The sequence below is a fragment of the Pseudomonas sp. NPDC087336 genome, from assembly GCF_044744285.1.
GTDB lineage: Bacteria > Pseudomonadota > Gammaproteobacteria > Pseudomonadales > Pseudomonadaceae > Aquipseudomonas.
In genome coordinates this window covers 1-56,521 of sequence record NZ_JBIUYA010000018.1, presented here as the reverse complement: position 1 = coordinate 56,521, position 56,521 = coordinate 1, and the positions used below count along the sequence as shown (strand labels likewise).

53 protein-coding genes are annotated in these 56,521 nt (G+C 60.0%); 18 read left to right on the top strand and 35 right to left on the bottom strand.

All coding sequences use genetic code 11. From position 1 onward, the window contains the following. Window positions 1-19: 19 nt before the first annotated feature. Window positions 20-415 carry a hypothetical protein gene (locus tag ACIO0C_RS18925; protein ID WP_401314508.1) on the top strand — a complete coding sequence of 132 codons (396 nt, stop codon included), beginning with the start codon at window positions 20-22 and terminating at the stop codon, window positions 413-415. Window positions 416-448: 33 nt separating this feature from the next. Here ACIO0C_RS18925 and ACIO0C_RS18920 read toward each other — a convergent pair whose 3' ends face one another. After that, window positions 449-1,534, bottom strand: coding sequence for a tartrate dehydrogenase (locus ACIO0C_RS18920; RefSeq protein WP_008054970.1), 1,086 nt, complete (start codon window positions 1,532-1,534; stop codon window positions 449-451). 104 nt (window positions 1,535-1,638) lie between these two features. On the opposite strand from ACIO0C_RS18920, the gene ACIO0C_RS18915 reads away from it, so the two are divergent. Beyond that, a complete protein-coding gene (locus tag ACIO0C_RS18915; RefSeq protein ID WP_401314506.1) occupies window positions 1,639-2,553 on the top strand; it encodes a LysR substrate-binding domain-containing protein in 915 nt (304 codons plus the stop codon). 57 nt (window positions 2,554-2,610) lie between these two features. On the opposite strand, the gene ACIO0C_RS18910 is transcribed toward ACIO0C_RS18915, so the two are convergent. The 6 genes from ACIO0C_RS18910 to ACIO0C_RS18885 form a co-directional block, all read right to left on the bottom strand. Next, the gene (locus tag ACIO0C_RS18910; RefSeq protein WP_401314504.1) at window positions 2,611-3,942 is read right to left on the bottom strand and encodes an LLM class flavin-dependent oxidoreductase; all 1,332 of its coding nucleotides are present in this window, start codon (window positions 3,940-3,942) and stop codon (window positions 2,611-2,613) included. 77 nt (window positions 3,943-4,019) lie between these two features. Beyond that, window positions 4,020-4,781 carry an ABC transporter ATP-binding protein gene (locus ACIO0C_RS18905; protein ID WP_401314502.1) on the bottom strand — a complete coding sequence of 254 codons (762 nt, stop codon included), beginning with the start codon at window positions 4,779-4,781 and terminating at the stop codon, window positions 4,020-4,022. Window positions 4,782-4,826: 45 nt separating this feature from the next. Continuing rightward, window positions 4,827-5,612: an ABC transporter permease gene (locus ACIO0C_RS18900; RefSeq protein ID WP_401314500.1), complete on the bottom strand. Its 786-nt coding sequence runs from the start codon at window positions 5,610-5,612 to the stop codon at window positions 4,827-4,829. After that, the gene (locus ACIO0C_RS18895; protein WP_401314498.1) at window positions 5,609-6,514 is read right to left on the bottom strand and encodes an ABC transporter permease; all 906 of its coding nucleotides are present in this window, start codon (window positions 6,512-6,514) and stop codon (window positions 5,609-5,611) included. The genes ACIO0C_RS18900 and ACIO0C_RS18895 overlap by 4 nt, the downstream gene beginning before the upstream one ends. 4 nt (window positions 6,515-6,518) lie before the next feature. Continuing rightward, a complete protein-coding gene (locus ACIO0C_RS18890) occupies window positions 6,519-7,631 on the bottom strand; it encodes an ABC transporter substrate-binding protein (protein ID WP_401314496.1) in 1,113 nt (370 codons plus the stop codon). Window positions 7,632-7,664: 33 nt separating this feature from the next. After that, window positions 7,665-8,576 carry a TauD/TfdA dioxygenase family protein gene (locus ACIO0C_RS18885; protein WP_401314494.1) on the bottom strand — a complete coding sequence of 304 codons (912 nt, stop codon included), beginning with the start codon at window positions 8,574-8,576 and terminating at the stop codon, window positions 7,665-7,667. Window positions 8,577-8,849: 273 nt separating this feature from the next. Here ACIO0C_RS18885 and ACIO0C_RS18880 point away from each other — a divergent pair, with 273 nt between their 5' ends. Then, window positions 8,850-9,743 (top strand): LysR family transcriptional regulator, encoded by an 894-nt coding sequence (locus ACIO0C_RS18880; protein WP_401314492.1) that lies wholly within the window; start codon window positions 8,850-8,852, stop codon window positions 9,741-9,743. Here ACIO0C_RS18880 and ACIO0C_RS18875 read toward each other — a convergent pair. From ACIO0C_RS18875 to ACIO0C_RS18835, 9 genes are all read right to left on the bottom strand, one after another. Then, entirely contained in the window at window positions 9,731-10,903 is a 1,173-nt protein-coding gene (locus ACIO0C_RS18875) for a cupin domain-containing carboxymuconolactone decarboxylase family protein (protein ID WP_401314490.1), read from the bottom strand. The genes ACIO0C_RS18880 and ACIO0C_RS18875 overlap by 13 nt on opposite strands. 19 nt (window positions 10,904-10,922) lie before the next feature. After that, a complete protein-coding gene (locus ACIO0C_RS18870; RefSeq protein ID WP_401314488.1) occupies window positions 10,923-11,978 on the bottom strand; it encodes an alpha/beta hydrolase in 1,056 nt (351 codons plus the stop codon). A gap of 55 nt (window positions 11,979-12,033) precedes the next feature. Next, window positions 12,034-13,128: an alpha/beta fold hydrolase gene (locus ACIO0C_RS18865; RefSeq protein WP_401314486.1), complete on the bottom strand. Its 1,095-nt coding sequence runs from the start codon at window positions 13,126-13,128 to the stop codon at window positions 12,034-12,036. A 125-nt stretch (window positions 13,129-13,253) separates the two neighbouring features. Next, window positions 13,254-16,286 carry an FAD-binding and (Fe-S)-binding domain-containing protein gene (locus tag ACIO0C_RS18860; RefSeq protein WP_401314485.1) on the bottom strand — a complete coding sequence of 1,011 codons (3,033 nt, stop codon included), beginning with the start codon at window positions 16,284-16,286 and terminating at the stop codon, window positions 13,254-13,256. Between the two features lie 107 nt (window positions 16,287-16,393). After that, entirely contained in the window at window positions 16,394-17,110 is a 717-nt protein-coding gene (locus ACIO0C_RS18855; RefSeq protein WP_401314483.1) for an ABC transporter ATP-binding protein, read from the bottom strand. Between the two features lie 2 nt (window positions 17,111-17,112). Then, window positions 17,113-17,886: an ABC transporter ATP-binding protein gene (locus ACIO0C_RS18850; protein WP_401314481.1), complete on the bottom strand. Its 774-nt coding sequence runs from the start codon at window positions 17,884-17,886 to the stop codon at window positions 17,113-17,115. Next, the gene (locus ACIO0C_RS18845) at window positions 17,883-19,127 is read right to left on the bottom strand and encodes an ABC transporter ATP-binding protein (protein ID WP_401314479.1); all 1,245 of its coding nucleotides are present in this window, start codon (window positions 19,125-19,127) and stop codon (window positions 17,883-17,885) included. The genes ACIO0C_RS18850 and ACIO0C_RS18845 overlap by 4 nt, the downstream gene beginning before the upstream one ends. Before the next feature lie 11 nt (window positions 19,128-19,138). Then, window positions 19,139-20,077, bottom strand: coding sequence for a branched-chain amino acid ABC transporter permease (locus tag ACIO0C_RS18840; protein ID WP_180205034.1), 939 nt, complete (start codon window positions 20,075-20,077; stop codon window positions 19,139-19,141). Between the two features lie 147 nt (window positions 20,078-20,224). Beyond that, complete coding sequence (locus tag ACIO0C_RS18835; protein WP_180205035.1) at window positions 20,225-21,373, bottom strand: branched-chain amino acid ABC transporter substrate-binding protein; 1,149 nt, start codon at window positions 21,371-21,373, stop codon at window positions 20,225-20,227. Window positions 21,374-21,819: 446 nt separating this feature from the next. On the opposite strand from ACIO0C_RS18835, the gene ACIO0C_RS18830 reads away from it, so the two are divergent. Further along, window positions 21,820-22,545: a FadR/GntR family transcriptional regulator gene (locus ACIO0C_RS18830; RefSeq protein WP_077182907.1), complete on the top strand. Its 726-nt coding sequence runs from the start codon at window positions 21,820-21,822 to the stop codon at window positions 22,543-22,545. Between the two features lie 24 nt (window positions 22,546-22,569). Here the strand turns inward: ACIO0C_RS18830 and ACIO0C_RS18825 are convergent, their stop codons facing one another. The 9 genes from ACIO0C_RS18825 to ACIO0C_RS18785 all read right to left on the bottom strand — a co-directional run bounded on the left by ACIO0C_RS18825 (window position 22,570) and on the right by ACIO0C_RS18785 (window position 34,528). Beyond that, entirely contained in the window at window positions 22,570-24,021 is a 1,452-nt protein-coding gene (locus tag ACIO0C_RS18825) for an NAD-dependent succinate-semialdehyde dehydrogenase (protein WP_401314476.1), read from the bottom strand. 69 nt (window positions 24,022-24,090) lie between these two features. Beyond that, window positions 24,091-25,779, bottom strand: coding sequence for a thiamine pyrophosphate-binding protein (locus ACIO0C_RS18820; protein ID WP_401314474.1), 1,689 nt, complete (start codon window positions 25,777-25,779; stop codon window positions 24,091-24,093). Window positions 25,780-25,804: 25 nt separating this feature from the next. Then, on the bottom strand, window positions 25,805-27,001 hold the full coding sequence (locus ACIO0C_RS18815; protein WP_401314472.1) for an NAD(P)/FAD-dependent oxidoreductase: 1,197 nt from the start codon (window positions 26,999-27,001) through the stop codon (window positions 25,805-25,807). 33 nt (window positions 27,002-27,034) lie between these two features. Continuing rightward, window positions 27,035-27,847 carry an NAD-dependent epimerase/dehydratase family protein gene (locus tag ACIO0C_RS18810; RefSeq protein WP_401314470.1) on the bottom strand — a complete coding sequence of 271 codons (813 nt, stop codon included), beginning with the start codon at window positions 27,845-27,847 and terminating at the stop codon, window positions 27,035-27,037. 35 nt (window positions 27,848-27,882) lie between these two features. After that, the gene (locus ACIO0C_RS18805) at window positions 27,883-29,085 is read right to left on the bottom strand and encodes an aminotransferase class I/II-fold pyridoxal phosphate-dependent enzyme (RefSeq protein ID WP_401314468.1); all 1,203 of its coding nucleotides are present in this window, start codon (window positions 29,083-29,085) and stop codon (window positions 27,883-27,885) included. Beyond that, a complete protein-coding gene (locus ACIO0C_RS18800) occupies window positions 29,085-30,752 on the bottom strand; it encodes a hydantoinase B/oxoprolinase family protein (protein ID WP_401314467.1) in 1,668 nt (555 codons plus the stop codon). Before ACIO0C_RS18800 ends, ACIO0C_RS18805 begins: the two co-directional genes overlap by 1 nt. 29 nt (window positions 30,753-30,781) lie before the next feature. Further along, the gene (locus ACIO0C_RS18795; RefSeq protein WP_401314465.1) at window positions 30,782-32,857 is read right to left on the bottom strand and encodes a hydantoinase/oxoprolinase family protein; all 2,076 of its coding nucleotides are present in this window, start codon (window positions 32,855-32,857) and stop codon (window positions 30,782-30,784) included. A 170-nt stretch (window positions 32,858-33,027) separates the two neighbouring features. Further along, a complete protein-coding gene (locus ACIO0C_RS18790) occupies window positions 33,028-33,786 on the bottom strand; it encodes an SDR family oxidoreductase (protein WP_401314463.1) in 759 nt (252 codons plus the stop codon). Further along, a complete protein-coding gene (locus ACIO0C_RS18785) occupies window positions 33,779-34,528 on the bottom strand; it encodes an SDR family NAD(P)-dependent oxidoreductase (protein WP_401314461.1) in 750 nt (249 codons plus the stop codon). The genes ACIO0C_RS18790 and ACIO0C_RS18785 overlap by 8 nt, the downstream gene beginning before the upstream one ends. A 116-nt stretch (window positions 34,529-34,644) precedes the next feature. Between ACIO0C_RS18785 and ACIO0C_RS18780 the strand changes: the two genes are divergently transcribed. Continuing rightward, window positions 34,645-35,262: a TetR/AcrR family transcriptional regulator gene (locus ACIO0C_RS18780; RefSeq protein WP_401314460.1), complete on the top strand. Its 618-nt coding sequence runs from the start codon at window positions 34,645-34,647 to the stop codon at window positions 35,260-35,262. Between the two features lie 22 nt (window positions 35,263-35,284). Here ACIO0C_RS18780 and ACIO0C_RS18775 read toward each other — a convergent pair whose 3' ends face one another. The 3 genes from ACIO0C_RS18775 to ACIO0C_RS18765 all read right to left on the bottom strand — a co-directional run bounded on the left by ACIO0C_RS18775 (window position 35,285) and on the right by ACIO0C_RS18765 (window position 36,990). Next, window positions 35,285-35,437: a hypothetical protein gene (locus ACIO0C_RS18775; RefSeq protein ID WP_401314458.1), complete on the bottom strand. Its 153-nt coding sequence runs from the start codon at window positions 35,435-35,437 to the stop codon at window positions 35,285-35,287. Next, window positions 35,391-35,828, bottom strand: a complete 438-nt coding sequence (locus ACIO0C_RS18770) for a GntR family transcriptional regulator (RefSeq protein WP_401314456.1) — start codon at window positions 35,826-35,828, stop codon at window positions 35,391-35,393. The genes ACIO0C_RS18775 and ACIO0C_RS18770 overlap by 47 nt, the downstream gene beginning before the upstream one ends. 226 nt (window positions 35,829-36,054) lie before the next feature. Next, complete coding sequence (locus ACIO0C_RS18765) at window positions 36,055-36,990, bottom strand: LysR substrate-binding domain-containing protein (protein ID WP_401314454.1); 936 nt, start codon at window positions 36,988-36,990, stop codon at window positions 36,055-36,057. A 90-nt stretch (window positions 36,991-37,080) separates the two neighbouring features. On the opposite strand from ACIO0C_RS18765, the gene ACIO0C_RS18760 reads away from it, so the two are divergent. After that, the gene (locus ACIO0C_RS18760) at window positions 37,081-38,025 is read left to right on the top strand and encodes a DMT family transporter (protein ID WP_401314452.1); all 945 of its coding nucleotides are present in this window, start codon (window positions 37,081-37,083) and stop codon (window positions 38,023-38,025) included. Window positions 38,026-38,099: 74 nt separating this feature from the next. Here the strand turns inward: ACIO0C_RS18760 and phnX (ACIO0C_RS18755) are convergent, their stop codons facing one another. The 4 genes from phnX (ACIO0C_RS18755) to psrA form a co-directional block, all read right to left on the bottom strand. After that, the gene (gene phnX / locus ACIO0C_RS18755; RefSeq protein ID WP_401314451.1) at window positions 38,100-38,927 is read right to left on the bottom strand and encodes a phosphonoacetaldehyde hydrolase; all 828 of its coding nucleotides are present in this window, start codon (window positions 38,925-38,927) and stop codon (window positions 38,100-38,102) included. Between the two features lie 86 nt (window positions 38,928-39,013). After that, entirely contained in the window at window positions 39,014-39,886 is an 873-nt protein-coding gene (locus tag ACIO0C_RS18750) for a LysR substrate-binding domain-containing protein (RefSeq protein ID WP_401314598.1), read from the bottom strand. Between the two features lie 53 nt (window positions 39,887-39,939). Beyond that, on the bottom strand, window positions 39,940-41,235 hold the full coding sequence (locus ACIO0C_RS18745; RefSeq protein ID WP_401314449.1) for an MFS transporter: 1,296 nt from the start codon (window positions 41,233-41,235) through the stop codon (window positions 39,940-39,942). A 128-nt stretch (window positions 41,236-41,363) separates the two neighbouring features. Further along, a complete protein-coding gene (gene psrA, locus ACIO0C_RS18740) occupies window positions 41,364-42,455 on the bottom strand; it encodes an iron-containing alcohol dehydrogenase PsrA (RefSeq protein ID WP_401314447.1) in 1,092 nt (363 codons plus the stop codon). A gap of 266 nt (window positions 42,456-42,721) precedes the next feature. On the opposite strand from psrA, the gene ACIO0C_RS18735 reads away from it, so the two are divergent. The 6 genes from ACIO0C_RS18735 to ACIO0C_RS18710 are packed head-to-tail and all read left to right on the top strand — an operon-like array spanning window position 42,722 to window position 47,686. Beyond that, window positions 42,722-43,144, top strand: coding sequence for a nuclear transport factor 2 family protein (locus ACIO0C_RS18735; RefSeq protein ID WP_401314445.1), 423 nt, complete (start codon window positions 42,722-42,724; stop codon window positions 43,142-43,144). After that, entirely contained in the window at window positions 43,141-43,902 is a 762-nt protein-coding gene (locus tag ACIO0C_RS18730) for an SDR family NAD(P)-dependent oxidoreductase (RefSeq protein ID WP_401314444.1), read from the top strand. The genes ACIO0C_RS18735 and ACIO0C_RS18730 overlap by 4 nt, the downstream gene beginning before the upstream one ends. After that, entirely contained in the window at window positions 43,899-45,146 is a 1,248-nt protein-coding gene (locus ACIO0C_RS18725; RefSeq protein WP_401314442.1) for an NAD(P)/FAD-dependent oxidoreductase, read from the top strand. The genes ACIO0C_RS18730 and ACIO0C_RS18725 overlap by 4 nt, the downstream gene beginning before the upstream one ends. Next, window positions 45,143-45,934 carry a DUF1365 domain-containing protein gene (locus ACIO0C_RS18720; RefSeq protein WP_401314440.1) on the top strand — a complete coding sequence of 264 codons (792 nt, stop codon included), beginning with the start codon at window positions 45,143-45,145 and terminating at the stop codon, window positions 45,932-45,934. The genes ACIO0C_RS18725 and ACIO0C_RS18720 overlap by 4 nt, the downstream gene beginning before the upstream one ends. Further along, entirely contained in the window at window positions 45,921-47,186 is a 1,266-nt protein-coding gene (locus ACIO0C_RS18715) for a class I SAM-dependent methyltransferase (RefSeq protein ID WP_401314438.1), read from the top strand. The genes ACIO0C_RS18720 and ACIO0C_RS18715 overlap by 14 nt, the downstream gene beginning before the upstream one ends. 2 nt (window positions 47,187-47,188) lie before the next feature. Further along, the gene (locus ACIO0C_RS18710) at window positions 47,189-47,686 is read left to right on the top strand and encodes a DUF2878 domain-containing protein (protein ID WP_401314437.1); all 498 of its coding nucleotides are present in this window, start codon (window positions 47,189-47,191) and stop codon (window positions 47,684-47,686) included. Between the two features lies 1 nt (window position 47,687). On the opposite strand, the gene ACIO0C_RS18705 is transcribed toward ACIO0C_RS18710, so the two are convergent. From ACIO0C_RS18705 to ACIO0C_RS18695, 3 genes are all read right to left on the bottom strand, one after another. Further along, entirely contained in the window at window positions 47,688-48,212 is a 525-nt protein-coding gene (locus tag ACIO0C_RS18705) for a DUF3833 domain-containing protein (RefSeq protein WP_401314596.1), read from the bottom strand. Between the two features lie 19 nt (window positions 48,213-48,231). After that, window positions 48,232-48,777 (bottom strand): chalcone isomerase family protein, encoded by a 546-nt coding sequence (locus tag ACIO0C_RS18700; protein ID WP_401314435.1) that lies wholly within the window; start codon window positions 48,775-48,777, stop codon window positions 48,232-48,234. 132 nt (window positions 48,778-48,909) lie between these two features. Continuing rightward, window positions 48,910-49,785, bottom strand: a complete 876-nt coding sequence (locus ACIO0C_RS18695; RefSeq protein ID WP_401314434.1) for a LysR substrate-binding domain-containing protein — start codon at window positions 49,783-49,785, stop codon at window positions 48,910-48,912. Window positions 49,786-49,919: 134 nt separating this feature from the next. Here ACIO0C_RS18695 and ACIO0C_RS18690 point away from each other — a divergent pair, with 134 nt between their 5' ends. The 6 genes from ACIO0C_RS18690 to ACIO0C_RS18665 form a co-directional block, all read left to right on the top strand. After that, window positions 49,920-50,270, top strand: a complete 351-nt coding sequence (locus ACIO0C_RS18690) for a RidA family protein (RefSeq protein WP_401314432.1) — start codon at window positions 49,920-49,922, stop codon at window positions 50,268-50,270. A gap of 55 nt (window positions 50,271-50,325) precedes the next feature. Beyond that, window positions 50,326-51,717, top strand: coding sequence for an FAD-dependent oxidoreductase (locus ACIO0C_RS18685; RefSeq protein ID WP_401314430.1), 1,392 nt, complete (start codon window positions 50,326-50,328; stop codon window positions 51,715-51,717). A gap of 248 nt (window positions 51,718-51,965) precedes the next feature. After that, window positions 51,966-53,132, top strand: coding sequence for a 2-aminoethylphosphonate--pyruvate transaminase (locus ACIO0C_RS18680; protein WP_401314428.1), 1,167 nt, complete (start codon window positions 51,966-51,968; stop codon window positions 53,130-53,132). Between the two features lie 269 nt (window positions 53,133-53,401). Then, window positions 53,402-54,745: an MFS transporter gene (locus ACIO0C_RS18675; RefSeq protein WP_401314427.1), complete on the top strand. Its 1,344-nt coding sequence runs from the start codon at window positions 53,402-53,404 to the stop codon at window positions 54,743-54,745. 39 nt (window positions 54,746-54,784) lie between these two features. Then, window positions 54,785-55,612: a phosphonoacetaldehyde hydrolase gene (gene phnX / locus ACIO0C_RS18670; RefSeq protein WP_008055042.1), complete on the top strand. Its 828-nt coding sequence runs from the start codon at window positions 54,785-54,787 to the stop codon at window positions 55,610-55,612. 79 nt (window positions 55,613-55,691) lie between these two features. Then, the coding region (locus ACIO0C_RS18665; protein ID WP_401314425.1) for an aldehyde dehydrogenase family protein at window positions 55,692-56,521 on the top strand (830 nt) is incomplete at its 3' end.

The following is a 56,521-nucleotide window of genomic DNA, read 5'->3' as shown; positions in this document are numbered from 1 at the left end:
TCAGAGGTTGTCTTCGCTCATGAAATTCCATGATCCACGGATGGTGCTCTTCGGACTGTTCGCGCTCGCGGCAATGGGCTCGGCATCAGCCACACAGATGAAGACGCCAACTCCTGTTGTCGCAACGCAAGTCACAGCCATTGAGGCCCCTGCCCCGGCCGCCGCCAACCCTTGGCCGACCTTGGCCAGCATGACCGGCAAGCAGCCGTTGCTCGCCCATGACGACCGCTACTGGCACGACGGCCGTTGGCACAGTCGCCGGGACGATTGGCGCCGAGACGAATGGCGCAGGGCCCAGTGGCGCAGAGAACAAGCCCGCCGAGAAGCTGAACGCCGTGATTGGGAGCGCCACCGCGACCGCGACCGCGCCATGCACCACCGCTACGACGACGATCGCCGCTACTATCGTCGCTAGTGCCACGCCAAATCAGCTCAAGTGCTGCGGCAATCAGCCTTCGATGATTTCAGCGATGGCCTGGCCAACCGCCTGGGTGGACAATGAGCCCCCCATGTCGCGGGTCACGGTGCCGCTGGCGATCACCTGCTCGATGGCCTTGAGGATCTCGTCGTGGGCGGCGCGATAGCGCTCGTCGCCCTGGCCAAGGAACTCCAGCATCAGTGCGCCGGACCAGATCATGGCAATCGGGTTGGCAATGTTCTGGCCGAAGATATCCGGGGCCGAGCCATGCACCGGCTCGAACAGCGACGGGAATTTGCGTTCCGGGTTGAGGTTGGCCGACGGCGCGATGCCGATGGTGCCGGCGCATGCCGGGCCGAGGTCGGAGAGGATGTCACCGAACAGGTTGGACGCCACCACCACGTCAAAGCGCTCCGGCTGCAACACGAAGCGCGCGCACAGGATATCGATGTGCTGCTTGTCCCAGGTGATGTCCGGATAATTGGTTGCCATGGCGGCCGTGCGCTCGTCCCAATAAGGCATGCTTACGGCCATGCCATTGGACTTGGTGGCCGAGGTCAGGCGCTTGCGCTCACGGGTCTGCGCCAGGTCGAAAGCGTACTTGAGAATGCGGTCGACGCCACGACGGGTAAACACCGACTCCTGCAGCACGAACTCGTTCTCGGTGCCTTCGAACATGCGCCCGCCCAGTGAGGAATACTCGCCTTCGGTATTCTCGCGGATCACCACGAAGTCGATGTCGCCCGGCTTCTTGCCAGCCAGCGGGCACGGTACGCCGGGGAACAGGCGCACCGGGCGAATGTTCACGTACTGGTCAAAATCGCGGCGGAACTTCAGCAGCGAACCCCACAGCGAAATGTGGTCGGGTACCTTGTCTGGCCAGCCGACGGCACCGAAGTACAGGGCATCGAAGCCCTTGAGCTGGTCGAACCAGTCATCGGGCATCATCTTGCCGTGCTCGAGGTAGTAATCGCAGCTGGCCCACTCGAAGTGTTCGAACTCCAGTGCCAGACCGAATTTGCGCGCCGCCGCCTGGACCACCCGCAGTCCTTCCGGCAGTACTTCCAGGCCAATACCGTCACCGGCGATCGCGGCGATTCTGAATGTCTTGTTCATGCTGGCACCCTTGTTGGTTCAGAGGTTGGATGTGATGCCGGCCATGCTATAAGTTGACGAAGCAAGTATAATCAGCGCAACTGTTGATACTTATTATCCGAACTGTGAACAATCTACCGAACCTGGAAGACCTCAACGTCTTCGTCCATGTCGCCCGGCGCTCCAGCTTCTCCAGCGCCGCCGCCGAACTGGGCATGTCCGCCGCCTTCATCAGCAAACGCATTCGCCTGCTCGAGAAGAACCTCGGCGTGCGCTTGCTGCATCGCACCACCCGCCGGGTGTCGGTGAGTGACGATGGCGAGCGGATTTACGAGTGGGCGTTGCGCATCCTCGACTCCGTGCAGCGCATGGGCGATGACGTCAGTGCGCAGCACCGCGAGCCTAGCGGGCAACTGCGTATCGCCAGCAGCCTCGGACTGGGCCGGCGCTTCGTCGCCCCTGCCCTTTCGGAACTGGCCGAGCGCTACCCGCAACTGGACATCCGCCTCGATGTACAGGACCGCTTGATCGACCTGATCGACGAAGGCTTCGACCTCGACGTGCGGGTCGGCAACGAAATCGATCCGCACCTCATCGCCAAGCCGCTGGCGCGCAATCGCCGGGTACTCTGCGCCGCGCCAGCTTACCTGGAACGGCACGGCACACCGCGCACACTGGCGGAGCTGGCCATACACGATTGCCTGGTGATCAAGGAGCGCGATCACCCCTTCGGGGTCTGGCACCTGCAAGGGCCGGAAGGCGAGGAACAAGTGAAAGTGACTGGCTCGCTGTCGTCCAATCACGGTGAAGTGGTGCACCAGTGGTGCATCGATGGCCGAGGCATCCTGCTGCGCTCATGGTGGGACGTGTACGACAGCCTGGAGGACGGGCGCCTCGTGCAGGTATTGCCCGAGTACAGGCAGGCGGCAGACATTTGGGCCGTGTACACGGCGCCCCTCGCCACCTCGGCCAAGGTGCGGGTGGCTGTTGAATGCCTGCGGCAGTACTTTGCCGAGCGCTACAGCCTGCCGGAAACTTGAATCAACAGGCTAAGCCCAGAGGCAACATTCAGTCAGTCCCCCGATCGCTGCGCGCCCTCAGGCAGACTTCAGCGCAAACCGCGAAACCGGGCGACTCAGGCCATAATGCTCGCGCAGGGTGGTACCCGCATAGTCCTCGCGAAACAGCCCACGCTTGCGCAGGATCGGCAGCACTTCATCGAGGAATACTTCAAAGCCCTCGGGGAACGCCGGCGGCATCACGTTGAAGCCATCGGCGGCGCCGCTGCGCAACCACTGTTCGATCAGGTCGGCAATTTGCACGGGCGTGCCCACCGGCACCCAATGCCCGCGAGCACCGGCCAGGCGGTTGATCAACTGGCGCAGGGTCGGTTGCTCGCGGTCGACGATGTCGATGATCAGCTTGAAGCGACTGGCTTGGCTCTCGCCGCCTTCAAAGTTGATCAGGTGACGTGGGAATGGTGCATCCAGGTCCTGACCGGACAGGTCGACACCCAGCAGGCGGCGCAGCTGGCCCAGCGCGACGTGCGGCAGTACCAGGTCGTTGAGTTCGTCGAACTTGCGCTGGGCTTCAGCCTCGGTGCTGCCGATGTAGGGGCTGATACCCGGGAGAATTTTCAGCTGGCGAGGGTCGCGCCCCACTGCCCTCGCCCGCGCGCGGATATCGTTGGCGAATTCGGTCGCGCTTTGCAGGGTCTGGTGGGCGGTGAAGATCGCTTCGGCATGCTTTGATGCGAAATCACGGCCATCCTCGGACGAGCCGGCCTGCACTTGCACGGGCCGTCCTTGCGGGGAGCGTGGCGAGTTGAACGGGCCCTTGACCCGGTAGTGCGTGCCCACGTGGTTGATCGAGTGCACTTTCGCACCGTTGGCGAATACCCCCGCCTCCTTGTCCAGCACCAGTGCATCGTCCTCCCAGCTGTCCCACAGGTCACCCACCACTTTCACGAATTCTTCGGCCTTGGCATAGCGGTCATGGGCAGGCGGATGTTGGTCCAGGCCGAAATTGGCAGCGGCGGCCGCCAGGGACGTGGTGACGATGTTCCAGCCGGCGCGGCCCTTGCTCAGGTGATCCAGCGCGCTGAACGAACGGGCCAGGTTGTAGGGTTCGCTGTAGGTGGTGCTGGCCGTGGCGATCAGGCCGATGCGTTGGGTCACCGCGGCAATCGCCGCCAGCCAGGTCACCGGTTCGAAACGAATGCGCAGGCCTTCGCGGTCGCTTTCGGCCAGGGATGGCGAATCGGCGAAGAAAATCGCATCGAGCTTTTCCCGTTCCGCTCTCAGTGCAAGCTGTTGGTAGTAGCCGATGTCCATGGACATTTGCGGCACTGACTGCGGGTGACGCCACGCGGCTTCGTGATGACCATTGGGGTAGATGAAGAGGTTGAGGCTGAGCTGGCGTTCGGACATTTCCTTTCTCCTGAATAGAGAGCCGTAGTTGGAGAGCTTCAGTCAGTGAATCAAAAAAAGGCAGGACGGCACGCGACTCAATGCAACTCGGCAAAGTCGCTCAACACGTCATCGCGCAGGGCGATGAAACGGCTGTCGCTGCGATTGCGCGGGCGCGGCAGATCGACATCGACAATGCGCCGGATACGCCCCGGATTGGGCTGCATCACCACCACCCGGTCGCCGAGGAAGACCGCCTCGTCCACATCGTGGGTGACCAGGATCATGGTGATTTTTTCCTTGGCCCAGATGTTCTGCAGCTCGCCCTGCAGACGTGCGCGGGTCAAGGCGTCGAGGGCGCCCAGTGGTTCATCCAGCAACAGTACGCTCGGACGATTGACCAGCCCGCGGGCGATGGCCACGCGCTGCGCCATGCCGCCGGAAATCTGGTGCGGGTAGGACTCGAGGAAATCTTGGAGGCCGACCAGTTCGATGTGTTCGCGCACGGTGTCGCGCTTCTGCCCGGCGCTCAGGGGCGAGTTCTTCAGGCCGACGGCAACGTTCTGCTCGACGTTGAGCCAGGGGAACAACCGGTGATCCTGAAAAACGATGCCGCGTTCCAGGCCCGTGCCCTTGATGGGTTTGCCATCGAGCAGGATGCGTCCGTCGAATTCTTCGTCCAGGCCGAGGATCAATCGCAGCAGCGTGGATTTGCCACAGCCGCTGGCGCCGACGATGCTGATGAACTCGCCAGGGGCGATGTCGAGATAGATGTTCTCGAGTACCTGCAATTGCGTCGAACTGCCCGGTTGGGAGGTGAACCGCTTGCTGATGTGTTCCAGGGTCAGACCGTTGCTCATGTTGCGATCCTTTTCAATGTGGCAATCAGGGAATCAAAGTGGCAATCAGCGCGCAGCGATGCCGTACAGGCGCTGCATCCGCCGCTCAAGTGTCCGGGCCAGGGCGTTGAGGCCCCATCCCACCAGGCCGATAACCACCATTGCAAACAGCACCAGGTCCATCATGAAATGTTCGCTGCCATCAATCAGCGTGTTGCCGATCCCCTCCCCCGACACCAGCAGGTATTCGGCGCCGATGGTCGCCAGCCAGCTGTAGACCAGCGCGAGGTAGAGCCCGGTGAAAATCGATGGCAAGGCGGCGGGCAGCATCACCCCGATAATGGTTTGCCAGCGGCTGAAGCCGTACACCCGCGCCACTTCCAGCAGGTTGGGCGGGACGTTACGCAAACCGTCGCAGGTGTTGACCACCACCGGCACCAGCGCGGCCAGTGACAGGAACACCACCTTGGCCACATCGCCCAGGCCGAACCACACCGAGATCAGCGGGATCCAGGCGAACAGGGAAATTTGCTTGAAGGTGTTGAAGCTCGGGCCTACCAGGCGCTCGAAGTGTCGTGAAAGGCCCAGCAGGCAACCCAGTACCAGACCCAGCGCGGTACCGATAAAAAAGCCGCTGAGGTTGCGCGCAAGGCTCGCCGAAATGGCCCGCCAGAATGTGTCCGAGTTGATTTGATCCCAGGCTGTGGCCGCGACTTTTTCCGGCGAAACGAACAGTCCCGATTCGCTCCATCCCAGGTTCGAAGCCAGCCACCACAGGGCAATCGCTGAGAGGGGCAAGACCCAACCGCGATAGCGGTGGCTACTGTTAGCTGATGACAAAGCTGCACTCATGACTGGCGTCCCCCAACCGTTGGCCGACCGCGATTGAGGCGTTTCTGCGCGTAATCGAAACTGCGATCGATCAACAGACCCAGCGTCCCCACCACCACGACGGCCGCCATCACCAAATCCAGTTGAAACAGCTGACGCCCATAGACGATCAGGTAACCCAACCCTTCACTCGAAGCCACCAACTCGACCACCACCAGCGACAACCAGGCTTTGGTGAAGCCCAGGCGAAACCCGGTAAACAGCGTCGGGATCGCCGCCGGCAAGACGATGGAGGTGACGCTTTGTCGACGGCTGAAGCCGTAGGTCCGGCCGACTTCCAGCAAGCCTTTGGGCGCCTGGCGGAACGCCTGCAAGGTACACAGGGTGATCGGCACCAGGGCGGCCTTGGCAATCAGCACATACTTGAGCGTCTCGCCGATGCCGAACAGCAGCAAGGCAAACGGCAGCCAGCCCAGTACCGGAATTTGCACCAGTGCGTTGAAGGTAGGCAGCAGGTAATCCTCCAGCGTCCGGGACAATCCCATGGCCAGACCCAGCGCCACGCCGAGCAAGGCGCCGAGACTGAATCCGACGACAACCCGCTGCAGGCTGGCCGACGCGTTCAACCACAGATCGCCGTTACCGACCAGGTCCGACAGCGCCTGGTAAACGTAGGCTGGCGGTGGCAGCACCTGCTCTGAAAGCCAGCCACGCTCCACCCCCAGGTACCACAAACCCAGTAACAGCAGCGGCAACAGCCAGGGCAAGGCCTTGTCACCCAGGCTCAAGTACCAGACCGAGTTGCGTGGCACCTCGACCTTGCGGACCGGGCGAGCGGGTGCCGGTGGAAGACGCTTGACGTTGTCGCTCGGCAATGCCGGCGCCCCATACTTCTCAAGTCTTGCGGTCTGTGCCCTGGCCATTTGCCTAGCTCCCTTGCTTGCTGGTCGTCGTGACCGCTACCGCGTTACCCGCCGGCTGCTCGCCATCCGGGCCGTAGGGCGTCCAGTAGTTTTCCAGTCCCTTGGCCTTGAGGGCTTGGTGCAAATAGCTGGTCTCGAACCAGCCATCGATACTGACCGGACGACGGATGAGTTTTTCTTCCTTGGCCTGATCCGCCACGGCCTGGTAGCGGCTGAGCAGGAAGTTGTCGACCAGCGGCGAGGCCCTGTCCCTGAGGGGGACCCCGGTGAAGTCGGCACGCAATGAATCGGCGGGGTCATTGCTCTTGGCCCATTCGGCGAAAACTTCGTCGCGATGGCTGTCGTCCGATGTCCACTTCGCCGCGTCGACCAGCGTGTCGACGACCTTTTGCACCTTGTCCGGATGCTCTTTCTCATAATCACCGCGAACCACCAACGCCGTCTGCCGGGTGTAGCGCACGTCTTGTTCGGGATTGTTGTAAACGATGTCGATCAGGCCTTTATCACGCAGCTTGAACAACTCACGCCCGCCGAACGCGGCATCTACGCCATTGGAAATCAATGCCGCCTGAGAGCTGCCGGTATCGAGATTGATGGCCTTGATATCGCGCTCGGTCAGCCCGTGCTCCGCCAGCAGATTGATCATCACCAAGTGGCCGTTGGTGCCCCGGAAGATCGCGACTTTTTTGCCTTTGAGATCCTCGATGGTTTTCACAGACGAGCCCTTGGGCACCGCCAGATAAAGATTGGCGCGCACACCCAATGCCGCCAGCAACTTGGTGTCCAGCCCGTTGGAACGCCCGACGACTGCCGGCAGATCACCCTGGTAGGCGAAGTCCAGTTGCTGGTTGGAAAAGGCCTCGTTGACCGCAGGCCCTGCCCCCTTGAAGAAGAACCACTGCACTTCGGTACCGGTACCGGCGAAGGCTTTCTCCAGCAATTGCTGATTGCGCACTATACCCAGCGTCGAACCGCTGAAGGTCACCGGGTCACCGCCGCCGGCTGTTGCTACACCGATGCGCAACACATCGGCTTCAGCTACGGGTATAGCGAGAACCACAGCCAGTGCTGCCGCGATGCGGCCTTTTTTGAACAGGCGAATGCCATTGAGCTTCATGTCAGCCTTCCTTGTACCAATGAGAGTCGCTCGTCAGGCAGCGAGGTGTTTTTTGTCGGCTTCGGTTTTCGGCGAGCGCGCGTCCGGGCTCGGCTTGAGTGCCTGGCTCAGGCGACCATCCACCCCGACCGGCACATCACCGTCGATGGTGGTGCGGCGCACGATGCGCTGGGCATCCCCGTAATCGTTGATCGCGATGTGCTGGGTGGCGCGGTTGTCCCAGATCACCACATCGCCCTCCTGCCAGCGCCAGCGCACGGTGTTGTCGACATGGGTAATACGGTCGTGGAACAGGCGGATCAGTTGTTTGGAGTCGCTGGTACTTACACCTTGGATCTGTTTGACAAAGTGCCCCAACAACAAACTTCTTTCACCCGAATCCGGATGTACTCGAACTAATGGATGTTCGGTTTCGTAGATTTGTGCGGTGAACTGTTCACGATAACGCTTGAGTCCTGATTCATCGGTATTACGCGGCACTGCGTAGTCATACAAGTTGGTGTGCAACGCGCGAAGATTATCCGCCAGTTGTTTTAACGGGTCGGGCAGATCGGCGTAGGCCGCTGCCGTATTGGCCCATACCGTGTCACCGCCAAAGGGAGGAATAACCACACCCCGCAAGATGGAAATCTTCGGGTAGTTGGCAACGAAAGTCACATCGGTGTGCCAGGAATTGGCGCGGGTTTCCTTGGCGTCCAGATGCAGGATCGCGGCGCCCTGCTCGGCGGAACGCACGGTTGGGTGTGGGACCTGATCCCCGAAGCGGCGGGAAAAGGCTTCGTGTTCGGCGTCATCCAGATGTTGGTCGCGAAAGAACAGCACTTTATATTTCAGCAGTGCCTGATTAATGAATTCGAATGCCTCGGCGCTGATGTCCCCTCCCAACTTAACGCCTTCCAGTTGTGCCCCAATTCGACCTGCAACGGGTTTGATTTGAATAGTCATCGAGCTACCTCCTGTCTCACGAGCTGTTGTGAGACAGATCATAAAGATATAAACGCAGCGATGACTAATCACAAATTATTCTAAAGATAGATTGAGCATTATATAACGAACGCATTATAGGACTGAGTTAAAAGCTATAAGCCATTGATAATGCTGACGCTGTGGCTGATGACGCTGGGGTCATTGACAATGCCGCTAGCGGCTTTGGATTAAACCGGGCGAGCAATCGCACAGATGGCATAATCGCAACCTGTTTATAACAGGGGCGTATCAATGACCATCGACAGCTACGACCAACTCGCGATCTTCGCAGCCGTGGCCCAGGAGCGCAGTTTCACCCGCGCCGCCGCGCGGCTAGGCATGTCGCAACCGGCGTTGAGCCGGGCCATGCGTCAGTTGGAAGAGCGTCTGGGGGTCCGGTTGCTTGCCCGTACCACGCGCAGCGTCTCCCCCACCGAAGCCGGTGAGCATTTGCTGCGGGTGATCGCTCCGCGGTTCGAAGAAATCGACAGTGAACTGGCGTTGCTCAGCGAGTTCCGTGACAAACCGGCCGGCAAATTGCGCATCACCGCAGGTGAGCACTCGGCGATCACGCTGCTGCATCCGGTACTGGCGAAACTGCTGCCCGACAATCCCGACATGAATATCGAAATCATCGTCGACTATGGCCTGACCGACATCGTCGCGGAGGGCTTCGACGCTGGCGTCCGGCTGGGCCAGCAAGTGGCCAAGGACATGATCGCGATGCGCATCGGCCCTGACATGCGCATGGCGGTGGTGGGCTCCCCGGCGTATTTCAGCCGATATCCCAGGCCGCTCACGCCGAGTGACCTCACGGTGCACAACTGCATCACCCTGCGTATGCCGACTTACGGCGGCCTGTTCCTCTGGGAGTTCGAGAAAGACGGGCAGGAACTGAAAGTACGGGTCGAAGGCCAACTGGTCTTCAACAATATCGCCATGCGCCTGGAGGCGGCCCTCCAGGGGTTGGGGCTGGCCTATATGCCGGAGGACCTGGTGCTGGAGCATATCGCGCAGGGTCGGCTGATTCATGTACTCCAGGACTGGTGCGAACCCTTCTCTGGCTACCACCTCTATTACCCGAGCCGGCGCCAGAGTTCACCGGCCTTTACCTTGCTGCGCGAAGCCCTGCGCTATGAGGGATGATTGGCCAGGACAGTATCGAGCGCTCCACCGGCGCGTGTGGCAGCGGCCGCATCGCCCTGGTCAGCCAACAGCCGGATCAGCTGACGCAACTGCGCAGCCGTCAGGCCGACCCTGAGGCTGGCCGCCATGTGCGAGCGCAGTTGCGGCTCGACACCGGGCGTGACGGCTAAAGCCGCGACGGTGGCCAGTTCTCGACTTTGCCAGTCGAGGTTGTCGCGCTCGAAGATGTCGCCGAACAGATGCGCCTGCAGGTATTGATTGATCACAGGGACGAAGTCGAACAACGGGCCCTGGACAGGTGCACCGGCGATGCGCGTCTGGTTGGCTTTGCCCGCCGCCAGCAGTTCATCACCGACGGGAATGCCCCGACCGGGCTCGCGCCCCGGGTCGTCCTGCACGCCGCGTTGCTTGCGCGCCTCCACCACGTTCATCAGCTCGCCGAGTGCATTGAGACTGCGCGGGAAACCGCTGTAGGCATAGAGTTGCACCAGGACTTCCTTCGCCTCGCTGACCGTCAGTCCCGCATCCAGCCCCTGGTTCAACGCGCGATTGAGCCCAGGCATGTTACTCGTGGCCATGGCGGCGGCGATCAACGGGATGGCCTGTTGCCTGGCGGACAGCGTCTCGGAAACGGTTTGGGTTGCCGGCTCGGTTTTCGATGCCTGCGAACCTTGGGCGCGGTATTGCTCGTCGCTGACTTTCTCCAGCCATTGCACGCTCTTGCCGTCCACCGAGCCCGTCACGGCCAGGTGGGTCATGGCGCTCGTCGCCGCGGCGCCATGCCAATGCTTGACACCTGGAGGACAGATAATCACATCGCCGGGACGAATTTGCTGCACAGGCTTGCCCCACTCCTGGACCAGCCCCACGCCGGAAGTCACCACCAATCGCTGTCCCGCAGGATGGGTATGCCAAGCCGAACGCGCACCCGCTTCGAAGCTGACATAAGCGCCGGATGCATTGATCTCATCCGTGGCGGGAAACAAGGGATCGACCCGTACCCGACCGGTGAAATTTTCCGAAGCGCCCGCAACCGCAGCCTGAGTGCCCGCCCGGCTGATCTGCTGCTCGATGCGCGACTCATTGGCGGTGTCTGCGCCGGCGGCGTCGGCAAAGGGAGCTGCCGCGCACACCGCAATGCCGATCAAGGTGTTTTTCATGAGGACATATCCCTTCAAGTCAGAGCGTTCTTTGGTAAAACGCGGTCAGCTGGTCCATCGCAATGTCCACATACGCAGGCACCCAGTAAGTGTCGATATGGGTCGCGCCATCGATGGTGAACAGTTTTTTGTCCTGGGTACCGGTGGCCTTGGCCAAGGCTTGTTGCGACATGTACAGGCTGTCGGCCTTGCTGCCCGCAATCATCAGCAACGGCTTGTCGATCAGCTCGATTTGATCGGTGGCATCGAAGCTCATCAGGTCCATCAAACTGCTCTGGGTGTAACGGAACGTCGAGTTGGGGTGAGCGTGGGTCTTGCCGTAGTACTCGAAGCCCTGTCGATACAGATCGAACGGCAGCTTGGCGATCTGTTCATCGGTCAGCCTGGCATCACCGACGTAAAGCACTTCCCCACCCGCCGCTTCCTGGGCGCGGGCCGCCGACGCTTGCTGCAAGCGCTGCTGAATCGTCGACCGCTGCGAATCCTGGTAGCCATTTCGGCGAACCAGCCCGGAGTTGAACATGCTCAAGGTCGCAATCGACTGGAAGCGCTTGTCGGTTTGCGCCGCCGCCAATGAATAACCGCCACCGCCGCAGATTCCCAGCAAGCCCAATCGCTTGCTGTCGACGCCGGGATAGCGGGCAATGAAATCCGCCATGCCATGGATGTCTTCGATGCGATGGGCCGGTTTGTCCATATTGCGCGGTTCGCCACCACTGGCCCCTTGATACGCCGCATCCGCCGTGATCGTGATGTAGCCCTGATCCGCCAGACGTTGGGCATACAGGCCCGCGACCTGCTCCTTTACCCCACCATTGGGGTGCGCCACGACGACCACCGGGTATTTTTTCGCCGCATCATAGTTCGCCGGGGTATAGACGTTGGCGGCAATGTCCAGGCCATCGAGTTTGTAGCTGACCGGATGGATATTGACCTTGCCCGGTTCGTTCCTGGTCAGGGCGCCACCGTAGGTCAAGGTGAATGGGTTCTGCTTGTAATCCGCAGCTTCGGCTTCGACGCCCGACACCCCGATCATGGCCGCCATCAACGAGGCTTTCAGCGTGGTTCGCAGCATAGGGATACTCCTGACATTTCAAGTGTGTGAGAGGGAGTGGCCGACAGCGCCACGTTCAATCCAGATTTTTTTCAGCGAGAAACTGCGAAACCAGATCAGCGATCTGGAGGTTGTTCATGTCCGAAAAAGGAAAGTGGCTATTGCCCTTGATACCGATCTGCGGCAGGTGAACCAGCCTGACGTCACCGCCATGGCGATTCACCGCATCGCGCCACAGGCGCGCCATCTCGAGCCGCGCGCGCCAACTGTCCTGGGCCGGCAACCGGACCGGTTGCTCGGGGATGTTGTCGCCGTAGAAAATAACGATGGGGATGCGGGTCAGCGCCTTGAACTGCTGCGCCGATACGGCCTGCCCGGCGAGTGTGTCGAAAGCGCTGGCAATCGGTGCGGGGACCTCGCCCTCGGGGAACACGAAGCTGCTGCCCGGTTCGAACGCCACGATGGCTCGCACCTTCGGGCTTTTGATCGCCGTCAGCCAACCCGGGCCGCCGCCCTGGGAATGGGTAAACAGGATGGCCGGCCCAGTCTTTTCCAACAAAGCGGAAATACCATTGGATACGACGTCAATGTCGTAAGGTCCGGTATTGGGTGTCATCGACCGAAAGAACTGCTCCAGTGCCGGCTGCCCACGGGGAAACTGACTGCCCTTGAAACTATCGGGCCACAGGCCGATGCGGAACTGGTTGAACCACAACTGCTCGTCCGGCAGCGGCTTGATCGTCGTTTCAACCAGGCTACGCCCCGCATCGCCACGGCGCGACTGGTCGATCAGGTACGTGGAGAATCCTCGCCGCAGGAAAATGTTCTGGAACCCTTCACGGCCATCGGCTGTTGTCTCCCAGGACTTCGCGGACTGCCCCGCGCCATGCAGCATGAGAATCGGCAGCGGACGCGCGTCGACGGGCACCTGATAGAACGCGTACACATGGTCGCCGTGATAGGTCTGGCCATCGGGTATCAACGGTTTATAGGGGTCGAAGGCTCCCGGCTGGGTGATCGAGCCACCGCCGGCAATGAGGCTGCCCTGCTCCTTGATGACCAGTGGCCCCTGACCCTCGGCGCTGACAAAGGCACTGGCGCCGAGCGCGAAACACAGACTGCCGGCCTTTACCGCGGCGGGCACGCATTGACGAATGAAACGCTGGATCATGGCTTGCTCTCGGTTTGATCACCCGAGAGCAAATTACCGTTCAGCGATTAATCGATAAACCGCCTTAATTACATAGCACTGATACCAGATTCACATAAGTGCGAGGAGTAAACGAGCTTGCTCGCCTACAGATCTCGATACACCGCCAACACCACTTCCAACGGGTGCCTCAACGTTCTGCTGGAAAGGCGTTTGACCTGGCTGCGACACGAGTAGCCGGTAGCCAGTGGCTCGCCTGACATGTCCTCTGCCACCCTGCGCTTCCATGATTGATCGAAAATCACCCGTGATGTCTGCTGATTACGCGTTTCATGGCCATAGGTACCGGACATCCCGCAGCAACCAGTCGCCTCCACACTCAACTGCAGATTCAGCCGCCGAAAGACTTCAACCCATTGTTTGCTGCTCGCAGGGACGTTGGTCTTCTCCGTGCAGTGGGCCAGCAGACGAAATGACCCAGGCAGGTTTCGAACAGGAGCCTCACCCAGACAATCCAGTAGCCACTCCTGAGGCAATTGGACCGCAGGCGCTTCAGCCACCCCCGGTACTTTTGCGTACTCCTGTCGGTACACCAATGTCATCGCTGGATCCAGGCCGACCAAGCGCACGCCGGAGGCTCGCAGGGCTTGAAGTTGTGCAGCATTGCGCACGGCAGCCTTGTTGAACGCCGCCAGAAAGCCCTGCACGTGAAGCGGCTTGCCATTGGGGCTGTATGGCACCAGGAAGACTTGAAAACCCATGCGCGATGCCAATTCGATAAACGATGCCAGCAATGGCGTTTCGAAATACCGTGTGAAAGCGTCTTGCACGATCACCACGCTTTTATCGACCTGGGCTGGACTCAGTTTTGCCAATCGCCGGGGCGTTGCCGGTTCGACATTCCAGCGGTCCAGGACAGCCTGGAAGTTGAAGCGACTGAGCAACGGGCTGTCGACCATGCCCGCTTTGTCGGCCAGCCAGCGCTTCACCCATGGTGCCGCCATCAGCGTGTTGTACAGGCCGGGAACCCTGGCGAAGTAAGGGATGCTGAACTCCAGCGATCCGATCAGATAGTCGCGCAGAGGCCTTAGATACCGACCGTGGTAAAGCTCAAGGAACCGCGAGCGAAACTCGGGAACATTGACCTTGATCGGGCACTGGCCCGCGCATGATTTGCAGGCAAGGCAACCGGCCATGGCTTCGTACACTTCATGGGAGAAGTCGGCTCTGCCTTGACGTTGTGCCCGGCTGTTGCGCCAGCGCTGCGGCAAGCCTTTGAGAAAGTGGGGGCGGCGCATTGATGTCGAGAGGACGTCCACGCCTGCATTGCCTTGCAGGCGCAACCATTCACGTATCAGCGACGCCCGCCCCTTCGGCGAGTGCTGTCGCTGCCGCGTAGCCTTCCATGAAGGGCACATTGCATCGTTCGGATCGTAGTTGTAGCAAGCGCCGTTGCCGTTGCAATGCACGGCCGATGCGTAACTGCTCCAGACACGCTCATCGATCTGGCGGTCAAGATCGCCACGCATGACGGCCTCATCGATCCTGATCAATGACTCGGTACTGTCCAGCGGCGTGGCAATTTTTCCGGGGTTGAATTGGTTGTAGGGGTCAAAGGCAGACTTGACCGCTTGCAGGGATGGATACAGCTCCCCGAAAAATGCCGGGGCATACTCGGAGCGAAGTCCTTTTCCATGCTCCCCCCAAAGCAAACCACCATAGCGTTGCGTGAGGGCTGCCACGCCATCGGAGATCGGACGCACCAATGCGGCCTGCCGAGGGTCCTTCATATCAAGTGCGGGGCGCACATGCAGCACACCGGCATCGACGTGCCCGAACATTCCATACTGCAGGCCAAAACTGTCCAGCAACGCGCGAAACTCGGCGATGTAATCCGCGAGGTTTTCCGGCGGCACCGCCGTGTCCTCGACAAAAGGCTGAGGCCGAATCTCGCCCTGCATGTTGCCCAGCAAACCGACCGAGCGTTTGCGCATCCCATAGACTTGCTTTACCGCCTCCTCACCCTGGGCCAACGTGTGGCCCAGGCGCTCTACGGTTTGATCCGCATGTAAATGCTCGATGAACGCAGCCACCCGGCCTTCGACTTCCGTTATGTCGTCACCATTGAACTCGACCAGGTTAATGCCCAGTGTCGGACGATCAGGATCCGCCGGAAAATATTCAGCGACGCTGTGCCAGACAATGTCTTTCATTGCCAGCATCAGTACTTTTGAATCGACTGTCTCAATCGACAACGGCTTGTGTGCGATCAATGAACGGGCATCGCGCAAAGCGTCCATGAAACTGGCGTAGCGCACATTCACCAACACTGAATATTGGGGAATGGGCAAAACGTTCAACAATGCCTCGACCACAAAGCCCAATGAGCCTTCGGCACCGCACATCACGCTGTTGAGGTTGAAACGTCCGTCTTCGCCACGGATATGCGCAAGGTCATAGCCGGTCAGGCAGCGATTGAGCTTGGGAAACCGGGCCTCGATCAGATCGGCCTGGTCGGCGTGAATGCCGCGCACGACCCGGTGAATTTCGCCAATCCGATCATCCCGTGTGCATTCACGCTCCAGTTCATCCTCAGCCAAAGGCCGGGAGTGAAGCTGTTCACCGCCGAGCACGATACTGTGCAGTTCCAGCACATGGTCGCGCGTCTTGCCGTAGGTGCAGCTGCCCTGTCCACTGGCATCGGTGTTGATCATTCCGCCAATAGTCGCCCGATTGGAAGTGGAAAGCTCTGGAGCGAAGAACAGCCCATGAGCCTTGAGCGCAGCATTGAGCTGGTCTTTGACAACGCCCGCCTGAACCCGTACCCGCCTGTTCAGTGGATCGATTTGCAGAATCCTGTTCATGTGCCGCGAAAGATCGACCACGATCCCATCGGTCAACGACTGCCCATTGGTGCCCGTGCCCCCGCCTCTGGCCGTGAGCTTTATTGCGCGATGAGCAGGTGCAGCCAGAAGCCGTGCCACGCACACCACGTCGTCTTCATCCAAAGGAAAAATGACGGCTTGCGGCAAGCGCTGATAAATCGAATTATCAGTCGCCAGGACGGTGCGACTGGCGTAATCGGTGCCCACTTCCCCCTTGAACCCCTTCGTTTTCAGGGCCACAAGAAAAGCACTGTAATCAGGTGTTGTGAGGCTCGGTGGGAGCTGGGCAATCATTGAAGAATTCTCACGAAAACGGGGACGACAACGCCAACCACGCCAATGCAATAGGCACATTGCACTGGCATGGATGACAGCCGATGGCTTTTGGAAAAGTGTTCCGGTTACTCGCCGAGGTAAGCTTTCTGCACTTGTTCGTTGTGCAGCAGTTCGTCCGCCTGCCCTTCCAGCACAATGCGACCACCGTCAATCACGTAGGCGCGCTGACACGTCTGTAGGGCAAGCTTTGCGTTTTGCTCAACCAGCAACAACGTCACCCCGCCTTTCACGCATTCGCGAATGGTCTCGAAGATTTTTTGCACAATGATTGGTGCAAGTCCCATGGAGGGTTCGTCGAGCAAGAGCAATTTAGGTTTGCCCATCAGCGCCCGGGAAATAGCCAGCATCTGCTGCTCGCCGCCTGACATGGTGCCGGCAAGCTGGAACGCCCGCTCCTTGAGCCGGGGGAAAATGCAGAACATGCGATCGATGTCGGCTTCGATGGCGGTCTTGCCGTCTGTGCGCGAAAAGGCGCCCATTTCCAGATTTTCGACGACCGTCAGCTTGGGGAAAATGCCCCGTCCTTCGGGCACAAGCGCCAAGCCTTCGCGTATCAAGTCAAAGCTCTTGATCTTCGAATGGGCTTTTCCGTCAAAGGTAATTTGTCCTGAGGTCGGCGTCAGCAGCCCGCCGAGCGTCTTGAGCGTCGTGGTCTTGCCGGCACCGTTGGCCCCGATCAAGGCAACCATCTCGCCCTCGCCCACATGAAAGTTCAGCCCCTTGATGGCCGCAATGGCGCCATAGGAAACCTTGAGATCGTTTACCTGAAGAATATTTTTCATGCTCAAGCCACCGTCTCAGTGCCCAAATAAGCCTCGATCACCCGAGGGTCTTTCTGTACCTGCGCAGGCAGGCCGTCAGCGATTTTCTTGCCGAACTCCAGCACCGTGACGTGATCGCACAAACCCATGACCAGCTTCACATCATGCTCGATCAGCAGAACCGTCTTGCCATCGCCTTTCATCTTGCACATCAACTGCCGCAGGCCTTCGGTTTCCGAGGCATTCATGCCCGCCGCCGGCTCATCCAGGGCGACCAGCAGTGGCTCCGTTGCAAGGGCACGGGCGATCTCCAGTCGACGTTGATCACCGTATGAAAGGTTTTTTGCCAACTCACCGGCAAAGCGGCCAATGCCGACGTAATCAAGCCAGTAGCGCGCCGACTCATGAATCTCGCGCTCCTCCTGGACACAGCGCCGGGTGCGCAAGATGGCACCGAACACACCGCTTTTGGTCCGCACATGACGGCCGATCATCACGTTCTCCAGCGCCGTCATGTTGTGGAACAGGCGTATGTTCTGGAAGGTACGTGAGATGCCGGCCTCAACCACTTTATGGGGTTTGCTGATCCGCAACGGCTTGCCGTTGAAATTCACCTTGCCTTCCTCGGCGCGGTACAAGCCGGTCAAGACGTTGAACAACGTGGTCTTGCCTGCGCCGTTCGGCCCCAGCAGGCCACGGATTTCACCGCGCTTGATGCTCAGGTCGATACCATGCAGGGCCTGTAGCCCGCCAAAAAACTTGCTGACTTTATTCAGCTCCAGCAGTACGTCGCTCATAGCTTATTCACCTCTTTGAGTCTGAACTCCGCTGTCGCTGGCTCCAGATGTGCTTTGGAGCTGTCCAGCACAGGTGCCGGGACCAATGGCTCGCTTTCATCTTCATGCAATTCGGCACGGCGGCGGCTCGATGGCCACAGCCCTTCCGGCCGGAAACGCATGACCAGGATCAAGGCGAGACCGAAGACCAGCATGCGCAAGGTCGAGGCATCAAGAATGTTGCGCAGCACCTCACGACTGATGAAGGTCACGTTGTCCATCACCAATGGCTGCACCCAGTTCACCAAATCGCGGAAAACCTCGGGCATGATCGACAGAATCAACGCACCCAAGACCACGCCACGAATCGATCCCATGCCGCCGAGCACCACCATGGCCAAAACCATGATCGACTCCATCAGGGTGAACGATTCCGGGCTCACAAAGCCCTGGTAGGCGGAAAACAATGCACCGGACACCCCACCGAAGGTCGCGCCCATCGCAAAGGCCAGGAGCTTGAGGTTGCGCTTGTTCAAGCCCATCGCTTCGGCGGCGACCTCGTCTTCACGCAACGCCATCCAGGCACGCCCGATGCGGGACACTTCCAGGCGCTTGGACAGGATGATCGACAGGATGACCACGGCGAGGAAGAACAGGTAGTAGCTGATGACAGGAGAAACCTGCAAACCGAACAGGCTCCACTTGGTTTGCAACGACAGGATGGCGTCCGGCGCCTGCCCGCTCGCGTAGCTCCAGGCACCGGCATCAATGTGCAACGGCGCGATCCCGGAAATGCCTTGGGGGCCGTTGGTGATGTTCACCGGCTGGTCCAGGTTGTTCATGAAGATGCGGATGATTTCGCCAAACCCCAGTGTGACAATCGCCAAGTAGTCACCGCGCAGCTTGAGCACCGGCGCACCGATCAACACGCCGCATATCGCGGCAATGACGGCAGCCAACGGAACGATGATCCACAACGGCCAGTTCAATACCCCCTCTGCCAACCCCGCCATGCTCAGGTGAGGAGACGAAAGCAACGCATACAGGTAGGCGCCAATGGCGTAGAAACCGATGTAGCCCATGTCCAGCAGACCGGCGTAGCCGATCACGATATTCAGCCCCAGCGCCAACAGCACATAGAGCATGGCAAAACCAAGGATTCGCACCCAGGTCGGCCCCAGGAAGGGTATCGCGTCGACCACGAATGGCAGCGCGATGAAGGCCAGCGCGAGCAGCGCGTATTGAGCGTAATTATTCTTCATGGAAAAGCCTCCTATGCGCGGTCGGCCTGGCGTTCGCCCATCAGGCCGTTAGGCCGGAACAGCAAGACCATGATCAGGACCATGAATGCGAAGATGTCCTGGTAATTCGCCCCCAGGAATCCTCCTGTCAGTTGACCGGTATATCCCGCAGCAAGGGATTCGATCAGGCCCAGCAAGATGCCTCCGGCCATGGCGCCAAAGAGGTTGCCAATCCCGCCCAGTACCGCCGCCGAAAAAGCCTTGAGCCCCAACAGCAAACCCATGTAGGCGTCCGCCTGGCCATAGTTGACTGCCCGCATCACACCGGCCACGGCGCCCAGTGATGCGCCGATGACGAAGGTGGCCGAGATCACCCGGTTGATGTTGATGCCCATCAAGCCGGCGACTTCCTGGTTCTGCGCCGTTGCGCGCATGGCTTTGCCAAGCCGGGTTTTGTCCACCAGTACCCAGAGGGCAAACATGATGACGACCGAGATGATCATGATGCTCATCTGGATATTGGTAATGGTCGCGCCAAATACTTCGATCGGCCGGGTTTCGACGACTTCGGGGAAGGTCTTGTAACCGCGCCCCCAAATCATCATCGCCAGGTTCTGCAGGAAAATGGAGATACCTATCGCCAGGATCAGCGGGGTCAAGCGAGGGGCCTTGCGCAACGGTCGGTAGGCAAATTTCTCCATACCTTGTGCCATCAGCATGCAGACCGCTGCCGCAATCATGATTGCGAACATCAGTGTCAGTACGCCGGGTGCAAATCCAAACCCTGCCAGCATGGTCAGCACCGAAATCGTCACCATGGCACCGACCATCACAATCTCGCCGTGGGCGAAATTGATCAGGCCAATGATGCCGTAAACCATGGTGTAGCCCAGCGCTACCAGGGCATAGATACTGCCGAGCACCAGACCATTTAGGATCTGCTGCAACAAGATATTAAGATTGGCTTCCACTTGGTGAATCCTCAAAGCTGCGTTGTATTCACCGGCGATCACTTGCGCGAGCACGCGATGAAACTCATGGCAGATCAGAAAAAAGTCTTCTTGTTGTAGTCGCGGGCCGTGGGGGGCCCGCTTATCGTTCTGAATGGTGCAGAATCTTTATTCGCGCTCTACCGCCAGGGTTTTCCATTGGCCGTTTTCAAACTGGAAAACCGTCGCGGCGGCGTTCTTGAGGTTGCCGGAATCGTCGAATGCGATGGTGCCGGTTACACCGTCGTAGCTGGAGCTCTTGAGCACCGGCAGGTAGACGGCGGGGTCGTCCGATTGCGCCTTGACCATGGCATTGATCGCAGCCCAGGTAGCGTCGTAGGCGGCTGGCGAAGACTGCACGACGCCCATGCCGAACTTGTCCTTGAGCTTTTGCTCGAACGCGGCGCCCTTAGGCATCTCCTGCAATGGCGTACCGTAGTTCCAGGCGTAAGCGCCTTCAGCGGCGCTGCCGGCCATCTTCTTGAACTCGTCGTTCGGCAGGTTGCCGATGTTCATGAACTTGGCCTTGATGCCCAGGTTTTTCATCTGCTTGGCCATGGGGGCGGCCTGGTAATCCAGGGCGGCAAAGAACACCGCGTCCACTTGCTGGGCTTTTGCGGTGGTCAGGATGGCGTTGAAATCGGTGGCCTTGTCGTTGGTGTATTCACGCACCACGACATTGCCGCCAGCCGCCTTGACCGCCTTGTTCACCTCATCGGCCAGCCCCTGGCCGTAAGCGGTACGGTCATCGAAGATCGCAATGCGTTTGGCACCGAGCTTGTTGACCAGGTAATTGCCAGCATAGCGACCCAACGTGGCGTCATCGTTGACCACACGGAACACCGACTTGATGCCTTGCTTGGTCAGCGCAGGATTGGTCGCCGAAGGAGAGATTTGCGGAATTCCGGCGTCGCCGTAGATTTTCGAAGCGGGGATACTGGTGCCCGAGTTGTAATGGCCGATGACCACCGCCACCTTGGCATCGACCAATCGCTGGGCCACCGCCGTACCGGTGCGAGGGTCGGCCACGTCGTCCTCGGAGACCAGCTTGAACTCGGCCACCTTGTCGCCGATTTTCAGTTTTTGCTGGTTGGCTTCTTCGATGGCGATGCTCACGCCATGTTCAACATCCAGGCCCTGGTGGCCGGAGGGGCCGGTCAGTGGCCCGGCAAAACCGATTCGGACCTGCTCGGTCTCGGCGGCAGTGGCGACCCCGACACTGAGCGCCGAAGCCATGGCCGCAGCAAGTGCTGTGCAGATCAGGTTGTGTTTACGCATATACGCCTCCCAGAAATCATCGGACAAACGAATTGAGCACGTTGGCGTGCAAGTCTTCTTTTCCACGCCCGGCGCCCTGTCACGGCAACCAGACCTTTATTCGGGACAATCTCACTGCAGGTGCAGCCAGCCTTCGCGGCCGCACTTGTAAGATAACAGTCAGCAGGCAACTGTCAATTGGTATATGCTAGGTACCAGCGAAAACGAGAAAGCAGAAATTCCGGACGTAGAATAAATGCCCGTATCCGACGCACATTCCTCGCTAAAATGGGACGCTCGCACCATGTGAGGTCAGTTGTTTGATAACATATGGGCAGCGGTAAACCGGCCGGAACATCGGCTAATTGGCGAAAGAAACAGAGACTTTGCATTGATTTGACGAGGTCCACCGCGCTGTATAACCCTTCATCTTCCGAGATGAGCATTCAGTTTCAGGAGCAACATAAATGGACGCGACGACTGGCACGCGCAGGGAAAATCTTGCAGAAACAGTGATTCGTGAACTGTCTAACCGTATTGATATCGGCACCTACGGCCCTGGTGAAAAGCTGCCTTCCGAGCAGGCGCTGTGCAAAGAATTCAACGTCAGCCGACCGGTAATCCGCGAGGCCGTCGCTTCGCTGCGCCTGGGCGGTCGCCTGATCGCACGCCAAGGCGTGGGCGTGTTTGTGGTGGAGCAGGACGTAAAGCGCATCGGCTATGCACTCAGCACCGCCGTGGACGATGTCCGCGCCGCCGCCCAGATCCTGGAATTGCGCCTGGGCATTGAAACCGAGTCCGTTGCCCGGGCCGCCGAACGCCGCAGCCCCACCAGCATGGCCGACATCACCCAGGCTTTCGATCGCTTCAATGCCCTTGATGGCACCGACCTCGAAGAAGAAGCCAAGGCCGATTTCGAGTTTCACCTGGCCATCGCCCGCGCCACTAACAACCCACATTTCACCCAGCTGCTAGAGGCATTAGGGCCGGACATCATTTTCGACCTGCACCTCAAGCACGGGCAATCCACAGGCAAAAGCCGCCAGGCACACATCAAGAAAATCGGCCGGGAACACGGCGCGATTCTTTCGGCGATCACCATGGGCGACATCAACGGTGCCCGCAACGCACTGCGCAAGCACCTTGAAGAAAGCCTTTCGCGCTATCAGCGCCTGGTACAGAGCGGAGAGTGATCTCCGCTCTGCTGTTGCACCTGCTCAGCCAAGCCCCAGGCACAGGTATTTGATCTCGACATAGTCCTCGATACCGTAACGCGATCCTTCGCGCCCCAGGCCAGAAGATTTGACACCTCCGAATGGCGCAACTTCCGTGGCCAGCACACCCACGTTTACACCGACCATTCCGTACTCCAGCGCCTCCGACACCCGCCACACACACCCCAGGTCACGGGCGTAGACGTAGCAGGCCAGGCCGAATTCCGTATCGTTGGCCAGGGCGACCACCTCGCTCTCGCTGCTAAAGCGGAACAAGGGCGCCACTGGACCGAAGATTTCTTCCTGAGCCACACGCATATCGACCGTCACATCGGCCAACAGGGTCGGCTCGTAGAAGGCGCCACCCAAGGCGTGACGCTTGCCGCCTGCCACCACCCGCGCTCCGGCCTCCCGGGCCTCGACTACCAAGGCCTCGACACCGGCCAGCGCCTTGGCGTCGATCATCGGCCCGACTTCGATGCCCGCCTGAGTGCCCTCGCCCACGACCAGCCCTTTGATCCGCGCGGCAAACTTCTCGACGAATCGATCGTAGATACCATCCTGGATGAAGAAGCGGTTCGCACACACACAGGTCTGGCCCGCATTACGGAATTTAGCGATCACCGCGCCTTCGACCGCGGCGTCGAGATCCGCATCATCAAACACAATGAAAGGCGCGTTGCCCCCCAGCTCCATGGTGACTTTCTTGACCGTGGCGGCGCATTGCTCAAGCAGCTTGATGCCAATCGGCGTGGAGCCGGTGAATGAAAGCTTGCGCACGATGGGACTGGAGGTCAGCTCGCCACCGATGGCGCCGGAATCTCCCGTGACCACGCTCAGCACACCCCGGGGAATGCCCGCCCGCTCCGCCAGCACACAGAGTGCAAGCGCACTGAACGGCGTTTGTGAGGCCGGCTTGAGCACCAAGGTACATCCGGCTGCCAATGCCGGCGCAGCTTTGCGAGTAATCATCGCCGCCGGGAAGTTCCACGGCGTGATTGCAGCGCAGACACCAATGGGTTCCTTGGTCACGATCAGCCGTCGGCCAGCATTGGGCGACGGGATTACATCGCCATAGATGCGCTTGCCCTCCTCTGCGTACCACTCCACGTAAGCGGCAGCGAAGGCAATTTCGCCCCGGGCCTCTGCCAGTGGCTTGCCTTGTTCGGCGGTCATGATCTGCGCAAGGTCTTGCTGATGGTTCATGATTTCGCGAAACCAGGCGTGCAGCCGAGCAGCCCGTTCCTTGGCCGTGAGTGCACGCCAGGCGGGCAGCGCGGCCTGGGCGGCGTTGATCGCCCGGCGGGTTTCACTGGCGCCCATGCGCGGTACACGCCCGATCACTTCAGCGGTGGCCGGGTTGGCAACCTCGATGGTTTGGCCATTATCAGCCGCCACCCATTGACCATCGATGTAGCAAAATTCACGCAGCAGTTCAGGATCGGCAAGTCTCATGATGAGGCGCTCGTATAAATTGAAGGCAAAAAAAAGGCGGGACGATCAATCCGTCCCGCCCGAGGTCAATCAGCGCGAAGCGAGGGCTTTTTCGCGTATCTGGCTCAGGGTCATTCGAGGCGTCAGCGCCTCCGGATCGACCTGAATCTCGATCAAGGCCGGTTTCTGCGAAGCGACACACCGCTCGAAGGCCTCGGCGAACTGCTCGGTCGCCACCACCGTCTCGGCATGGAAGCCGTAGGATCGGGCCAGCATGGCGAAATCCGGGTTGTGCAGTTCGGTACCAGAAACGCGACCCGGATAGCTGCGCTCCTGGTGCATGCGGATGGTGCCGTACATGCCGTTGTTGACCACGATCACCACCAGACGGGCGTCGTAGTTGGCGGCCGTCGCCAGCTCCTGGCCGTTCATGAGGAAACAGCCATCGCCGGCAAATGCCACCACCGCACGCCCGGGCGCAGTGATCTTGGCCGCCACGGCTGCGGGCACCCCGTACCCCATCGAGCCGTTGGTGGGGCCCAGCAGCGTACGGAAGCTGCGGTGTTGATAGCCGCGATGCACCCAACCGGTGTAATTGCCCGCACCGCAGGTGATGATGCTGTCGTGGGGCAGGCGATCATTGAGCCAGGCGATCACCTCGCTCATTTGCACTGGCCCCGGCGAGGCCGGGCAGTCGAAGTTGGCGCGGTAGCCGCGGTTGAGTTGCGCCGTCCAGTCAGCCAGCCCTTGCGGGTTGACCGCTGGCAAGGCCGCCACCTGCGCCGCGAAGGTTTTCATCCCGGCGTTGATCGCCAGGGTGGGTTGATACACCCGCCCCAGCTCTTCAATCCCGCTGTGGACGTGAACCAGCTTTTGCTTCGGCACCGGGATATTCACCAGCGAATAGCCGCCCGTGGTCATCTCGCCCAGACGCGCGCCGATCACCAGCAACAGGTCCGAATTCTTGACTGCCTCGACCAGCTCGGGCCCCGCCGCCAACCCCAGGTCACCAGCGTAGTTGGGTAGCGTATTGTTGAACAGATCCTGGCAGCGGAACGACGCCGCGACTGGCAGATTCTGCTTCTCGATAAACACGCGAATGTTTGCAACCGCCTCGCAACTCCAACCGCCACCGCCCAACACCACCAGCGGCCGCTGTGCCTGGCCTATCAGGCTCTGCAGCTGTTCGAGCGAAGCCGGCGAAGCAGCCGGCTCGATGATCTGCGCAGGGCCGGCATCTGCGACATCCACAAGATCGGTGAGCATGTCTTCCGGCAGCGCCACGACGACCGGACCCGGTCGACCGTTGGTGGCGCGATGGAAGGCCTGGCTGAGCAGCTCCGGCAAACGCGCGGCGTCGTCGACTTCGACCACCCACTTGGCCATCTGGCCAAACATGCGGCGATAGTCGATTTCCTGGAAGGCTTCGCGCTCGACCTGATCCCGGGCGACCTGGCCGATGAACAGGATCATCGGCGTGGAATCCTGAAACGCCGTGTGCACGCCCACCGACGCATTGGTTGCGCCTGGGCCGCGGGTCACGAAACAGATGCCCGGCTTGCCTGTCAGCTTGCCGTAAGCCTCGGCCATGTAAGCCGCCCCGCCTTCCTGACGGCAGACGATCAGTTCGATGTCGTCCTTGGCATCATGCAGTGCATCGAGCACGGCCAGATAGCTTTCGCCGGGCACACAGAAAGCACGCTCGACGCCGTTGATGCGCAATGCATCGACCAGCACCTGACCGCCTGTGCGGGTCGCCGTGGAATTGTTATTAGTCATCGTTGTTCTCCATCAGGCCACGCGGTCAGATGACCGAGTCTTCCAAAAAGGGACGGTTTTCCACCACGCGCTCGTAAGACAGCGCACTCAGGTCCAGGCTGCGGTATTGGCCGTAGGTGATCAGCTCACTCAGGCCGCGACCAATCGCGGGCGCCTGTTGCAGGCCATGACCGCTGAAGCCATTGCAGAAGAGGAAGTTGCGCACTTCGTTGTGCGGTCCGACGATTGCATTGTGATCCAGCACGCAGAAGTCATAGTGCCCGGCCCAGGAGTTGACCACCTTGATCGCCTCAAACGCCGGCACTCGCTCGGCGAGGATCGGCCAGACCTCTTCGTCGAACTCGTCGTGCAGCACCTCAAAGTCATCGAAATCGACTTCGGGATCGACTTTTGGATAAGTACCACCGAGGTACAGATGCCCCTCCGGGCGGAAAAACACACCGGTCGGATCGATCGTCAGGGGCACCACACCCTGCAATGGTGTGTGGCAGTCGAAAACGAAAAGCGAGCGGCGACGCGGCTCGACCGGAATCTGCAAGCCAGCCATTTTTGCCACCGTGGGCCCGCGGGTGCCGGCGGTGTTGACCAGGTAATCACAGATGATGCGCTCGCCACTGGCCAGGGTCACGCCGGTGACCAGATCGCCCTTGCGCAAGACCTCGACCACTTCGTTCTCGATATACTCCACGCCCAGCGAGCGCGCCTTCTTGCGAAAGCCGTTCATGATGCCGTAGTTGTCGAACCAGCCTTCATCCTTCTCGCCATAGGTACCGCCGGCCAAGCTGTCGGGATTGACCCAGGGGAATCGTTGGGTCAGCGCGTCGGTGTCCATCAAGGTCACGTTGGCACCGTTGTTCAGCTGGGTCTGGTGCAGACGCTTGAGCACGTCGAAGCCTTTTTGGTCGGCCAGGAACAGATAGCCGTTTTCCTTGAAAGCGAGGTCAGGCTTGTCGCCATTGACCTCCATCAGTTGCGGGAAATCCCGGATGAACTGCGCACCAAACCGGGAAATCTGAATATTGATCGGGTTGGAAAACTGCACGCGAATCGAGCTACTGGAAAGCGCCGTGGCCGATTGCGCATAGGTCCAGTCACGCTCGATGACCAGCACCGAGCCGGTGAAGTCCGGGTTGTTGGCCAGGAAATAAGCCGTGGCACTGCCGTTTACCGCGCCGCCTACGATCACCACGTCGTAGTGTTGCTTTGTAGCTGTCGAAGCCATGGTTCGGACCTCTGAGAATTCGATGGGGAAACGTTACTTCGGATCTTCGAAATGGCCGGCACCGGCAAAATTGCCACCGTGGTAGCGCGCGGCCGGCTCATTGGGATCCAGGGGCGGGAATTTCGCTTCTATTTTTTTCCGGTAATCGTCGGCACTGTCCTTTGGCACGTAGCCAATCGAGGAGGCCGTACGGTTGTCCCACAGCGATTCACGGTTGGCCGACATGCCGTAGACGATCATGTGCGCAACCCGCGGCGCGGTCAGCGAGCGCTCCACCAGCTGGGCAAAGTCGGCGAACGACAACCAGGTCGCCAGCATGCGCCGGTCCAACGGCTCCTCGAACGAGGAACCAATGCGCAGGTTTACCGACTCGACACCGAACTTGTCCCAGTAATAGCGACCCAGGTCCTCGGCAAAGCATTTGCTCACGCCGTACAGGCTGTCGGGGCGATGCGCGACGGTGGAGTCGATGGTTTCAGTACGGTCGTAAAAACCGATGGCATGGTTGGAACTGGTGTAGATCACCCGCTTCACACCATGCTGACGCGCGGCTTCGTAGATGTTGTAGGTGCCGACGATATTGCCGTTGAGGATCGAGGCGAAGGTGTTTTCCAGCGGCACACCGCCGGCGTGGATGATTGCATCGACGCCCTCGGCGAGCGGCAGTACATCGGCCAGATTGCCCAGGTCGCAGCGCACCAGTTGCTCGTGCGGTGCCGCCGAGCCCATGTCCGCGATATCGGTCAGGCGCAGCTCATCGGCGAAGTCCCGCAGGTGCTCGCGCAAGACCTTGCCCAAGCGGCCGGCCGCACCGGTAATCAACAGTCGTTTGAAAGGCTTGCTCATCAGATCAATCTCGAATTAGTCAGTGACTGCAACACTCAAACCAACAGGGCCAGCGCATCGCGCATCTGCACGATGGCCTGCCCCAGCTGTTGCCGGGACGTTGCGAAAGACAGGCGAATGTACGGCTCAAGACCGAAAGCAGAACCCGGAACCGTGGCGACCTTGCCGACCTGCAGCAAATAGCTGGAGAGGTCGGTATCGCTCTCGATCACTTGCCCATCGGGCGTACGCTTGCCGATAAAGGCCGAGCATTTCGGGAAGGCGTAGAACGCCCCTTCCGGCATCTGCAATTCCAGCCCCTCGATCGCCGCCAGGCCTTCGACGACCATGGCGCCTCGTGCCTGGTACTCGCGATTGGCGTCACGCACGAAGTCCTGCGGACCGCTCAAGGCTGCCGCGGCGGCCAACTGCGAGATGGCCGAAGGGCAGGTTGTAGTCTGTGACTGGGTTTTGTTCATCGCCACGATCAGTTCTTTCGGACCCGCGGCATAACCCAGGCGATAGCCCGTCATGGCGTAGGCCTTGGACACCCCATTGATCAGCAGGGTGCGCTCGCGCAGTTCAGGGCATGCGGTCACGAACGGGACAAAGGGCTTGTCGCCGAGAATGATGTGCTCGTAGATTTCATCGGAGATCACCAGGACCCGTGGGTGCTTTTGCAACACGGCGCCCAGCGCCGCGAACTCTTCCCGGCTGTAAATCGCACCGCAGGGATTGTTCGGCGAGTTGAGCATCAGCCAGCGCGTCTTCGGCGTGATAGCCGCTTCAAGCCGTGCGGCATCGAGCTTGAAACCGTACTCGGAACCGCAGGGAATGACCTTCGGCACGCCACCGTTGAGCAACACCATATCGGTGTAGGACACCCAATACGGGGCAGGCGTGATGACTTCGTCGCCCGGTTCCAGGGTTGCCAGGAAAGCATTGAACAACAGCTGTTTGGCGCCGTTGGCCACGCAGATTTCGTCCAGGCCATAGTTCAGGTCGTTTTCGCGGGCGAACTTGTCGACGATGGCCTGGCGCAGCACTTCGTAGCCGTTGGGCGCGGTGTAGTGGTTGTTGCCGTCAAGCATCGCCTGGTGGGCCGCGTCGATGACGTGGGCCGGGGTGTTGAAATCCGGCTCACCCAAACTGAGGTTGATCACCGGCTCGCCTTGAGCGAGCATTTTCTTGGCCAGCACCGACACTGCCATACTGGGTGAACTCTTGACCGTTCTGACCCGCGAACTTTGAAATTCCATCACTTGGTCCCCTGCCCTGCTTCATAGCCATAATCGTCACGCGCTTGTTCAGCACTGATGTAGCCAAAGCGCAGGTCACGCTCGACCTCTTCACGAGGGCGCTGGCGCGGATCGCCGTACCCCCCGCCGCCCGGCAAGCTGAGAATCAGGCGTCGATCCGCAGGCACGAACTGCTGGCCCTTGCCGCGCAACAGCGTGCCGTCGTCCAGGCCGACATACCCCTTGGCGCCTTCCTTGCCGCCCTCAAGACCACGAGCGGGATAGAGAATGCGGTCAAACATGGCGCTGAAGCGGAACGAGTAACCCTCGGCAGCGGACACTTCGATCTCCTGCCCCAAGCCACCGCGCAACTGACCGGCGCCGCCGGAACCATTGCGTAGCTCTTTGCGCCAGACAATGACCGGCCCGGCATGCTCGGTGGCCTCGACCGGCATGGTGTGCACACCGCTGGGGAACGCCGTGGCGCTCAAGCCATCCTTCGCTGCGCGGGCACCCATGCCACCGCTGTTGAACATCAGCATCTCGGCATTTCGCCCATCCGGATTGCTTTCCAGCGGACGGACACTCAGGTGCAGGTTCCACAGCGCACTGGCGCCCTCGGCCGGCACCTGGCCGTGCAGGCATTTGTGCAGCGCCCCCAGCACGAGGTCAGGCACGAAGTGACCGAGCACGTGGCGCACCGATACCGGTGCCGGGTGCTTGGCATTGAGGATGCACCCCTCGGGCGCCACCACATCGAACGGCGCCAGGGACGCGGAATTGTTCGGGATCTCGGGCGCGACGATGCACTTGAGGCCATAGCAGGCGTAGGCCTTGGCATAGCCCAGCGGTACGTTGATACCGAACTGACTCATGCCGGAAGTGCCGTTGAAATCAGTCAGGATGCCGTCCGGCCCGACCGTCAGCGTCACCGACAAGGTCACCGGGACGTCGTAGCCGTCCAGGGTCATGCTGTTCTGGTAGGTGCCGTGGGGCAACGACTTGAAGCTCTCCAGCGTGGCCCGGCGACTGTGATCCAGAATGAAGCTGCCGATGTGCTCCAGGTCGTCCAGGCGGAACTCTTCGAGCATGCTGAGCAGGCGTTTGTGGCCGGTTTCGTTGCAGGCCGACAGCGCGTAGAAGTCACCGACCACCCGATCGTTCTCGCGCACGTTGTTGCGCAGGATGTTGATCAGGTCGCGGTTGACCTTGCCACGCTCGAACAACTTCATGATCGGGATGAACAGGCCCTCTTCGTAGACCTCACGGGCGTCCGGACCAAAACCACGGCCGCCGATGTCGACCACGTGGGCCGTGCTGGCGAAGTAGCCGATCAGCTTGCCCTTGTAGAACGAGGGCGAAACGATGGTGATGTCGTGCAGGTGACCCGTGCCCTTCCACGGGTCGTTGGTCACGTAGACATCGCCTTCGAAGATGTTGTCCTGGCCAATGTCGTTGATGAAATGCACCACCGCCTCGGCCATGGTGTTGACGTGTCCCGGGGTGCCCGTTACCGCTTGGGCAAGCATGTTGCCTGCACGGTCGAAGACGCCGGCGGACAAGTCGCCGGCTTCACGCACGCTGGTGGAGAACGCGGTGCGGATCAGCGTCAGGGCTTGCTCCTCAACCACCGAAATCAGGCGATTCCACATCACCTGCATTTGAATATCGATCAAGGTATCGCTCATGGGAAAATCGCCTTCTATGCAAGTGACGCTTAGCGTCGAACAACCAGCAGGCAGCCGTCAGGCTGGACCGTGGCGGTGAAGGAGGACGACACGAAGGTCGACGTTTCGCGCTCGGCGATGATGGCCGGGCCATCAACCCGGGCACCGGGTTGCAACTCCTCGCGCTGGAAGATGCCAGCATCGACAAAACCACCGCTGACAACGTCGAAGACTTCTCGACGCGAAACCTCGTGGGCACGATGCGAAGCGCTGATCTGCTGGACGGGCTGCACCGGCAACAGCGGCGAGCTGGCCTTGACCGACCAACTGACGATCTCGATATCCGGGCCTTCGATCGGGCGCCCGAAGAACTGGGTGTAGGCCGCTTCGAAAAGGGCCTTGAACTCTACGGTGTCACTGCTGCTGAAGGGCTTGAATGGCAGGGAAACAGGAATCTCCCAGCCCTGGCCGACATAACGCATGAACGCCGTGCACTCCAGTTCAGGCTCGCCTTCAGGCATACCCTGGCGCAGGAAACCGATGGACTCGGCCTTCATGTCGTCAATCAGGGCATTGACCTGTGGCGCATCGAATTCAGAAAGACGCACAAAAGCGCTGCGTACGGCCTCATAGCCGAATGGTGCACGTAAGAAGCCGATAGCCGATCCGACACCAGCACCTGCAGGTACGAGGAAGCGCGACACGCCCATTTTTTCGCACAGGCGCGCGGCGTGCAGCGGACCACCGCCACCGAAGGTGATCATGGTGTATTCGGCGATGTCCTTTCCGCTCTCCACGGCATGCACACGCCCGGCGTTGGCCATGTTCTCATCGACCACTTCACACACGCCGTAGGCCGCGGTAACCGCTTCCATGTTCAGCGGCGCACCGATGACTCGCGCGGTAGCCGAAGCGGCGTTATCGATGGACAGGCGCATTGCGCCACCGGCGAAGTTGTCTGGATCGAGACGCCCCAGCAACAGGTTGGCATCAGTGATGGTCGGCTCCTGGCCACCGCGTCCGTAACAGGCCGGCCCCGGTTCGGAACCCGCGCTGTGCGGGCCAACGCGGATCTGGCGCATGCTGTCGATGCTGGCAATCGAGCCGCCGCCGGCACCGATCTCGACCATTTCCACCACCGGGATCGAGATCGGCATGCCGCTGCCTTTCTTGAAGCGATAAGTGCGTGCCACTTCAAAGGTCTTGGCGGTCTTGGGCACCTGGTTTTCGATCAGGCAAATCTTCGCCGTGGTACCGCCCATGTCGAAGGAAACCACCGAATCCAGCGAGTATTTACGAGCAATGTCGGCGGCGAAAATCGCACCACCAGCCGGGCCGGATTCGACCAGCCGCACGGGGAATTCTGCGGCGCTCTGTACCGAGATAATGCCGCCGCCGGAGTGGATCATGAACACCGGGCAATCGGCACCGGACTGCTTGAGGGTCACCACCAGGCGGTCCAGGTAGGACTTGATCAGTGGCTTGACGTAGGCGTTGGCGCAGACGGTATTGAAGCGCTCGAACTCGCGCATCTGTGGAGAGACTTCGCTGGAAATCGACACCGAGACATGGGGCAAGCGGCGCTGCAAGGCATCGCGCAACAGGCGTTCGTGGGCACCGTTGACGTAACTGTGAATCAGGCCGACCGCGATGCTCTCGTAGTTGCCTTCGGCGACTCGCTCGACCAGTGCATCGATATCGGATTGTTCAGGGGCGATCAGCACGTCACCGTGCACATCCAGGCGCTCGCGCAAGGTGTAGCGGTGTTCACGCTCGATCAGCGGCGGTGGCAGGGTGATGTTGATGTCGTACTGTTCGAAGCGGTTTTCGGTGCGCATTTCCAGCGTGTCGCGAAAACCTTCGGTGGTGATGAATGCAGTCCTGGCCCCACGCCGCTCAATCAGTGCGTTGGTGGCCAGGGTGGTGCCGTGAATCAGTTGATCAATGTCGGACAGCTTCAGGCCGGCGGCCTCGATGACACTTTTCACACCGGTGAGAATGGCGCGCTCTGGCAGCTCATAGTCGGTAAGAATTTTGGTTGAGTGCAATACCCCGCCTACATCAAGCGCGATATCGGTAAAGGTCCCACCTATGTCCACGCCGACCCGGCATGAAGTAGCAGTCATCGTCGTATCCCCTGAAATTCCTGATTTCATGACAAGAGGCAATCAAGCCCGCTTGAAATGTAAGTTATATGTTGTCTTACAGGCAGTCAAGCATTGTCACTCGGTATTCGGTTGCTTCAGACACTGATAAAAGTGTCGGCCGGGATCGATGAAATCCCGGCTCCCGGTCATCAACCCTTGGTCTTGACCATACGTCCACCGCCTACCGCTTGAGAGGTCGGGAAGACCTCCAGGCGAGACACATCCACTTGCTGAGGCAGGCTCAAGGCTGCCAACAGCAAGGTCGCAATATCTTGCGGCATGATCGACTCATACCCGTCGTACAGCTCGGCGCCAGCGGCCTCCATCCCCATGGCGGTTTTGTACAGTTGCGTCTGGACTCTCCCGGGGGCGATTTCCGTCACGCGCACCCCACTGCCGAGCAAGTCACAGCGCAATGCATCGCAGAACAGGCTGATGCCCGCCTTGGACGCACCATAGACCGCTGCCCCGGGATGCGGTGCACGTCCGGCACTGGAACCAATAAAGAATAGATGACCATGGCCACGCTCGATCATGCCGGGCAATGCCTTGCGTGCCAGGTGCAATGGCGCCTTCAGATTGATATCGAACATGTTGTCGATTTCCGCCGGATCCATTTCCTGGAACGAGGACCGGGTGGACAAGACTCCAGCGTTGTTGACCAGCACATCCACCGGGTAGCGCGCCAGGATGTCGGTGAACGCATCGACCTGCCGCACATCGGCCTCGATCACCGTCACGCCCGGCTCCGAACGCAACTCGGCCAACGCCTCAGGACTGCGACCGACGGCAATCACCTGCAGACCAGCATCGCGCAATGCCAGGACCACGGCCTTGCCGATACCGCTGGTGGCGCCCGTGACCAGCGCCCGACGGTAGATCGCCGGCACCGCTAGTGAATCAGGCATAGATGTAGCCTCCGCTGACGATCACGTTTTCACCGGTGGCATAGCTGTTGCGACTGCTACCCATCATGACGATCCATTCGGCAATCTCGGCCGGCTCGGCTGCGCGGCCCAGCGGGTTGGCCGCCGCCAGCTCACCGAGGAAGCCCAACTGCTTTGCGCGCTCGGTAGCGAAACCGGCAGGCGCCACCGAATTGACCAGGATCTGGTCCTTGGCGCAGGCCTGGGCAAAGGATTTGGTCAGACTGACAACGGCGGCCTTGGTCGCGGCGTAGTGGGCGTTCTGCGGATGAGCCTTGAACGCGTCGACCGAGGTGACATTGACGATGCGGCCGGTCACGGCAGGTGCCGCCACGTAGGCCTGCATGTGTTTCACCGCGGCGACCATCATGTGGTAAGTGCCCTTGATGTTCACCGCGTTTTCCAGATCCCACTCCTCGTCCGTGATCTCAAAGATGTCCTTGCGCGGATAAATCGCGGCGCTGTTGACCAGGCAATGTACGCGCCCCAGCGCATCGACGATTTGCTGGAAAGCGCCGCGGGCTGATTCCTGCCGGGAGATATCGCCGACCGCCGTGGCCACTTCGCAACCCTCGGCGCGAAGCACCTCTGCCGCGGCGGCCATCAACTGCTCATTTCTGTCAATGATGCCGATTTTCGCTGCCCCGCGCTGACGCATCAGCTTGGCCGTTTCCAACCCCAGACCCGAAGCGCCACCGACGATTACGACCGTTTGCCCATCCATAAAACACCTCCGCGATTAGTCTTTACGTAAGATGCCTGTTGTCTTACATTTGGTCAAACCCAATTTGCCCGGCAATGGTCGGCAAGTACCCCAGCCCAAGCACACAGGACAGCACCATGCCTGCGGCCAGTATCTACCCGAAATCCTTACCCGGCAGTGCCCGTGACCGTCTTCTCGATGTGGCGCTGGAACTCTTTGCGACGCGCGGTTACCAGGCCATAGGCCTGCGCGACCTTGCAGGGCAACTGGGGCTGCACGCTGGCTCGCTGTACGCGCATTTCGAGAACAAACAGTGCTTGTTGTTCGAACTGATTGAAGGCGCGGTATCTGACCTGTTGGCCGTTACCAAGCGTCGTATGCGCGGCGCCAGGAATCACCGAGATCGCCTGCAGCGCTTTGTGCAGGCATTCGTGGCGTTCAATCTCGCAGAGAAGCACCGTCTGGTGCTGGTGACACGTGAATTTGTCAATTTGACCGATGAGCAACAGCGGGAAATCAATCTGCTCAAGAGCAGTTATGCCGCCCTGCTGAGAGCGATCATCGCCGCGGAACGGGGTGAGAGTGGCTGCATCAGCGACCGCACCGGACTCATTACAGAGGCCGTCATCGGGATGCTGTACGGACAATCCCTCTGGCAGAGCACACAACTCCCGGAACAAAAACTGTCGGATGCCCTGACTCACTTTGTCGTGGGAATCGTCAACTGCGGCAAAGACTCGGCGCTCAAGGCATAAGCATCAGGGTCGATCAGCTTTATCAACCCACACGCATACGCGAAGTCAGGTTCTGCTGCATGTAGTCCAGGAACCTGCGCTGGAACAGCATTGTGTGCTCGTGGGCAGCCTGTTCGGCGGTATCGGCGTCACGGGCGGCAATCGCCTCGACGATTTCCCCATGATCTCGGCCCATACCCGAAGAGCCAGCGGGGCTCGATTTCCATGTGCAGGTTCTTGTTGAGCTCGGTCATGGCCTGGAAATCGGCGCCAGAAAGGGATGCCATGATAGGCGGCCTCGCCATCCCAATACGCCGCAGGTCTTCATCGGTGCGCTGCAATGCAGCAAGACGGGTGACCGCACGCTGGATCAAGTCGAGCGCAGCAATGTAGTTGGGAAATTCTTCGATCTCGAAGGTGGTGACCAGTGTGGTGCGGTTCGGCAGCATCGTCACCAGTCCCTCGGTGACCAGACGTGCCTGGGCATCCCGCACCGGCGAACGTGACAGCCCGAACTGGGCAGCAAGGGACACCTCGTCCAGCGGGGCGCCGGGCTTCAACTTCAGCGTGAGAATCTGCTTGCGCAAGCCAAATAACCTCAAACTAACCCAATAACAACGCAGCAAAGGTCAACGAAGGGCCGAGAAACCATTCAATGTGGTGAGTAGGTTCTTCGGTGGTGGTCGTGCCTGAGTTCAGGTGCTATGAAAATCCGACTTTTTCAACAGAATCCGTCGTTGTCTGCCTCTCGTCTGACAGTCAGAAATCGGCCAAAAATGCTCACGTCCTTCACCCTGCATTCGCTTAGCGCAGTCAATCGCCCATCGACCCGAGGAGCCACTGACGAAAGATCTCGGCAGAAGCAGAGCGCTTGCGATGCTTGAGCGACACAAGGAATTCACCATTGCCTGTCACGCATTCAAAAGGTGTCACCCGCTGCAGTTCTCCCTTGGCCAGTGCCTCATCAGCCATGAACGTCCACGCAAGGCCAATGCCCATGCCTTGCTGGACGGCACGATAGGCCAATGTCAGCTGGTTGAAGACCGGGGCTTTGTCCCGCGCTACATAGTCAATGCCAAAGTGGCCAAACCATTGGCGCCAGTCCAGGCATTGCCAGGCGCAGGTGTCGATCTGCACCAGGTTGGCTTGCGACAACTGCTCCAAGGTCTTGATCCCCGAGACATCCAGTGAAGGATGCGCCACGGCATAGACGATTTCCGGCAGCAGGAAATCGCTGTCCAGCGAGGGCCATTGACCGGAACCATAGAGAATGCCCACGTCGAAATCATTCAGGCTGGCCTCGTCGAACTCGTTGATCGCGTGAACGTGCACGGCGATGTCGGGGTACGCCTTGTTGAATTCGATCAACTTGGGGAACAACCAGAACTGGGCCAGGGCATGGGTCGCCAGCACCGAGACGGCGTTGGATTGATGGACATTGCGAATTCGCGTGACGCTCTGGTACATCGTGGTAAGCAGCATGTTGACCGTCATCAGCAGCTCCTCTGCTGCGCCGGTCAAGGTGACACCCCGTGGTTTGCGCTCGAACAGCGCAACGCCCATGCAGTCCTCGAGTTGGCGCATCTGTTTGCTCACGGCGCTCTGGGTCAGGAACAGTTCGCCAGCGGCGCCCGTGAAGCTTTTATGCCGCCCCACGGCCTCAAACGTGATCAGGGTCTCCAAGGGGGGCAAGGTACGCAGGTAACGGTTGATGAGGATTCTCCTGGCTAGGCGACTGCACACCGACATTCCTATGCGGAATGGGTGACCCACTTTTTATCGCAGGTGGCGCTTATATAGCATGGCTAGAATGCCGCTAAATAGCCTGTCAGAGCCGAGATGATGAACAGTGGGATTGTATTTGCGATATTGGCAGGCGCCATCTGGGGTGGGGTGATTATCAGCCCTTCGTTGCTGCCCGAATTCAATGCCGTACTGATCAGCAGTGTGCGGTTTGCCCTCTATGGACTGATCTCTCTGCTCTTGGCTTTGCCCATTGCATCCCGCTTGCTCGGCCGATTGACGCGCAACGACGTCTTCATGCTGCTGCGTCTGTCATTGACCGGAAACATCCTGAACTACGCGCTGTTGGGCGCTTCCGTACAACTGAGCGGTGTAACGGCGGCGGCCCTTATCAACGGCATGATGCCGGTCGCCATTACCTTTCTGGGGCGTCGTGATGCAGGGTCCCTGCCCCTGACAAAGCTCAAGCTGCCCCTGTTGCTGGTATTCCTGGGCATCGTATCGGTCAGTCTGGAACACTCAGGCGCGCGGGCGGCGGGTACGTCACTTTCGACCCAGTTGCTGGGCCTGGCCTGCGGCTTCAGCGGGGTTGTCTGTTGGTCGTGGTACGCCACCCATAATGCCCGTTATCTCAAGCAAAGCCATTTCAACAGCAGCGAATGGTCGACACTGCTGGGCATCGTGACGGGCATCGTGGCGGTCGTGTTCGGCATCGCCGCCTTGATGCTGTTCCCGAACCTGGTGCCCGCTCAGGTTGAAAACAGCCGCTGGATGGCGTTGCTGTGGGTCTGCCTGTTCCTTGCACTGTGTGGTTCGTGGCTGGCCAATGGGCTGTGGAATGCCTGCTCGCGTCGAATGGCCACATCGTTGAGCGGCCAGATGATCGTGTTCGAAACGCTGTTTGCCTGTGTCTACGGTTTTCTATTCAGCCAGCGGGTGCCTGGTTTGATGGAGGTCACCTCGATCGTGTTGCTGGTGGGTGGCGTGGTCTGGGCGGCGAAGCGTCACCGTGTGGTCCCGGTGAAACATGCTGAACCCTAGCCGCTGCAGCCACAATCGCTACCTGCCTGCCCCTGGCACGCAAAAACAGGCCGGTAGCTGTAAAACTCAAACCATCAGCAGGATTGAGGCACCTCGCCGCGAGCAAGGCGAGCATTGATGTCTTCAATGACTGCCGGCAAATCGACGATGGTGTCGATCAGGTAGTGCGGGCGCGAACCTTCGAACATCTCGGTAATTCGTGCTCGTTCTTCGCTCAGCTCGTCGGCTGACAGTATTTTGTATTGGTCATAGGTCAGGCCCAGTGCGTTGCCGGAGCAGGTCAACGCCACCGTCCACATGCCCGCGCTGCGCCCTTCGAGAATGCCCGGCCAGGTGTCATCGACCTTCACGCAGGCGGCGACGTCGCTGATGCCCAGCGCGATGACGTTGGCCAAGGCTTGAGCCGGGTGCGGGCGCCCGTTGGGCACTTCGTCGGTCGCCACCACGTGGTCGGTGACATAGCCGTTCTTGCGCGCCAGCTCCACGACTTTTTCCATGACCACGGCCGGGTAGCCGGAGCAGGAGCCGATTTTCAGACCCTTGTCGCGCAAGCCGTTGATGGTCTCGAGCGCACCGGGAATCAGCGCCGAGTGCAGCGCGATCTTCTCGATCTGCAGCGGCATGAAGCGCTCGTAGAGGGCGGTGACATCATCATCGGTTGGCAACCGGCCGAACACGGCATGGTAGCGGTCGGCAATCTGCGGCTCGTTGCACAGCGTGCGGATGTGGTCCCACTTGCCCATGCCCATCGGCCCGCGGGCTTCTTGCAGGGACACCGCGACGCCGAACTCGGCAAAGGCTTCGACGAAAATCTGCGTCGGTGCGAATGAACCGAAATCAACGACGGTGCCCGCCCAGTCCAGAACCACGGCTTGCAGTTGGGAAGGTTGCTTGTAATGCATGGTGAGTCTCCATTTTTGGGTAAGGGATGCCCGTCCCTCCTGTCGCCAGGAGGTAAGGTTATTGAGGCTTGATACGGATCTGGGAATCAGGTGGCCGGGATCGGACTGGAATCAAACAGCTCGGCGATCATCGGTCGGTTCCTACGAATACCCAGGCAACACAGGTGGTAATCAATAAAGAACGGATGATCGACAAAGGTGATGGGCTTTGTACCCGGCGTTTCGGCGTATTCGACAGCCGATACGAAACCGATGCCGATTCCTTTGGCGATGGCGTGAACGATGGCTTCGCGGCTGTTCAACTGCATGACGCAGTTCACGGCAACATCGAGGCGATGGCAGCTCTCCTCCACCAGTTGGCGAGTACGGGAGCTTTTTTCCCGAAGCACCCACTTCTCATCGCTGATCTGCTCCACATGCACCTGCTTCTGCGCAGCCCAGGGGTGATCGTCGCGCACGACGGCGATGATTGGATAACGCCGGTAAAGCTGCGTATCAAAACGCTGGTCGAATTCGGACAGCGCCAGGATGGCCACATCGATATCGAAATTGAACAGGCGGTCCAGGGTCTCTTTTTCCGGCGAGAATGATGTTTCCAACTCAATGTCCGGATGGCGCTGCATCAACTCATACGTCAGGTTCATTGCAATGGGCGGCGAGACGGCACCCAGGCGCAACATCCCGGTTTTACGTTGCTTGAAGCTCTGTAGAAGTTGCACGGCTTCGTCCTCTTGACCGAAGAGACCCTGGGTAATGGCATACAACTTGTACCCCGCCGAGCTCATCTCGACGATGCGGCCGCGTCGATGAAAGAGCTCCACCGAAAACTTCTTTTCCAGCGCCGTGACCTGCTCGCTGACCGTTGGCTGCCCCACGCTCAGATACTCGGCGGCCAAGGTGAAACTGCCGGTCTTGGCCACCGCGTGAAAGGAACGTAGCCACTTGTGGTACTGGTACATAAAAGATCCTGTTGCTGAGCCGCAGCCCTGATTCATACCGGTGAAAACAGCAATCAACGCCTGATGAACAAGGCGACCGCTGCGCTGCACAGGCAGGCGGACGTGACCACGATGAAGATCAACGACGTGTTGCCGGTACTGTCGAGCATACTGCCGATCAGCGGCTCCGCCAGGCCTGCGAACAGGTAGGACGAGAAGTTCATGATGCCGGTTGCGGTGCCTGCGCGCTTGGCGCCGACCAGATCCGGGCACAGCGCCCAGAAACTGGATGCGGGCCCGTAGACGAAGAACCCACAGAGAAACAACGCCACAAGGCCGATGGCACTGTGGGGCGCAAGGCTCCACATCCACAGGCTGGTGCCAGCGCCGAGGAACATGTAGAGCATGATCGCCAGGTAGCGTTTCGAACCGAACAGTTTGTCCGAGATCCAGCCATTGCTGAGCGCACCGATGGCCATGCCCACCGGCAGCGCCACCGTGATCCACTTGGGATCGATCATGCTGTCGCCACTTTTCCAGTCGGCGCCCAGAAAATGCACCGGCACCCAGACGATAAGACCGTAGCGCGCGGCATTCTGGAAGCCCAGGGAGATTGCAGCGATGATCAAGCGGTAATTTTTCAGGACGGCCTTGTAGCGTTGCGCCGAGGTTTCGACTTCGCCGTGGGCGACTTCGTGATTTTTGTCATCGGCATTGGCCACACCGGTATCGGCGAGCGGCTCGAAGCCCATGTCCTGTGGACGTTCACGCGCCACCAGGTAAAAGACGATGCCCCCAGCCAGCATCAGCAGTACCGGCAAGCGGAAGATCCAGCGCCACTCCAGTTGCAGCACTTCAAGCACAACGATTGAGGTCACGTAGGACAGGACAGACGCGCAACCGGCAGCGAACACGTAAAAACCATAGACTTTGCCCCGTTCGCCAGTACTCCACCAATTGGAGATCAGCCGACTGCCTGGCGCCCAGCCTAATGCCTGGAAGTAACCGTTTATGCCCCAGGGTAAAATGAGCGCTGCGAAGCTACCGGCGAAGCTGGTGATCCAATTGGCGGCACAAGACAACACGGCACCGGCTGTCATGATGCGGCGCCCACCGAACTTGTCGGCAAGGTTGCCATTGATCGCCTGGCCGATGGCATACGCCCACAACATAGCAGCCGAGGCCCAACCAAGATGTTCCTTGGTGAAACCAAACTCTGCCTGGATGCCTGGGATGGCGAAACCGAACGTTTGTCGGCCCGTGTAGAAAAACAGGTAGCAGAACATCGCCGCCAGCAGCATGCGCCATTGAGCGACCCGGAACGAGGAAGTGGAGGCTGCCAGACTCGGTAAAGCTTGGGCACGATTCATGATCTTTTCCTTATTATTGTTCGTACCCTCCAGGCGAATCGGAGGGCGCACCTTTTGTACAAGTGCCGTCGGAAATCGCCGCGACCCGTTACGCCACGGCGGTGCATTTTTTGGGGGTAGGCAATGTGCTAGGCGGCTTGCGCACCGATGAAGTTCTTGCCTCGTGCGCCCTGCATTGCGAACTGGATCATCTCCCGGGCTTCCTTTTCCGTAACGCCGTAGTCGGTAAACTCGGTCTTTACGTCAAGGCTGTGCAGGAAATTGCGCAGCTGTGCCTGCGCTTCGTCGAGGTCTTTGCCGAACACCCGTTGCAAGGTCCTGTCGCGCGAATCGTCATGCCCCCACGCCAGGCCCAGGACCAGGGGCAAGGTGAAGGAACAGGCGATGCCATGGGGCAGGCCGTGGCGCAGCGTCATCTCGTAGGAAATGGAGTGGGCCAGCGCCGTCTTGGTATTGGAAAAGGCCAGTCCGGCCTTGAGTGCGGCCAGTGCCATCCGTGAGCGCAGCTCCTTGTTGCCCAGGTCATGGCGCAACAGCGGCAGGCACTCAAGAATGTCTTCGATCGCGGAGATCGCGAAGGTGTCCGAAACCGGATTGGCATTGATGTTCCAGATGGACTCCAGCGCATGGGACAGCGCGTCCAGACCGGTTGAAACCGTGACGCCAGCCGGAACGGTGAGCATGAGACCGGGATCGACAATCGCCACTTTGGGCCAGGTGCAGTCCAGGTGCAGCGAGTATTTTTTCTGTCCCTCGGTATCCCAGATCGTCGCCCATGGGGTGACTTCACTGCCGGTTCCGGCCGTGGTGGGCACCGCGATCAGCGCTTTGCTGTGGGCTGGAACAAAGGGCTTGCCCGTTGCCAGCAAGGCGAGCAGTTCATCGAAACGACCCGAGTGCGTGCCCACGATCAAAGCCTTGGCCGTATCGATGGCGCTGCCTCCGCCGACGGCGATGACCGTCGGGCAATCGCCCGCTTCCTGCCAGAAGCGCTCATAGGTGCCGCGCAATTGAGCGACGTCGGGATTGGGTTGAACATCTTCGACAATGTAGATCAGCCGCTCGCCGAGCAAACCCTGAATGCGATCGACCAGTCCCAACCCACGCGCTTCGGGAAAGATCACCAGGGCAACCTTTTGGTTTTCCGTGATCGAGGCAAGCTCTGCAAGGCTGTCATAGCCCAAACGTGTATCAACAGGATTATGGAATCGGGCGGTCATGGCGGTCCTCTACTTTTTGTTGTAAGGCGTGGCGCCATACTCATGGCCCGGAGTTAACCGCACAAATCGATAATTCGCAGGCATGCATCGGCACAGCCGATACCGGCGGTCAGAGTGGGAAAGCGGTCAACCCCAAAAAAGTTGTACAAAAAAATTGACTTGTACAGACCGCATCCTATCCTTCAAATAACTATACAAAACTCCTGTACCTGTATAAGAAAATGAAACAGGGGAAATTCCATGCCTGCCAGCAATGGAGACACGACGTGGCTGATTTCTTGCGATGTTTCGCCAGTGAATTTGCAGCGCTGGACGGCCGCAATTTGCACAAACTCAAGCAGCTGTACAGTCACGACGTACGCTTCAGTGATCCGCTCCATGAGATCCAGGGCCTGCCAGCGCTGCAGGAATACTTCACTGAGCTATACGCCAACGTCAGCGAACTTCGCTTCACGTTCCACGGCTATGACCAAGCGCAAGACGGCGTCGGATATCTACGCTGGACCCTGCATTATCGCCATTCCCGCTTGCGCCATGGCCAACGCATAGAAGTCGTTGGCTGTTCGTACCTGCTGTGGCACGAGAAGGTGTATCAGCATCGCGACTATTTTGATGCGGGCGCTCTGCTCTATGAGCACTTGCCTCTGATGGGAACCGCGATTGGCTGGCTAAAACGGAGGTTGGCATGAAACGCATCTGGCTCACTGGAGCCAGCAGCGGCATAGGTGCCGCCCTGGCGGAGATCTTATTGACCCAGGGTCATTTCCTGGCTGTCAGCGCCCGCAATGTAGAGGCCTTGGAAAGATTGCACAGGGGTTATCCGCAGCAGGTACTTCTTTTGCCAGGCGACTTGACCGAGCCACGCGAAGTTCAAGCCATGGGTGAGCGAATCGGGCAAGTCTGGGGCCATCTGGACCAGGTCATCCTCAACGCTGGCACCTGCGAGTATGTGGACGCCGGCGTCTTTGAAGCCAGCATGATCGAACGTGTGATGCGGGCCAATCTGTTTTCCGCCGCCTACTGCGTGGAAGCTGCCCTACCGCTGTTGCGCAAGGCCAAGCGGCCGCATCTGGTGGCCGTGTGCAGCTCGGTGACCTACCTGCCGTTACCGCGCGCCGAAGCTTATGGCGCCTCCAAGGCGGCGATGCGTTACCTGTTTCAATCGTTACGCATCGACCTGGTACACGAGGGTATCGACGTCACGCTCGTGAGCCCGGGCTTTGTCGATACGCCACTCACGCGACAGAACGATTTTCCGATGCCGATGCGTTGGCCGGTCGGCAAAGCTGCCGTCTACATCACCACCCGACTGGAAAAACGGCCACTGGAAATTGCATTTCCCGGGCCATTCATTGCCGTCTTGCGCGCATTGGCGTTATTGCCTCAACGCCTGCAACTGACGCTGGGCAGACGCATGGCGCGTCCAGCCACGCAAGAGCCGTCATGAAAATAGCCATCATCGGCAGCGGCATTTCCGGCCTGACCTGCGCCTACCTGCTCAACCGTCGGCACGATATCACTGTATTCGAGGCCAGTGACTGGATCGGTGGCCATAGCCATACCGTTGACGTGGAAGTACAGGGCGAACGCCATGCCATCGATACGGGTTTTATCGTCTTCAACGACTGGACCTACCCCAACTTCATCCGTCTGCTGGATCAACTCGGCGTGGCCTCGCAACCCACCGAGATGAGCTTCTCGGTTCAGGATCCGCAGACCGGCATCGAATACAATGGCGGCAACCTCAACCAGGTGTTTGCCCAGCGGCGCAATCTGCTTTCACCTGGATTCTGGGGCATGTTGCGCGAGATTTTGCGCTTCAACCGCCAAGCCTTGCGTGACCTTGACGAACAGCGCATGACTGCCGACATCACGCTGGGAGACTATCTACGGCAAAACGGCTACGGCCAGCGTTTTATCGAACATTACATAGTGCCCATGGGGTCGGCGATCTGGTCGATGTCACTGGGCGACATGCAGCGTTTTCCGCTGCAGTTCTTCGTACGCTTTTGCAAAAATCATGGGCTCCTGTCCGTCACCCATCGGCCGCAATGGCGCGTGGTCAGCGGCGGTTCGCGCCGTTACGTAGCCGCGTTGAGCGAAGGCTTTGTCGAGCGTATCCGCCTCAACTGCCCGGTGTATCGGGTGGAGCGTGACGCGGGTGGGGTCACCCTGCACTGTGCGACAGGCAGCCAGCGTTTTGACAACGTCGTGTTCGCCTGTCACAGCGACCAGGCGTTACGGCTGCTGGCCGCTCCCAGCCAGGCCGAGCGGGAGATACTCGGCGCACTGCATTACGCCGAGAACGATGTGGTACTGCACAGCGATACCCGCCTGTTGCCCAACCGTCGCCGAGCGTGGGCGAGCTGGAATTACCGCCTCGGCGGCTCAGCCCGGCACCTGGCCGCTGTCACCTACAACATGAATATCCTCCAGGGGCTTTCGAGCAACACCACCTTCTGCGTCAGCCTGAACCAGACCGCGGCCATTGACCCGGGCAAAATCCTCCAGCGCTTGCGCTACGCCCATCCGCAATACAGCCAGGCAGGCCTGGTCGCACAGGCACGCTGGCAAGAATTACAGGGCGCCCGGTTCAGCTACTACTGCGGCGCCTACTGGGCCAACGGTTTCCACGAGGATGGCGTGGTAAGCGCCTTGCGAGTGGCAGCCGCTTTCGGAGAACAGCTGTGAACAGCGCGTTGTACCGCGGCTGGGTCAGCCACCGACGGCTGCTGCCGCGCGTCCATGGGTTTCGCTACCGCATGGGTATGCTCTACCTCGATCTGGCGGAACAACCGCAGGTGCTGGGCTTATCCTGGCTCGCCGGACATTCGCGCTGGGCCGCCTTCGCCTTCCGCGAAACCGACTACCTCCCGCTTGCAACGCGTCAGGGCATGACCCTGAGCGATGCAGTGCGCCAGCGCGTGGAACAGGCCCTTGGTCACGCGCCGCAGGGACGGATCTGTCTGCTCACCCAGCCGCGCAGCTGGGGGCTGTCTTTCAATCCGGTCAGCCTGTTTTATTGCTTCGAATCCGACGGCAGCCTGGCCGCCATTCTCTGCGAAGTCAGCAATACCCCCTGGCGCGAGCGTTACCACTATGTACTGCCGACCCATGCAACCGGTGAGTCATGCCACAGGGTCGCCAAGAGCTTTCACGTCTCGCCCTTCCTGCCTCGTGACCTGGAGTACCGCATGCGCTTTTCCGCTCCCGGCCAAACGCTGCAAGTCACCATGCAGGATTGGCAGGGTGAGCAAAAAATATTTGAAGCCGGCCTGGGCCTGGAGCGTGTCGAACTGACACGCCAAAGCCTGCATCGCCACCTTCTGGAGTTTCCCTGGATGACCGGCAAGACCCTGCTCGGCATTTACTCGCAGGCCCTGCGTCTGCTGCTCAAGCGTCTGCCGCTGTTCTCCCATAAAGCCGCCGCCGGTGAATACCGCACCGCGAACCTGGAGTCTCGCCATGACGAATCCTAGCCTGACCCCCATAACGTGTAGCTCTGCGGCCAACGGGATAAGCGCCCGCGTATTGAAGAAAGGCGTCTTGCGTCAACTGGCGCACCTGCGTCACGGGCATCTGGTCATCATCGTCGACGGTGAGCCACTGAGCTTCGGCCAACCTGGCGCGGCACCGCATGGCGAAATCGAAGTGCACAATGCGGCGCTCTGGCCAATGGTGGCGGTCAATGGCTCAATTGGCGCTGGCGAGGCCTATATCCATGGGTACTGGAGCAGCTGCGACCTGACGGCCGTGGTCCGGGTATTCGTTGCCAACCTCGACGTGCTGGATGGAATGGAGCGCGGCCTGGCACGTTTACGCCGTCCACTGGTAAAAGCACTGCACTGGCTCAACCGCAACACCCGCCAAGGCTCGCAACGCAACATCCGCGCGCATTACGACCTGGGCAATGCGCTGTTTGAACAACTGCTGGACCCCAGCATGATGTACTCGGCAGCCATGTTCCGCTCCAACAGCGATAGCCTCGAACAGGCCCAGATGTACAAGCTGGAGCGCATCTGCCAAAAGCTCGATCTCAAACCCGGTGACCACCTGCTGGAGATCGGCACGGGCTGGGGCGGCATGGCCATTTATGCGGCCACCCGATACGGCTGCAAGGTCACGACCACCACGCTGTCGCGTGAGCAGTTTGCCTACACCCGGCGCCTGATCGAAGAGCAGTCCCTGGAAGATCGCATCACCCTGCTGTTGCAGGACTATCGTGACCTGACGGGCAAATACGACAAGCTGGTGTCAATCGAGATGATCGAAGCCGTCGGCCACCGCTTCCTGCCCACCTACTTCAAACAGTGCGCCCACCTGCTCAAGGACCACGGGCTCATGCTATTGCAGGTCATCACTATTCGAGACCAACGCTACGAGCAGGCGAAAAGAACAGTCGACTTCATCCAGCGCTACATCTTCCCGGGTGGCGCCTTGCCTTCGGTGAGCGCCCTGCTGCACACCATCAGTCGCGACACCGACCTGAACCTTCATCACATGGAAGATTTCGGGCTGCATTACGCACGCACGCTTCGCCTGTGGCACGACAACCTGAGGCGCAGCCGGCACAATCTGGAAGCGTTAGGCTACGACCAGGCGTTTTTCCGCCTGTGGGAATTTTACCTGTGCTACTGCGAGGGCGGCTTTCTGGAACGAAGCATCGGCACCGCGCACCTTTTACTCGCCAAACCCGGGGCACGGCCACAGCCGTTCGGCCTGGAGGCGTGAGCGTGCGAGGCCGGTTGTTGCTCAACGCAGGACTTTTCCAGATCGGCTGGTTCGCCTGCGTGCTGGGGGCGCAACGGCCTTGGCTGTTGCTGATTGCAATGACCTGCCTGGCCATACACCTGTTTTGGATTTTCAACACCCCTGATGAGTGGCGTTATCTGTTCAAGGTGTCAGCCTGCGGCTGGGTCCTGGACAGTGCACTATTGCACCTCGGGGTCTTCCAGTTTCCCGGTGCCACGCTCGTTTTGCCGCTCTGGCTGGCAATACTCTGGGTACTTTTCGCCAGCACTTTGCGTCACAGCCTGAGCTGGACAAGGCGTCCCTGGTGGATGGGTAGCCTACTGGGGACTGTTGGCGGGCCTCTCTCTTACTGGGGGGGCGCCAGTCTGGCAGACGTGGGGCTGCCGCTGGGGGTTTGGCCCAGCGTTCTGATACTCGCATTGATTTGGGCGATGTTGATGCCGGCATTGCACTGGATGGCCGGACAGCCTGCTCGTTGACTCACGACTGCTTGCGAAAGAACAAGGTGATCTGGCCAACTTCCACGTCGAACTTGGTCATGAACGAGCGATTGATCAGGGTGTTCTTGTCCATCAAGTACATCCAGTCGTCCAAATGAACTTCATACTCCTTGCCATCCACCGGCAACCTCAGCACATATCTCCAGCGCAATGTATTACCTGCCAACTCACCACGCGCCTCGCCCACCACGTCGCCAGCGGTTCCACGCCATTGGCCAGGTCCGGCCGGGGTTAGCGTCCATACCCGTTTTTGCCGGGTACCGTCGCTGTACGTAAATGATTCGTCGAGGATCAGCCGGTTGCCTTCGGAGTGGCTATTGATTTCCACGTGGAAGCGTTTGGTGACCTCGCCTGAGCGCTTTTGAAACATACCCCAGGCTTCAACCCGCCCCTCGAAAAATTCGCGCAAATCAAGCTTGGGCGTTTCCTGACTGTAGGTTTGCACATCCACCCGGCTGCAGCTTGCAAGGCCGATGCACAGCATCAGTAGCCATATCCTCAACATGCGCATTTCCTCAACGGTTTCAGGGTTTCGGGGTGCCCAGCAATTGGGCGCGTAGCTGCGGGTCGCGGGTTCGGGGGTCAAGCCAGATGGCGAAAAAGGCTTCGGCGAACGCATTGTCCCTCACCACATGCCGCAGATTTTCTCCGACGTAAAAACGTGCGCCCTCTGCGGGCAAATAGACGCCTGTGATGCGGTCACCGGCGCGCACATCGACAAACGCCTTCTGCATCTCCCGCTCCCAACGGGCCATCAATTGCGAATTCGGCGGAGAGGGCGACAGGCGCCGGATTTCCTTGATGCTGGCCTCGACCAGATCCTCGCGACTGATCGAGCGACGGTAGGTCAGCTCCAGCGCAAAAGGCACATCCGCGCCTGGCGGATCACCGGCAAGCGGGCGCGGGCTCCACAATTGCGCGCTGTAGATGGAGAAACCGAATACGCGCATCTCCCCACCCCCCATCCGACGCGCATCGGGCAGGACCTCGCGCCAATCAGCCAACAGTCCTGGACTCTGGAGCATCAGAACAAGACAGACAACGCGGCGGATAAAACGGTCTGTCTTCATACATGCAAAGGCCTCGATAAGCTTCAAGGGACCTTTAAAAGCTATACCAAATTATCATTTTGTACAGCTAATACCCCTACGTCCGCTCTGTGTTGGAAGGCGGTCACCGACGAACTCAAGCGCTTGTGCAAATCACTCCCCCGCCACCTCCCTGACAATGTCAAAGAAGGTCGTCAGGATGCGTCGGGAACTCTGTGCCCGAAGGCACACCAGGGTCTCGGTGAAGCGGTGCTGGCAATCGACAATCGGCAATCCGCGAATGCGCGAATCCGAACCGAGCTCGGCCGCCGAGACGACTCCGACCCCCATGCCGATGGCCACAGCCTCGCGCGCCGCTTCACGCCCCTCCACCTCGATCGCCTTGCGAATGCGCAAGCCCGCCGTCGCCATCGCCTCTTCCAGGGATAGCCGCGTCACCGAGCCCTGCTCACGCAATACCAGGGGCGTGTTGTCCAGGTCGGCGAGGCTGATGGATTTGCGTTGTGCCCAGGGATGGTCATGGGCGACGAAGGCGAGCATCGGGTCGCTGCGAAGCGGCAGCTTGAGCAGCCGGTCATCTTCGATATTGCGCCCCAGCAGGGCGATGTCGGCCTGGTGGCCGAACAGCCGCTGCAGAACCTCATCGGTATTGGCCGTTTCAACTTTCACATCCACCCCCGGGTATCGCGCACAGAAGCGCGCGACATAGGGCAGTACATGCACCGGCGCGTCCACGGCCAGGTTGAGGGTGCCCGTCGACAGGGTGCGGTAGTCCATCAACATGTCGTGGGCATCGACGCTGATGTCGAACAGGCGCTGGGTCAGGCCGAACAGGCGCTCGCCCACTTCCGTCAGGCGCACCAGGCGTTTGTCACGGTAGAACACCATCACACCGTAGTAATCCTCGAGCTTGCGCACCTGGTCGGACACCGCCGGCTGGGACAGGCAGAGCTGCTCGGCCGCGCGGGTGAAACTGCCATGGGTGGCCACGGCGTGGAAAGCCTTGAGCTGGGTATGGGAGATGGTCATGGGTGGCCTTCCTATAGTTTCAACTTATTCACGCATACGATAAATCGATTTTATTTATGAACAATGAACTGCAAGGATGGATTTCGCAAATGCCTTACCCGCTGAGCTGCAGCGCTATCAATCAGGAATGTCTAATGGAAATCGAACGTTTCGCCACGATAAAACGCCGTTCGGACATGGTCCGGCATGACAACGTCCTCTACATCGGGGGCCAGGTTGCCACGGACCTCAGCGGCGGTATCGAGGCACAGACCCACGAGGTGCTTTGCGCCATCGAGCAGCTGTTGCTCAGTGTCGGCAGCAACCGCAGCCGGGTGCTTTCGGCGCGCATCCTGCTGGCCCATCGCGAGGACTATGAGGGGCTGAACAGGGTCTGGGACGAATTTTTTCCCGAAGGTCATGCCCCCGCACGCGCTTGCACCCTGGCCGATCTGATCGATCCCGGTTGGCGCGTGGAAATGATCGTGGTCGCCGCCTGCGGCTGATCGCTTCCTCAATCCCTGCCCCGCCCTACCCCCGGTACCCTGACGGAGACACCCCATGCGCCCCTACTGGCTCGACCAGGCCCTGAAAAGCCAATCCGACACGCCCTGCCCGCCATTGCGCCAGGACACCCACGCCGACGTCTGCATCGTCGGCGGCGGCTACACCGGTCTATGGACCGCCATCATGCTCAAGGAACAGAACCCCGAGCTGGACGTTGTCATCGTCGAAGCGGACATCTGCGGCGCCGGTGCCAGTGGACGCAACGGCGGCTGTGCGCTGTCCTGGTCGGCCAAGTTCTTCACCCTGGAGCGCTTGTTCGGCGTCGAGGAGGCCGTGCGCCTGGTCAAGGAGTCGGAACAGAGCATTTACGCCATCGGCGACTTTTGCAAAAAATACGCGGTGGACGCCGATTACCGTCTCGATGGCACGCTCTACACCGCGACCAACCGCGCCCAGGTCGGCTCGACGGACGGGGTGATTGCGGCGCTGGAACGCCATGGCATCAACTCCTTCAGCAAGCGCGCGCTCCCTGAAGTGCAACGTATGTCCGGTTCAACCCGGCACGTCGAAGGCTGGTTCTCTCCAGCGGCGGCCAGTGTGCAACCGGGCAAGCTGGTGCGCGGCCTGCGCCGGGTGGCGCTCGAACTTGGCGTGCGAATCCATGAGGGTTCGCCAATGACCGGACTCGAACACGGGCTGCCGGCCACCGTCAAAACGCCGGGCGGGCGCGTGGTGGCCAAGCGCGTAGTCCTGGCCATCAACGCCTGGATGGCCCGTGCTTTTCCGGAGTTTTCGCGCTCGGTGGCCATCGTCTCCAGCGACATGATCATCACCGAGCCACGACCCGACCTGCTCGAACGAATCGGCCTGACCAGCGGAGTCACCGTGCTCGACTCGCGCATCTTCGTGCACTACTACCACAACACCCCGGACGGCCGGATCATGCTCGGCAAAGGCGGCAATACCTTCGCTTATGGCGGGCGCATCCTGCCGGTGTTTGACCAGCCTTCACCGTACGAAGGGTTATTGCGCAATACCCTGACCGAGTTCTTTCCAGACTTTGCCGATGTCGGCATTGCCGCCACCTGGAACGGCCCGTCCGATCGCTCCGTCACCGGGCTGCCGTTCTTCGGTCGAATGGGCGCCAGCGGCAACGTGTTTTATGGCTTCGGCTATTCCGGCAGCGGCGTCGGTCCCTGTCACATGGGAGGGCAAATCCTCTCCTCGCTGGTGTTGGGGGTGGACAACCCCTGGACACGCTCGCCGCTGGTACAAGGCCCGCTCGGCCACTTCCCGCCAGAGCCGATCCGCTACCTGGGCTCGCTGATGGTGCGCAACGCCATCCGGCGCAAGGAGCACGCCGAGGACCACAACCTGCGCCCCCGTCGACTGGATGTGCGCCTGGCGAAATTCGCCGCGGCGGCCGGCAAGTCGGACAAGGCTTAGCGCAGCGACAGGTCTTCGATTCTGGCTTGATGGTCAACCCTGCCTGGCGCTTGCCTGGCGGGGTTTTCGGGTTTCAACCGTCCATTATTGGCGTGAGTCAGCCGATATCGAGCAACGCGACCCTGTTTCAACTTATAAGCCCAGCTTGTTTGTGACATGTGATAAATCGATTTCAGTTATTTTTCAGCAAATGTTTTGATCACTCCATGCATCACTCCCCCACAAAAACAACACCGCCGGAGAAGATCATGACCAAAGCTGAATTTCCGACCCCGCAGGCACTGGCTACACCCGCCTTGGGTGAACCCTACTTGCTGACCCCAGGGCCATTGACCACTTCCAGAGCCACCAAGGAAGCCATGCTGCGCGACTGGGGATCATGGGACGTTGCCTTCAATCAAGTCACGGCCGAGGTTCGCCAGAACCTGCTGGGCATGGCGGGCGTAACGGACGACAGTTTCGCCTGCGTGCCGTTGCAAGGCAGCGGCAGCTACTCAGTGGAAGCGGCCTTGGCCACGGCCATCCCGCGTGACGGCAAGGCACTGGTGCTGATGAATGGCGCCTACGGCCAACGCGCCACCAAGACCCTGGAATACCTCGGTCGCGCCTTCATCACCCTGGACAAAGGCGACTACCTGCCGCCGCAGCCCGAGGAAGTCGACGCCCTGCTCAAGGACAATCCGGACGTCACCAACGTCTTCATCGTCCATTGCGAAACCAGCTCCGGCATTCTCAATCCGCTGCGCGAAATCGCCGATGTGGTGAAGGCTCATGGCAAGAGCCTGATCATCGATGCCATGAGCTCCTTCGGCGCCGTGCCCCTGACGGTCAATGACATAGCATTCGACGTGGTGGTGTCCTCTGCCAACAAATGCATCGAGGGTATTCCGGGGTTCGGTTTCGTCATCATCCGCCGCTCCGTGCTGGAGGCCGCCAAAGGCCGCGCCAACTCACTGAGCCTGGACCTGTACGAGCAGTGGGTGTACATGGAGCGCACCGGCCAATGGCGTTTCACCCCGCCGACCCACAGCGTCGTGGCCTTCCATAAAGCTCTGGAGCAACACGATGCCGAAGGTGGCGTGCATGGCCGCCTGGCGCGCTACACACGCAATCGCGATGTACTGGTCGCTGGCATGCGCAAGCTTGGCTTCAAAACGTTGCTCGAAGACCGTTGGTTGTCGCCGATCATCACCACGTTCTTCAGCCCGGAGCATCCGAACTTCGAGTTCAAGCGTTTCTACGATGAACTCAAGGCCCGCCAGTTCATCATCTATCCCGGCAAACTCACCGTTGCCGACAGTTTCCGTATCGGCTGTATCGGCCAAATCGACGAATACATCGTCCATCAATTGCTGCGCGCCATCGCCGACAGTCTCGTGGCGATGAACGTCGACATGCATCTGCCGGCAGGCTGATCGCCCTTTAAAGGTCCTTGTCATTCGAGCACGGGTGCAATGGGTAGCACCTTTGGACAGGGATCTTTTTTTCAACATGGACTCGCTGACTGAGCGCCAGGCACAGCCGGGCAAGCGTCAGCGACCGCGTCAAGTTAATGCTTAAAGCTGGATGCCACCTCACGGCCATCTCATCGATGTCGCGTGCGTGGACTGACTTTCTGTACCGAAAACAAAAACAAAACCCATTACTTTGCGCTGTCTGGCACCACATACGGGATCAGAACACCATGAACAAGAACGCTACAAATCCTCTCGCAACCGGCTGGAAATCGCTCCAGCGCTGGCGCGTGCAAGTTTTTCTCATCACCTGGGTGGCGTATGCCGCCTTCTACTTCACCCGCAAGGCGTTTTCCGTCGCGAAACTGGGTATTGGTGAAGACCCGGACTTCATGCTCGAAAAAGCCATGATGGCCAATCTCGACGCCCTCTACCTGACGGCGTATGCCGTGGGGCAGTTTCTGTGGGGCAACTTCTCTGACCGCTTCGGCCCCAGGGTCGTGGTCCTGAGCGGACTGGTCATATCGGCGTTGGCCGCGCTGCTCATGGGTACCTACGCCACCCTGCCGATTTTCGCCTCCTGCATGCTGGTCCAGGGCCTTGCCCAGTCCACCGGCTGGTCGGGTCTGTGCAAGAACGTCGGCAGTTTCTTCAGCACTGGCGAACGTGGCCGCGTACTGGGTTTGTGGAGCACCTCCTACGCCTTTGGTGGCCTGGTCGCCACACCGTTTGCCGGTTGGTGGGCCTACAACCACTACCACGACTGGCGCCTCGCGTTCATCAGCAGCGCCGTGGTGGTACTGGTGGTGGCGGTGTTGTTCTTCTTCCTGCAACGCAACAAGCCAGAAGACGTCGGCTTGCCGCCTGTCGAGATCGAAATCGAGCCCGTCAGCAGTGTCGTGGTGCCGCGCGAAAGCATGTGGGCAGGCTTGCGCACGGTGATGAAAAATCGAACCGTGCTGGTGCTGGGCCTCGCCTACTTCATGCTCAAGCCAGCGCGCTACGCCATCCTGCTGTGGGGGCCGGTGATCATCTACGAACGCATGCCCGAGATCGGCAAGGTGGCCTCCGCCATCGTCCCCACCTCGTTTGAACTGGCTGGCCTGATCGGGCCGATCCTCATCGGTATCGCCTCGGACAAGTACTTCGGCGCCCGTCGCATACCCGTCTGTGTCCTGAGCCTGGTGGTCCTTACCGTTTGCCTTGCGCTGTTCGTTCCGGCCATGCAAAGCGGCAGCCTCTACATCGTGGTCGGCCTGCTGTTCATGATGGGCCTGTCGCTCTACGGGCCGGACTCGATGCTCAGCGGCTCGGCGGCGATCGACTTCGGCAGCAAAGACGGCGCGGCCTCCGCCGCGGGCTTCGTCAATGGCTGCGGCTCGGTAGGTGCGGTGCTCGGCGGCTTGCTGCCGGGTTACTTCGACACCATCACCGTGTTCCTGGTGTTCACCGGCGCCGCACTGCTGGCCAGCCTGATGCTGGTGCCATTCTGGAACAGCCGCCCGAAAACGGTGGAAAGCACGGTGCTGGCCTCGACGCCAGTACAGCCGGTCATCCTCGGCACCCATTCCTGACCCCGAACACATTAAACACTGATCACTGGAGCAATTCTCATGAACTACAAACAACCTTCCCAATTGCAAGCCGTGGTTCTGGACTGGGCGGGCACCGTCGTGGATTTCGGCTCTTTCGCACCGACGCAGATTTTCGTCGAAGCCTTTGCCGAGTTCGGCGTCGCGGTGTCCCTGCAAGAAGCCCGCGGGCCGATGGGCATGGGCAAGTGGGACCACATCCGTACGCTGTGCAACGAGCCGCAGATTGCCGACCGCTACCATGCCGTGTTCGGCCGGTTGCCAACCGATGATGATGTCACCGCCCTCTACGAGCGCTTCATGCCGCTGCAGATCGAGAAGATCGCGCTGCACTCGGCGCTGATTCCCGGTGCGCTCGAGACCATCAACGGCTTGCGCGACAAGGGTCTGAAAATCGGCTCCTGCTCCGGCTACCCGGCCGTGGTCATGGAAAAAGTCGTGGAGCTGGCGCGCAAGAACGGCTATGTCACCGACCACGTGGTGGCGACCGACGAAGTGCCCAACGGGCGCCCGCACCCGGCTCAAGCCTTGGCCAACGTCATCGCGCTGGGCATCAGCGACGTCGCCGCCTGCGTGAAGGTCGATGACACCTGGCCGGGCATTCTCGAAGGACGCAGCGCGGGCATGTGGACCGTCGCGCTGACCTGCTCCGGCAATGCACTGGGCCTGACCTATGACGAGTTCAAGCGTTTATCCCTGGAGCAACTGGCCGAGGAACGCGCGCGCATCGTCAAGATGTTCGAAGGTTCGCGCCCGCACTACCTGATCGACACCATCGTCGATTTGCCGGCGGTCATCGAAGACATCAATGCGCGTCTGGCCCGTGGGGAAACCCCTCAGGGCTGCTGAGCCTGTCGGGCTTGTGCAATTCACTGACAGTGGCCGTCCAAGGGGCGGTCACCACCCAAAACAACAAGAGAACAGCATCATGATCTACGCCCATCCTGGCACTCCCGGTGCCGTCGTTTCCTTCAAGTCCCGTTACGGTAACTACATCGGCGGCGAGTTCGTCGCGCCGGTCAAAGGTCAGTACTTCACCAATACCTCGCCCGTGAATGGCCAACCCATTGCCGAATTCCCGCGCTCCACGGCTGAAGACATCGAGAAGGCTTTGGACGCTTCCCACGCCGCCGCCGATGCCTGGGGCGCCACGTCCGTCCAGGCGCGCTCGCTGGTGCTGCTGAAAATCGCCGACCGCATCGAACAGCACCTGGAAACCCTGGCGATCACCGAATCCTGGGACAACGGCAAGGCCGTGCGTGAAACCCTCAACGCCGACATCCCGCTGGCCGCCGACCATTTCCGCTACTTCGCCGGTTGCCTGCGCGCCCAGGAAGGCAGCGCTGCCGAAATCGACGGCAACACCGTGGCCTATCACATCCATGAACCCCTGGGCGTGGTCGGGCAGATCATCCCGTGGAACTTCCCGATCCTGATGGCCGCCTGGAAACTCGCCCCGGCCCTGGCCGCCGGCAACTGCGTGGTGCTCAAGCCTGCCGAGCAAACCCCACTGGGTATCACCGTGCTGGTCGAGCTGATTGGCGACCTGCTGCCACCGGGCGTGCTGAACATCGTGCAAGGCTTCGGTCGTGAAGCCGGCGAAGCCTTGGCCACCAGCAAACGCATCGCCAAGATCGCCTTCACCGGCTCGACCCCGGTCGGTTCGCACATCATGAAATGCGCGGCCGAAAACATCATTCCGTCCACCGTGGAGCTGGGTGGCAAGTCGCCGAACATCTTCTTCGAAGACATCATGCA

What these genes read in the sequence shown, in the direction of transcription:
- ACIO0C_RS18790 (WP_401314463.1), bottom strand. Translation starts at nt 33,786, where the DNA reads ATGCCTGATTCACTAGCGGTGCCGGCGATCTACCGTCGGGCGCTGGTC.
- ACIO0C_RS18775 (WP_401314458.1), bottom strand. Translation starts at nt 35,437, where the DNA reads ATGGGCCGAGATCATGGGGAAATCGTCGAGGCGATTGCCGCCCGTGAC.
- ACIO0C_RS18800 (WP_401314467.1), bottom strand. Translation starts at nt 30,752, where the DNA reads ATGAGCGATACCTTGATCGATATTCAAATGCAGGTGATGTGGAATCGC.
- ACIO0C_RS18885 (WP_401314494.1), bottom strand. Translation starts at nt 8,576, where the DNA reads ATGACTATTCAAATCAAACCCGTTGCAGGTCGAATTGGGGCACAACTG.
- ACIO0C_RS18765 (WP_401314454.1), bottom strand. Translation starts at nt 36,990, where the DNA reads ATGTCGGTGTGCAGTCGCCTAGCCAGGAGAATCCTCATCAACCGTTAC.
- ACIO0C_RS18855 (WP_401314483.1), bottom strand. Translation starts at nt 17,110, where the DNA reads ATGAAAAATATTCTTCAGGTAAACGATCTCAAGGTTTCCTATGGCGCC.
- ACIO0C_RS18920 (WP_008054970.1), bottom strand. Translation starts at nt 1,534, where the DNA reads ATGAACAAGACATTCAGAATCGCCGCGATCGCCGGTGACGGTATTGGC.
- ACIO0C_RS18860 (WP_401314485.1), bottom strand. Translation starts at nt 16,286, where the DNA reads ATGATTGCCCAGCTCCCACCGAGCCTCACAACACCTGATTACAGTGCT.
- ACIO0C_RS18675 (WP_401314427.1), top strand. Translation starts at nt 53,402, where the DNA reads ATGAACAAGAACGCTACAAATCCTCTCGCAACCGGCTGGAAATCGCTC.
- ACIO0C_RS18865 (WP_401314486.1), bottom strand. Translation starts at nt 13,128, where the DNA reads ATGATCCAGCGTTTCATTCGTCAATGCGTGCCCGCCGCGGTAAAGGCC.
- ACIO0C_RS18745 (WP_401314449.1), bottom strand. Translation starts at nt 41,235, where the DNA reads ATGAATCGTGCCCAAGCTTTACCGAGTCTGGCAGCCTCCACTTCCTCG.
- phnX (WP_008055042.1), top strand. Translation starts at nt 54,785, where the DNA reads ATGAACTACAAACAACCTTCCCAATTGCAAGCCGTGGTTCTGGACTGG.
- ACIO0C_RS18825 (WP_401314476.1), bottom strand. Translation starts at nt 24,021, where the DNA reads ATGAGACTTGCCGATCCTGAACTGCTGCGTGAATTTTGCTACATCGAT.
- ACIO0C_RS18760 (WP_401314452.1), top strand. Translation starts at nt 37,081, where the DNA reads ATGATGAACAGTGGGATTGTATTTGCGATATTGGCAGGCGCCATCTGG.
- ACIO0C_RS18680 (WP_401314428.1), top strand. Translation starts at nt 51,966, where the DNA reads ATGACCAAAGCTGAATTTCCGACCCCGCAGGCACTGGCTACACCCGCC.
- ACIO0C_RS18895 (WP_401314498.1), bottom strand. Translation starts at nt 6,514, where the DNA reads ATGGCCAGGGCACAGACCGCAAGACTTGAGAAGTATGGGGCGCCGGCA.
- ACIO0C_RS18925 (WP_401314508.1), top strand. Translation starts at nt 20, where the DNA reads ATGAAATTCCATGATCCACGGATGGTGCTCTTCGGACTGTTCGCGCTC.
- ACIO0C_RS18830 (WP_077182907.1), top strand. Translation starts at nt 21,820, where the DNA reads ATGGACGCGACGACTGGCACGCGCAGGGAAAATCTTGCAGAAACAGTG.
- ACIO0C_RS18785 (WP_401314461.1), bottom strand. Translation starts at nt 34,528, where the DNA reads ATGGATGGGCAAACGGTCGTAATCGTCGGTGGCGCTTCGGGTCTGGGG.
- ACIO0C_RS18880 (WP_401314492.1), top strand. Translation starts at nt 8,850, where the DNA reads ATGACCATCGACAGCTACGACCAACTCGCGATCTTCGCAGCCGTGGCC.
- ACIO0C_RS18685 (WP_401314430.1), top strand. Translation starts at nt 50,326, where the DNA reads ATGCGCCCCTACTGGCTCGACCAGGCCCTGAAAAGCCAATCCGACACG.
- ACIO0C_RS18815 (WP_401314472.1), bottom strand. Translation starts at nt 27,001, where the DNA reads ATGGCTTCGACAGCTACAAAGCAACACTACGACGTGGTGATCGTAGGC.
- ACIO0C_RS18750 (WP_401314598.1), bottom strand. Translation starts at nt 39,886, where the DNA reads ATGTACCAGTACCACAAGTGGCTACGTTCCTTTCACGCGGTGGCCAAG.
- ACIO0C_RS18910 (WP_401314504.1), bottom strand. Translation starts at nt 3,942, where the DNA reads ATGTCCGAACGCCAGCTCAGCCTCAACCTCTTCATCTACCCCAATGGT.
- ACIO0C_RS18905 (WP_401314502.1), bottom strand. Translation starts at nt 4,781, where the DNA reads ATGAGCAACGGTCTGACCCTGGAACACATCAGCAAGCGGTTCACCTCC.
- ACIO0C_RS18795 (WP_401314465.1), bottom strand. Translation starts at nt 32,857, where the DNA reads ATGACTGCTACTTCATGCCGGGTCGGCGTGGACATAGGTGGGACCTTT.
- ACIO0C_RS18845 (WP_401314479.1), bottom strand. Translation starts at nt 19,127, where the DNA reads ATGAAGAATAATTACGCTCAATACGCGCTGCTCGCGCTGGCCTTCATC.
- ACIO0C_RS18850 (WP_401314481.1), bottom strand. Translation starts at nt 17,886, where the DNA reads ATGAGCGACGTACTGCTGGAGCTGAATAAAGTCAGCAAGTTTTTTGGC.
- ACIO0C_RS18900 (WP_401314500.1), bottom strand. Translation starts at nt 5,612, where the DNA reads ATGAGTGCAGCTTTGTCATCAGCTAACAGTAGCCACCGCTATCGCGGT.
- ACIO0C_RS18705 (WP_401314596.1), bottom strand. Translation starts at nt 48,212, where the DNA reads ATGTTGAGGATATGGCTACTGATGCTGTGCATCGGCCTTGCAAGCTGC.
- ACIO0C_RS18695 (WP_401314434.1), bottom strand. Translation starts at nt 49,785, where the DNA reads ATGACCATCTCCCATACCCAGCTCAAGGCTTTCCACGCCGTGGCCACC.
- ACIO0C_RS18730 (WP_401314444.1), top strand. Translation starts at nt 43,141, where the DNA reads ATGAAACGCATCTGGCTCACTGGAGCCAGCAGCGGCATAGGTGCCGCC.
- ACIO0C_RS18810 (WP_401314470.1), bottom strand. Translation starts at nt 27,847, where the DNA reads ATGAGCAAGCCTTTCAAACGACTGTTGATTACCGGTGCGGCCGGCCGC.
- ACIO0C_RS18890 (WP_401314496.1), bottom strand. Translation starts at nt 7,631, where the DNA reads ATGAAGCTCAATGGCATTCGCCTGTTCAAAAAAGGCCGCATCGCGGCA.
- psrA (WP_401314447.1), bottom strand. Translation starts at nt 42,455, where the DNA reads ATGACCGCCCGATTCCATAATCCTGTTGATACACGTTTGGGCTATGAC.
- ACIO0C_RS18870 (WP_401314488.1), bottom strand. Translation starts at nt 11,978, where the DNA reads ATGCTGCGAACCACGCTGAAAGCCTCGTTGATGGCGGCCATGATCGGG.
- ACIO0C_RS18700 (WP_401314435.1), bottom strand. Translation starts at nt 48,777, where the DNA reads ATGAAGACAGACCGTTTTATCCGCCGCGTTGTCTGTCTTGTTCTGATG.
- ACIO0C_RS18715 (WP_401314438.1), top strand. Translation starts at nt 45,921, where the DNA reads ATGACGAATCCTAGCCTGACCCCCATAACGTGTAGCTCTGCGGCCAAC.
- ACIO0C_RS18690 (WP_401314432.1), top strand. Translation starts at nt 49,920, where the DNA reads ATGGAAATCGAACGTTTCGCCACGATAAAACGCCGTTCGGACATGGTC.
- ACIO0C_RS18820 (WP_401314474.1), bottom strand. Translation starts at nt 25,779, where the DNA reads ATGACTAATAACAATTCCACGGCGACCCGCACAGGCGGTCAGGTGCTG.
- ACIO0C_RS18875 (WP_401314490.1), bottom strand. Translation starts at nt 10,903, where the DNA reads ATGAAAAACACCTTGATCGGCATTGCGGTGTGCGCGGCAGCTCCCTTT.
- phnX (WP_401314451.1), bottom strand. Translation starts at nt 38,927, where the DNA reads ATGCATTACAAGCAACCTTCCCAACTGCAAGCCGTGGTTCTGGACTGG.
- ACIO0C_RS18780 (WP_401314460.1), top strand. Translation starts at nt 34,645, where the DNA reads ATGCCTGCGGCCAGTATCTACCCGAAATCCTTACCCGGCAGTGCCCGT.
- ACIO0C_RS18835 (WP_180205035.1), bottom strand. Translation starts at nt 21,373, where the DNA reads ATGCGTAAACACAACCTGATCTGCACAGCACTTGCTGCGGCCATGGCT.
- ACIO0C_RS18725 (WP_401314442.1), top strand. Translation starts at nt 43,899, where the DNA reads ATGAAAATAGCCATCATCGGCAGCGGCATTTCCGGCCTGACCTGCGCC.
- ACIO0C_RS18805 (WP_401314468.1), bottom strand. Translation starts at nt 29,085, where the DNA reads ATGGAATTTCAAAGTTCGCGGGTCAGAACGGTCAAGAGTTCACCCAGT.